Raw genomic sequence first — 57,671 nt, 5'->3', positions numbered from 1 at the left:
CGCCCGCTACGAACCCAACCTCGAAACGTTTGATGACTGGGATGTCGATACCGCCTACGAAACCGATTTTGTTCGTTTTCGTTGTAAGACCGGCTACTACGCCAACAAGGTACGCGCCTTCGTTCTCGGCGAATGTAACGGAAGCTACGTTCGGCGCTTCGACTACGTTATCGATAATCGCAAGCTTGGAGTCCGGGTTCTTGGCGGCAGCATCTTTAATCGCATCGACCATCAAGAAGCCGATCCCCCAAGTCAGATCGTACTTGTCGCGAACGAATTGGTTGATGTTCGTCAAGTAGTTGGTCGCTTCTTTGCTTTCTAGGTATTTCACGCTTGCGCCCGTATCTTTCTCAAGACGCTGAAGACCTTCCCATGCGCTTTGGTTAAACGATTTGTCGTTTACTCCGCCAACGTCGGTTACCATCGCGAATTTCATGTCTTTGGCGCTCGCATCGCTAGATGCGCTTGGACTTGCGCTTACGCTTGCACTTGCGCTCGGGCTTGCGCTCGGGCTTGCGCTTCCGCTAGCTCCGCCCTCGTTGTTGTTGTTCTTCGCTCCGCAAGCCGTAAGGGCCAGGGAAGCAATCAGCATGACTCCCGTGAAAATCTTTGTCGTCTTTTTCATCTCTTGTTTCTCTCCTTCTGAATGATGTTATATGGATGTGGAACATAAAACCAATGGAAACTTGGGACTACAAACGCGATACGATCTCTTTCACCAAAGTGATAAACATCGGTTTGGTGCGATTCGCCACTTCGATTACCTGCTCATGGCTTAACGGCTCCAAATGCTCTCCGATCGCCATATCCGTTACGCAGGATATTCCGATAACCTTCATAGCCATGTGACTAGCTACGATGACCTCCGGAACCGTGGACATCCCTACCGCGTCTCCGCCCATTTTCCTCAGCATCGTCAATTCCGCCGGGGTCATATAGGTAGGTCCTGTTATACCGGCATATACGCCTTGCTGAATACCGATGCCTAACGACTTTGCAGTTTCGCGGACTAATTCGAGCAAATCTGGTGTATACGCTCGGCTCATGTCCGGAAATCTCGGTCCCAATGCCGGCTCATTCTGCCCGATGAGCGGATTAGCGCCCGTCATGTTCAAATGGTCCTGGATCAGCATGAGATCACCTGGTTTGAAGTCGGGATTCATACCGCCGCACGCATTAGTCACGATCAGATGGTCAACCCCCAACGCTTTCATAACGCGTACGGGAAAGGTAACCTCCTGCATGGAATAGCCTTCATAATAATGAAACCGCCCTTGCATCGCGATGACAGTCTTATTATGTAATCGGCCTGTCACGAGCTGGCCCGCATGGCCTTCGACCGTCGAAACCGGAAAATGCGGAATCGATTCGTAAGGAATCCGGACAGCGTCTTGAATGTCGTCGGCGAGTTCTCCCAAACCGGATCCTAATATTAGACCGACTTGAGGTTGAACGGAAATCCGTGACTGAATATAGGTTTTCGCCTCATCCATTCTGTGAAGCAACTGGCCCATTTCAATTCACCCCCCTTTTTAAAGTATACCCAATTTTACCAATTGGTTGTCTATGTTCAACGCCTATTTCACTTCTCCGACTAGGAGAGGAGGCGGAGTAACCGGTGAAGCTTGTACTTGAACGGATTCAAAAATCTTCGCGACGACTTGTTCGACCGATTCGTTATTCGCGTGAATGGTAGCAAGCGATTCGCCGGCTTCCACGCGGTCCCCGATCTTCTTATGAAGCACGATTCCGACTGCCAGATCGATCTTCGATTCCTTGGTCGCTCGCCCCGCTCCAAGCAGCATAGCGGCAAGCCCTATGTTCTCGGCGGCTATCTTCGCAATGAAACCCGCTTCCTTCGACGGTACCTCGATCTTGAATTTCGCTTGAGGCAGCAATTCCGGGCGATCCACGACGGAAGCATCGCCGCCCTGCTCAGATATGAACGTCTTGAATTTCTCCAGAGCTTGACCGTTAGAGATGGACTTCGCTAACAGCTCGCGGGCTTCTTGTTCGTTCGAAGCCACGCCGGATAAGACAGCCATGTGGCTACCTAACGTCAAACATAGCTCGGTCAAATCCTCCGGCCCGATGCCCCGAAGCGTATCTATCGCTTCTTGTACCTCAAGCGCATTGCCGATTGCATTGCCAAGCGGCTGGCTCATATCAGACAACACGGCAATGGTCCGGCGACCTACCCGGTTGCCGATATCGACCATGCACGCGGCCAGCTCTTCGGATTCTGACATTTCCTTCATGAAGGCGCCGTCTCCGGTTTTTACGTCGAGTACGATCGCGTCCGCTCCGGATGCGATTTTCTTGCTCATGATGGAGCTTGCGATCAAGGGAATGGAGTTTACCGTTCCCGTTACGTCGCGCAGTCCGTATAGCTTCTTATCGGCCGGTGTAAGATTATCGCTCTGGCCGATGACCGCAACGCCGTTACGGTTCACGAGCTCGATAAACGTCCGATTGTCGATTTCGACGTGAAAGCCGGGGATGGACTCCAGCTTGTCGATCGTGCCTCCCGTATGTCCCAATCCCCGTCCCGACATCTTGGCGACCGGAACGCCGATTGAAGCGACGAGAGGAGCCAGAACTAACGTTGTCGTATCTCCCACGCCGCCGGTACTGTGCTTATCAACTTTAATGCCGGAAATCTCGGACAGGTCGATCGTTTCTCCGGAGTGCACCATCGCCATCGTCAGATCGGCTCTTTCCTGCGGGGTCATCCCCCGAAAAAAAATAGCCATCGCCATCGCCGACATTTGATAGTCCGGTATCGAACCCTCTGTATATCCTCGAATGAGCTCGTTGATTTCGGTTTCGGTCAACTCGCCGCCATCGCGCTTTTTAGTAATTAAATCGACGGTTCTCATTGCTCGTTCCCTCCTTGCATTGCGCTATCCAACTTGGTTCAATACCCCTGTCCGACTCCGCCCGTTACGATCGCGATCGAGGAGCTGGCGCCTAATCTCGTCGCACCCGCTTGAATCAATTTGCGGGCGATCTCCAGATCACGCACCCCGCCGGATGCTTTAATTCCCATATCAGGACCGACGACATGACGGATTAAGGCGATATCCTCGACGGTCGCGCCGCCCGTGCCGAATCCCGTCGACGTCTTCACGAAATCCGCTCCGGCTTCTTTGCAGAGCAAGGATGCCTGCTGCTTCTCTTCGTCGGATAGATAGCAGGTTTCGATTATGACTTTCACGAGCGCTTTACCCTTGCATACACTTACGACGGCTTCGATATCACGTTTGACGGCCGCGACAAGTCCGGATTTCAAAGCTCCAACGTTAAGTACCATATCGATCTCGGTAGCGCCTGCTTGTATCGCATCCGCGGCTTCCGCTGCTTTCGATTCGGTTCTGCTCGCTCCTAGCGGAAATCCGATAACGGTCGTCAGCCCGACGGTGCTGCCCGCTAATTCGCGCGATGCGAGCGGAACCCAGAAAGGGTTGACGCATACAGTCGCGAAGCCATATTGCTTCGCTTCGCCGCATATCCGGATAATTTCCGATTCCGTACTTACCGCGCTCAACAAAGTATGATCGATCATTCCGGCGATTTGTTCAGGCGTCATATTGTCATCTCTCCCGTTAGTCCAATTTTTTAAGCAATGCTTTCGCGGTGATTTGATCCGTCACTAGCGTGTTTCCATACTTCCCTCTTAACGCCCCGTATATGGCATTTACTTTGGACGAGCCGCCCGCCACGAGTATGGAATGCTCCTTGGTGCGCAAATCGGCCAATTCGATTCCGACCGTTCGATCGTTCAAGCTCGGCAGGCAAATCTCTCCGTTGCTATCGTAGTAGCGAGAGCAAATGTCCCCGACGGCCTTCGTTTTGATAATCTCGAGCTCTTCTTCTCGGAAATAATTCGAATTGATCAGAACGGAATCCGGAGTGGGCGAGCCGGCGGTGAACACGGCGATATTCGCGCCTTTCCCCATATCCATGACTCTGCGGATGTGACGATCCGTAAGCATCGATTGCTTCACGAGGATATGATCCACGATCGCGGGCAAATACATGAAATACGGCGTAACGTTAAATGCTCTGCCGAACAAATGAACGATTTCCGAAGGGGAAATCTGAACGTCCGCATCGCTAACGCCTCCGTTTAATTGAACCACGAAGGAGTTGATTAGCGACTTCGACTTCAGATGAAGCGCCACCTGATACATCGTCGAACCCCAAGACGCACCGATAGTATCACCGTCTTTGGCCAATTCGGTTACGTAAGCTGCCGCCGCTTGCCCGATATATTTTTTCACGATGCTTTCTTCGTATGTAGGAGTAAACGCGACGATAACGTTCTTTAACTGATACTTTTCCTTAAGTAAATTTCTTAGAACGGCGACGTCCTCCGTCGGATCTTTGATTTCGATCGTTACGATCCCTTCCGCCTTCGCTTGCTGAAGAAGCCGGGAAACCGTAGGCCTTGATACGCCAAGAGCGTCTGCAATTTCATTCTGGCTGTAATCCAATTGATAATAAAGCTTAGCCGCTTCGATTACCTTTTTGATTTTGTCGTTATCCAACAAGGTCACACCATTCAGATTGCAAATTTTTGAAATTATGTTCAGACAAAATGAAATTTTGTTCTCATATCCGCTATTATAATGGAATTTAGGATTCCGCGCTAGGGCAAATTACATACAAAAGCTGACGTTGTGAAATTCACGTCAGCTTTTGTGACATTGCCTAACTTCTCAAGAGGCCCGCTAGCTTTACGAAGGTATTCAGAACTCGATCGACCCGGGCTTTGACCGAGGGCTGGAAAGGTTCGCCGGTCTCGTCGAAGCGGCGTTGGTCACCGCCGATACTTATCCATTCCGGGCAATTGACGCCGTGAACGTTACGGACGATCGCTTGCAGATGTTGTAACGAGCTAACGCCAACGGCACCGCCTGCCGAGCTTACACATAGTACCATTTTACCGCTGAAATGGTCCCCGTCCAAGTAATCCAGAGCATTCTTGAGCACTCCGGACACGCTGCCGTGATATTCCGGCGTTGCGAGCACGATCGCATCCGAGGCTGCAACCAAGTCCGATAGCCGCGCGACCGCTTCGGTTTGTACATCCGCATCCGGATCGTAGAAGGGCAACGGCTGAAGGTGCATATCCCATAATTCCACCCGATGTCCGCTAAGCGCGAGTCTGTCTCCCACATATCGGGCCATAGCCGTGCTGGAAGAAATGCGCCGGTTCGAGCCGGCTATAATGACGATTTTCATAACATTCCGCCTTTGTTATACTTTATATACATGTTAGTATCATAAGGCAAGAAATGTCAAAGTAATTTTGTTTTTTCGATGCAAGAATGCCAAAGGGACTGTAAGGAGGACCGATCGGTCCTCCTTAGCAGTCCCTTTGTCCGTTCTATTATTGCGCAAGCCTAAGCGCGAGATTGTATAGATCCAGATTGAACGATTTTTTCGTGGTCACCACTTTATCGATATCGGTAGCGACGAATTCGCCTTTGACGATTCCGATCCCCTTGCCCGAATCGCCTTCCTGCAGCCGTTGAACGGCATAGTCTGCAAGCTGGCTGGCCAAGATGCGATCATTGTGGGTCGGAGCGCCTCCGCGTTGAATATGTCCCAGAACGGTGACCCGCGGCTCGATGCCGCTGTATTCCGTGATGTTCCTGGCGACTTCCTCTCCGGAACAAACTCCTTCGGCTACGACAACGATGCCATGGCGTTTGCCCTTCTGGAAGTTATCGCGCATTCTAAGAGAGATATCTTTAATATCGAAGGGCACTTCCGGAACGAGAATCGCCTCCGCGCCGCTAGCCAAGCCTGCATAAAGCGCGATGTCTCCGCAATGGCGCCCCATGACCTCGACGACGGAGGATCTCTCGTGGGAGGTCATCGTATCGCGAAGCTTATTGATCGCGTCTACGACGATGCTGACCGCCGTATCGAATCCGATCGTGAAGTCGGTAAACGGAATATCGTTATCGATCGTCCCCGGCAAACCCATCGTCTTGATTCCTAGCTTGCTTAGCTTGTTAGCTCCTTGGTAAGAACCGTCTCCGCCGATGACGACCAAACCGTCGATACCCTGTTCCCGCAGTACCTCCGCTCCGCGTTGCTGGCCTTCGGGCGTCATAAATTCTTTGCATCGAGCCGTTTGTAGAATGGTTCCTCCGCGTTGGATGATATCTCCGACGCTGCGCAGATCCATCGGCCTAAGGTCTTGATTCAACAATCCTTGATATCCGCGTTGAACTCCGAATACTTCTAGCCCGCGAAATAAAGCGCTTCTTACGACGGCTCTTACGGCAGCGTTCATCCCTTGCGAATCCCCGCCGCTTGTCAAAACCGCTATTTTTTTAACTGCAGTCATTTCCGTTTCCTCCTAAATGTCTCAATACGATTACGAGTTACATGGCTTTTCTTATCCAATGGCTATTCAACCAGAAAAACACTCTCGTCCAAGGGCTTCCCTTCATAAGAAGCTTAGCCGTTCTGCGAACTTCGTACTGATCCCGCACTTTGGGATCGGATAAGTATAAGGCAACGAGGCCTTCCACGATCATCCTGTGAAAATGTCCGAACGGCAGCTCGTCGGCGGATTTTCTGGCCGCTTGAACCATTTGGCCCATTCGCTCATTAAGCGTATTCTGATCGTCGTAGTAGCTGCAGAAGTTCAAATCCCCGCCGATCTCATCCTCCGCTTGGTCGATTAAATAATCGAGCAGAATGTGCAATCCGCATATGGAAGGAAAATAATGGGCTCTGATCGCGTCCGCTTGCTCCGCATCCAATGACGGGTCCGTTGCGGATAGAAACAGCATGAACATTCCCAAAGTGGACCCTGTAGCGGCCGCGAATTCGTTCCATTTCAAGTTAGGATATCTCGACGAATATTGGGCCCACCAATTAAGCAATTCCGATTCCCTCTTGGAATGGGTAATATGCTTGTAGACCTGTAAATCCGAATAAAGCCGCACCAATTCGACGACGTGATTCTTAACATGGCGGTAGGAAGGCAATTCGGCGATCGAATTCCTGCATTGCTCCACAAGCGCCGCTAAATATCCGCCATCGTCCTGCTCTTCTCGAAGAGCGTAATAATTCGATATCGGTAATTCAGGAGTTACCGCGTCGATCATGCTTTGATGAAGCAGCCGGAAATCTTCCGCGTCCAACGAAGTGCTCCGATCGCATAGATTGTCCAAATAATCGCTTATCGTCTGCAGCGCTACAATCAACGGAATGAGAACATGACGCTGTTCCAGGTTAGCTGCCGCATACACTCCGCCGCCTTCGCAATGGAATTGCTTCGCATTCATGCTGTCGAGAGCTTGCTTGCGCAGCTCAAGATCGGGAATAACGTTGGCCTTTGCTCGCCATCGTCCCAATTCTGCTCGAACCTCGGGCAAAATGTACTTGTATACTCTTCTCATCAGCGAGATCGGTCCGCGTGGGGACCGCCCTGCCAATAGGTTCGGGCTCTTCATGTCGGTGGTCCTCCGCTTTGCTCTATCCGATATGCATCTTAGCGTCGCCGTCCAAATCCTGTTGGGTGCGGAACCAAATGTTCAGGTCATTGATTCGACTTGCCAGATCGGCGATATCTCCGTTTATAAGACAGGATCTTACAAAATCGTCTTCCTCGAACAACTGCTGCGTTTTCGCTCTGATCATGGCCTCGAAGCGCATGATATGATCCGGAATGCCTCCGCGAATCATTTCCCATTTTTCCAATATCGCGGTCTGATGCTCAAGACTCAGTTCTTCCCAATCGCTTTCCAGGCAAGGAATCGATATTCCGTGCCTCTCGCTATATTCGAACTGGCTGTCCAGCCACCCTTTATTTCCCCGCATCCGTTTTCACCCGATTTTCATCTAGTGCCTATCAAAAAGCATTATTCTTTAATTTATCATTTCGCAACGTTGAAATCCAGCTTTATTGTCTCAATTCTTGCCCCGATTCCCGTCGAATATCTGATATAATACTAGCTATCCGAATGAACGGCACAAGTCATATCGCTTTTAAGGAGCTTATTTATGAAGCCTGATAACGAGCCGGTCTCGCTGAGACGGCTTTTCCTGTTTTTCATTCCTATGGGTCTATCCGTATTAATGATCAATCTCTCCCACGTCATTATCAACGGCACGCTGGCCAGATCGAGCAATCCGGAGATCATTCTCGCAGGTTACGCCCTTGCGATGAGCTTGCTCGTCGTAACGGAGAAACCTGCCGTGCTCTTCCGGCAAACCTGCTCCGCTCTCGTGAGGGACCGCATCTCTTTCCGCGCCGTAAGGCAAGTCAGCTTCTACGTATTCGGAGCCGCCCTCGTCTTCGGCGGGCTTGTTGCCTATACTCCGCTCGGGCATTGGATATTCGGCGGTGCTTACGGGGCGGATCCGATCGTCGAACGCGAAGCGGTCCATGCTTATTACGCTTTAATGTTCCTCTCCGTTTTCTCCGGAATACGGTGCTTATACCAAGGAGTAATCATCTATAAAATGCGCACTCGATGGTTGACGATCGCGATGATATTCCGATTAGGCGGCATGTTCCTGTTATCTCAGTACTTCTTGCGGATCGGCGTAGACAGCGCCCTCCAAGGCACGGTTATATTCGTATTCGGTATGATGATCGAAGCATCCATCAGTTGGTGGGAATCGGGCAAGTTGCTGAAGGAAATGCCCGAGAGAGCGGAGGATTGCGATGTTTCCAAGCCTAAACAGGTAACCGCATTCTATAATCCGTTGCTCTATTCCTCGCTTATCGTGGTCTGGTTATTGCCGATCTTGAACGCGCTGCTCGGAACGACCGAAAGAGGTACGCTGGCGGTGGCATCGTTCGCGGTCGCGGGGAGCTTAATGAACTTGGTACTGGGTTTCTTCACCTATTTCCATCAAATCGCGCTGTTGTTCGTTAAGAGCAATCCGGAAATCGTACGTAAATTCACGCTTATGTTAGGCTTCATCCCGCCGATGCTATTGCTGCTCATGGCATTTACTCCGATCGGTTCATGGATGTTCTCTCATATCCTCGGAGTCAAAGGAGATTTGCTCCAAGCGTGCATCCACGCGCTTCGCGGCTTCTTCCCTTTCGTATTCGTGTTCCCTTGGCTGGATACGTTAAACGGAATAGTCATGGCCAATGGAGAAACTAAGCTTATGTTCGGCTCCCAGGTTGCCAACGCCGTAGTTACGGCGATCTTGATCGTCGTTCTGGTCGTGCTATTGCCCGGCTGGAACGGAGTTCTAGGTTCTCTGTCGCAATCGGGCGGCATTATCGCGGAGTTGGTATTCCTCGCTTGGCTATTTCGTCGCAATCATCGCTCGACTGCTTAATACAGACCGGCTTCAAGAACAGGAGAATTTGCGGCATGGATCAATCCCGAGCTTTAAAAGGGCAACTTACTCTATTACGAACGATGCAGTTCGCGAATTACGCGACCATGGTGCTGCTCGTAGCTTACTTCCCGCTCTATTTCGAAAGCTTGGGATTCACCAAGCTGCAGATCGGAGCCATCTATTCCGTCGGACCCTTGTTATCCATCGTATCCAATATCGCCGTCGGCATCATCAGCGACCGAACCAAGAATCTTCGCCGCATTCTTAGTCTCCTTTACTGCGTACAGATTCTCGCTCTTGCTTTGCTGTTACCGCAGAAGGAATTCGGAATCATGGCCGGAATCATGGCGTTATTTTATTTGTTCCAAACTCCGATCAACTCCATGCTGGATAGCGTATCCTTGCTGGCGGCCGATCAGATGAAGCGCACTTTTCCCTCTATACGCATGTTCGGCTCTCTCGGATATGCCTTAAGCGCGGTTGCGTTCGGTTACTTACTGAAATTATACGGCTCCGATCTGACCATCGCACTTGCATTGGGTACGATTATTTTCTCGATGATCTTCTCCCTTTTTATCGGGGACTTCCAAGCGACGTTGAAAAAATTCGAGTTCAGCGGCTTGTGGGGACTATTGCGCAAGAGAGAAACCCTTGTGTTCTTCCTGTTGATCATGTTTATATCCGTGGGTCATCGGATGAACGAGGGATTCCTGTCCATTGCCATGAGGGAAATCGGAGCGAGCGACTCCGTCATCGGTTATGCTTCTCTGGCATCGGCCGTGAGCGAGATTCCTATGTTCTTCCTGCTCGCGAAGTTCGGACACCGTTTCCGGGAGCTGCCTCTTCTTGCCATAGCCAGCTTTTTCTATGTTATACGGCTGGGATTGCTTAGTTTGGCCAACGAGCCTTGGATGATGGTAGCGTTGCAGATGATGCATGCCGTAACCTTCGCTATCTTCTACATTACCGCGTTACGTTGTCTTCAGGGCTTGATTCCCGATGAATACAGATCCTCCAGCCAGGCCGTATTCGCGGTCGTCTGGTCCGGCTTGGCGGGGCTCATTGCGGGGACGCTAGGCGGTTGGCTGTACGACGCCTTGGGACTGGCATACGTATTCCGCGTCGGAGCTTTGTTCGCATTGGCCGGCGCCATAGGCTTCCTGCTCGTCCATCTTCGCCGCGGCAGCGTTTGATCTTGCCTCCGGTACGACAAATTCCTATAAAGCACTGGAGAATTGAATCCAAGTAAAACGGCTATGCGTCCTTAGGACGGCAGGGTACGCTGTGCTACGTAGGTACCCGCTTGTTCAGTACAATTCCGGATAAATGCGTGCCGGCGGTACTAATTGACTCATAGTAGCCTTATGAAGGAAAACGCGCGACGATGTGCGATATGCCAAAATTTAATATCTGCTATTAAGTGGCGTAGCAAAAGTTGTAAGTAAGATGGTAATCATCGTTATTCAAGATAATGAGCCATATTGGAGGCAAAGTAGGATGAAGAACATCGCTATTGATCGAATTTTCGGAAGGAATACAATAAATTTAGAACAATAGCGATATTAAACATCCTTATCCAGCTTATATTTTGAATTCGCATTGAAATTACATTGAATAACATCGCTATTTGAAATCTACAAATCCGTTATTTTTCAAAATTCTATAATTTCAAAAAAGCGCCGGATCGGGAATAAACCCGATCTGGCGCTTTCTATAAGAACTTATAAGCGTTATCCCGTTTCCGCTTGAGCTTCCCAGCTCTCATGGTCCGAGCGGGTCACGGCTATCCTCGATATTCGCAGGTGATCCGTTTCCTCGATCGTGAATTTGAAGCCTTCTTCCGAGACGACGTATTGATTTTTCTTAGGAGGATTCTCGATCTGGGAATATATCCAGCCCCCGATCGTGTCGTAATCGTCGGTGGAGATATCCAGTCCGAAGAAGCTGTTCACTTCCTCTATTAGCATCATCCCGTTGATCGAATACGTGTTGTCGTCCCGCTTCTCCACGTCCGGCCGCTCTTCGTCGAATTCATCCTGGATTTCTCCTACGATTTCCTCCATGATATCCTCCAATGTGACCAATCCGGAGGTTCCGCCGTACTCGTCGATCAGAATCGCGATTTGCGATTTTCTTTTCTGCATGAGTTTAAGCAGCGTACTGATCGGCATGCTTTCGGGAACTGTCGTCATCGGCCTCATCAGATCCCGAATATCGTGAATCGAATTGTCGGGCACTTTCAGTAAATCCTTGATATGAACGAAACCGATAATGTTGTCCTTGTCTTTCTCGCAAACCGGATACCTCGTATGCATCTCGCGAAGGGCGATACTCTTATTCTCCTCGAACGACAGATTGCCGTATAAACAGCTCATCTCCGTTCTAGGGATCATAATTTCCCGGGCATTCGTTTCGGCGAATTCGAAAATGTTATCCATTAGCGTCAATTCGGTCTTATCGATCAACCCGCTCTTGTGGCTCTCCTTCACCAATATCCTTATCTCTTCCTCGGTATGCGCCGAAGAGGAAACTTCCGAGGTGTCGATTCCGAACGGCTTCATGACAAGTCCAGCCATTCCGTTAAGAACCCAAATGAAAGGGCTCATCACCTTGCGGAAATAGATAAGCGGCGTAGCCGTCCATAACGTAACCATCTCCGCTTTACGAATGGCAACAGATTTAGGAGCGAGTTCCCCGAACACGATATGAATCATCGTAATGAAAGTAAAGCCGATGATAAACGATAACGGGTGCACCAGATTGTCGCTCAAGTTCATCGCCGTAAACGCCGGCTCGAGAAGTCTGGCGATGGTCGGCTCGCCGATCCATCCTAGACCGAGAGAAGTGAGCGTAATTCCAAGCTGGCAAGCTGACAAATAAGCATCAAGATGATCCATCAGATGAGAAGCGACTTTCGCTTTCTTGTGTCCTTCTTGCACCATAGTATCGATTCTTGAACCGCGCGCTTTCACCATGGCGAATTCCGCGGCGACGAAGAAGCCGTTCAGAAACACCAGAGCGAAAATCAAGACCAAGTCCACGCTTAATGGTATGGGGTCACCGTCCAAATATTCCCTGACCTCACCGTTTGGAGAGGGCAGGTACACCTCCTTTATATTATGAAAAATAACAATAACAAACCGATTATAATAAAATAGACATATTGCTTTACTATAGCTTAGACGGTTTGCGGTCGTCCGTCAAACGACGTATGACCCCGTAATCAGCCGTAGTACCCATCTCTATTCGCTTGAGCCTGCCACCTATGCCGATTTTTCGAACGAAAAGGCTATATATTCCCGAATCCAACGATTTGAGCCGAATTGATGATTAATTGTACATTAGCCGGTTAACCGATTCGTTCGTCCTGTGCTGATCATGATGACGGAAAAATCATTTTCGTTTCGCTCTGCGTTTCGCTTGATTCTGACGAATTTTATCTTCCATTCCCTGTTCCGTCGCTTCGTAGAAAACCTTACTTGTCAGCTTGTCCGGAAAATAATTCTGCTCTACGTAGTGCCCCGGAAAATCGTGCGGGTATTGGTATCCGACATGTCCAAGCTTCTTCGCTCCGCTATAATGGCCATCTCTAAGATGCATCGGCACTTCGGCGGATTTGATCGAATCGAACGACTCCATGATCTTTCCTATCGTGACAGCGATCGCGTTCGACTTAGGGCTCTCCACGGCGAATAGAATTGCTTGGGATACGATATACTTGGATTCCGGCCAGCCGATTCTATGATAGGCTTCCATTGCGCTTACTGCTTGTACCATCGCCTGCGGGTTGGCAAGACCGATATCCTCGCTGCAAGCGACGGTTAATCGCCGCAGGAATACCATCGGATCCATTCCAAGCTTCTCCACCGCGTAAAGGAACCAGAACAACGCGGCATCGCTCGAGCCTCTCACGCTCTTGTGGAAAGCCGATAAAACGTCGTATTGCGTTGACTCGTCCGCAATAACCGTCGGTTGGCGTATGGATTCCTCTGCGACCTCCATCGTTAATCGCACGGTACCGTCGAGCTCCGATGGCGTCGTCACCGCCGCCAGCTCCAATGCCGTTAAAGCCCGGCGTATGTCTCCGTTAGCCATTGAAGCGATATGTTCCAGCGCGTCCTCTTCCGCGACCAGCTTCATGAATCCAAGTCCTTTGACGGTATCGGAGAGCGCCCTGCGTATCGCAAGCAACGAATGCTCCTTCGTCAACGGCTCCAGCCGGAACAGCGTGGAACGGGACAGCAAAGCTCCGTTTACGGAATGAAACGGATTCTCCGTCGTTGCGCCGATAAATATGATAATCCCGCGTTCGACGGCGGGAAGAAGAGCGTCTTGTCTCGCGCTATTGAAACGATGTACCTCGTCAAGGAACAGGATCGTTTTACGTCCGTACATGCCCTTATTCCGTTCCGCTTGCTCGATGACCTCCCTAACGTCCTTCACGGAAGCGTCTACGGCGTTCAATCTAACGAAGTCTCCCTTGGTCTGCTTGGAGATAATATGAGCCAACGTTGTTTTGCCGCAGCCCGGAGGACCGAACAGCAGAATCGACGATACGACGTCCCCTTCGATCGCTCTCCTCAGCAATTTCCCTTGGCCGATGAGATGCTCTTGTCCGATATAATCCTCAAGCGTCTCGGGACGCATCCGATCGGCCAGCAATCGGGCTTGCGGCTCCGCTTCTTCGCGGAAGCTGAATAAATCCATTCCTTACCCCGCCTTTCTCTTCCTCCCATCATAGCAGAAAGAGATATGGACAGGAAGCGAATCGGAACATATGTTCTAGCTTAAATATGCCATCTCCTTTTTCACGATCGAACGTCTTTCCTTGATGTAATTATGAATAACTCCCGATTCGCCCAGGAAGTCTGCATAAGACCATTTACGAGCCCTGTCTTCCCTAATGTAAGGAGAGATCTGCCCGAGCATTCGATTAGCGAGCGGCATTATTCTGGTTTCCGTAAACGGGCCAGCAAGAGCTGTCCTTAGCGTACTTTGATATTGATTCCTGAAGCTCGAGTATTTCAACATTTTACGGGTCAGAAAATTATATCCGGTTACCTGAACCATATCGCTATCTACGAGACGCCCATAACAATTGCGACCCCACGTGCCTTCATAGTCCCAAGGAATCATTCTGAACTTATCCGTGCCGCCGCTTCGGTAGATCGCGTAATTTTGCTCGAATCCATCATAATTACCCGTTAATACTGCGCCCGTTAACCACCGAAGATAGTTGCTTACGTCCAAGCGCGATCGAATGAAAGACTCCGCTTGTTTCCCATTTCGAACATTAATTCCTTTGATAAACGCGGCTAGTTTGACTTTTTCGGAAGAGTCCCCGAATCGATGCTCGTAGCCAGATGTTAGTGAAGATTTCAATCGATCTGAATCGGGGGAATACAATCCGAAATCAGCCCGATTATTCACGGCGTAAAACAAGGAAGAAGCTCCGATCTTTCTTTTTCGGAAAAACGATCTTTCAACCGCTTCTATTTCAAGATAAACGCCGAGAGAACGGCCATTCATTTTGAGCAAAACATGTTTTGCTTTTTGCGTTGGCACGCCGATCATCGGAAAGAAGGCAAAAGACAAGGCATTGCGGATTGCCGAAGGATCGTCGAATTCCGCATTGTAATGAACGGTTTGATTTTTGTTCACGACCTCGTAAGAACGTTTGGGATAATCGCGAGTATGGCCGCCGCGATGCCGGATCTTCACCGAAACCGCTACTCCGTTAACGGTCATCTTTGCCGGTACGAATTCGTCGTTCCACAAATTTTTCTCCAGCTCCCAGCTTGCCGCATCGCTAATCGTGATCGCCCTTATAGGTATAGGCATAGGTCGCCTCCCTTGCTTATCCGCCTCGAATCATCACGATCAGCGTATGTCTCCCCGTCATTCGCGGAAACGGCATTCGTCTATGAGCCAAACCAAAAAAGAAAAGGCTTCCCGCAGCAGCGGCTTGCACTCTGCTTCGTTAGCCTCCCAAAGGACCATATATACCTTGCGCATTATCGCGCGTTGCCGACCTATCTTACGGCGTGCCTGTAAGCTCGACCTTCGGTAAATTAGTTTTTACCGCCTTCCGAACGCCCACCCGTGCGTCCGTTACTCTGGCCGCCCAAACGGCCTCCGCAATGTCCGCAACTTTTGTTTCCGCCGCCGATACCGCCTAAGCCGAGTCCTCCCCATTGCCCCCAGCTTTGATGACAATGTTGCCTATTCGCGTTTTCTTGAGGGCCGATGTTGTTCAGACCTTGGCTACGTTGCTCGTTATTCATATTTTCAGTGCCTCCGACGGTCCTTCTCTTTTTCGGTTTCCAGCACTTGCACACGCGGTGTACGCGATGCGGGCCGTTATTATTGTTTCCGTGCAATTTCATGCTCAATGAGCTACACCTCCCAGTTGATGATTATTCAATCTATGAAGGGTTGGCCGATAACGATAGGGACAAGCGTAGAAAAACGCATAAAAAGGCTCGCCTTCTCGATTATTCGCGGAATTCAAATCCATTAAAAAAATAGACCCTTGCGCGAGATGATTCGCGTAAGGGTCTTTACGAGTCGGTATAACGGAATGATATTCAGCGGAAGGCCGACACGTCATTCATAAGGTTTGTCTATATTGGCCAGAAGTTCCTTGAACACGACGCTGACCATGATCAAGCCGGCGACTGGAGGAACGAACGCATTGCTCGAAGGGGGCTGCTGAGCCTTGCGAATATCTTTAGGCGCCGTATCCGGCACGATTTTCTTCGTTACGTCCACTCGCGGTTTGATTGGGAGCTCGGTAGAGAAAACAACCTGCACGCCTCTCTTGATTCCTTCGTTGCGAAGCTTCTTCCGAATAACCCTGGCTATCGGATCCACGGTCGTCTTCGAAATATCAGCCACCTGAAACCGGGTCGGATCCATTTTATTGGCCGCTCCCATACTCGAGATGATCTTAATGCCCCGATCCAGACATTGCTTGATCAAATGGATCTTGTAAGAAATCGTATCCGAAGCGTCCACGACATAGTCTAGCGGATACTTGAACAGTTCCTCGTACGTTTCTTCCGTATAGAACATTCGCAGCGAGATAACGTCGCACTCTGGATTGATCAGCTTGATGCGATCTCTCATCAGATCCGCTTTGGGCTGGCCGACCGTCGTCGTTAAAGCATGAATCTGGCGATTCACGTTCGTGATGTCTACGACGTCCTTGTCGATCAGGATGATTCGCCCGATGCCCGAGCGAGCCAGCGCTTCGGCGGCAATTCCGCCTACGCCGCCGATTCCGAGGACGGCGACCGTGCTTCCTTTAAGCAACTCCAGCCCCTCCGGCCCGATAGACAATTCCGTTCTGGAGAATTGATGCAACATAAGTACGCTCTCTCCTTTTAACCTTGGCTCTGAACGGCAGGCTCGCCGCTTTCAACGGAGTCAGCCACGGCAGGCGCGGTTTTCGTTTGCGCGGCGATCGCTTTAGCCGACAGACGAACGTGCAAGTCGTCCAATTGTCGTTCCGTAACCGGTGAAGGAGCGTCGCACAATAGGTCCGTTGCGCTGGCCGTTTTCGGAAACGCGATCGTTTCGCGCAGGTTCGTGCGTCCAGCTAGAAGCATGATCAAGCGATCCAACCCGAACGCGATGCCGCCATGCGGAGGAGTACCGTATTCGAACGCGTCAAGGAAAAATCCGAATTTCTCTTGCGCTTCCTCTGCCGAGAAGCCGAGCGCTTGGAACATTTTCTCTTGAACGTCGCGACGGTAAATCCGCATCGATCCGCCGCCGACTTCATAACCGTTAAGGACGATGTCGTAAGCCTGCGCGCGAATCGCTCCCGGATCCGTATCGAACAACGGAAGATCTTCGTCGGTTGGACGCGTGAAGGGATGATGCTCGGCAACGAAACGTTTGCCTTCTTCGTCCCATCCGAGCAGCGGGAAATCCACGACCCAGAGGAATTTGTATGCCTTGTTGTCGATGAGGCCGAGATCCCGTCCGACCTTCTGACGGAGATTGCCCATCACGTCGGCAGCCGTCTTGAGCTTATCCGCGGAGAACGTTAACAAGTCGCCTTCTTCGACGTTCAGACGCTCGGTCAATGCCGCCTTTTCCTCGGGGCTGAAGAACTTCACGATCGGACCCTTCCATTCGCCGTCCTTCACGGTAATCCATGCGATGCCTTTGCCGCCGTAACGAGCCGCGAACGGCTGCAGGTCATCCAACTCCTTACGGCTCCAGCTAGCGCAGCCTTTGGCGTTCAATGCTTTCACGACGCCTCCGGACGCCGCTACGGAAGCGAATACCTTCACTTCGCTACTCTTTACGATGTCGGTCACGTCTTCGATCTCAAGGCCGAAGCGAAGATCCGGCTTATCGGAGCCGTATTTATGAATGGCATCGCTGTACGTCAACCGTTGGAACGGAGTCGGAATTTCGACGCCGACCGTCTCGCGGAACAATCGGGCCATTAGTTGCTCCATCATGCCAAGCAATTGATCTTGGGACAGGAACGAGGTCTCGATGTCGATCTGCGTGAATTCAGGTTGACGGTCCGCGCGAAGATCTTCGTCGCGGAAGCAACGCGCCACTTGATAGTAGCGCTCGATGCCGCCTACCATAAGCAATTGCTTGAACAGCTGCGGAGATTGCGGCAAGGCGAAAAATTCGCCCGGATGAACGCGGCTCGGTACCAGGTAGTCGCGCGCGCCTTCCGGCGTGCTCTTGGTCAGGATCGGCGTTTCCACGTCGATGAAGCCGTTGTCGTCGAGGAAATCGCGGAAGATCTTCGTCGCTTTCGAACGGAGCAGCAGCGTCTTCTGCATTTCCGGACGGCGAAGATCGAGATACCGATATTTCAACCGAAGGGATTCGTCAACTTCCACGCCGTCTTCGATCGGGAACGGAGGAGTTTTGGCCGCGTTGATGATTTCGACTTCCTCTACTTGGACTTCGATCTCGCCGGTCGCCAGATTCGGATTAAAGGTCACCGGGTCGCGCTCGACGATTTTCCCTTTGACGGCGAGCACGTATTCATTACGGGCGCGGCTTCCAAGCTCCAGCGCTTTGCCGGAGAATTCGGGGTTGAAAACGACCTGAACGATTCCCGAGCGGTCGCGGAGGTCGATGAACAGAATACCTCCGAAGTCGCGCCAGCCTTGCACCCAGCCGTTCAAGACGACCGTTTGGCCGACGTTTTCCTTGGATAATTTACCGCAATCGATGTTTTTGAGCATCATGAGTTGTTTTTCCCCTTTTCGTTATCTGTGGTCAAGTAATTTTGAATCTCGTTGCTTAGGTCCGCAAGCTTAACCGATTGCAATTGTTGGCCGTTCGAAGTCAGCCTCAGCGATATTTCCCCTCGGTCAAGCTCATCGTCCCCGAGCACGGCCGACAATCGCGCTCCGCTGCGTTCCGCCGCTTTGAATTGGGCTTTCGTCTTACGCCCCAAATAGTCGCGCTCCGCGGCGATACCTGCCATACGCAGCCGTTGCAGCAAAGCAGGCAATGCTCGCTCCGCTCGTTCGCCCAGCGCGACGACATAGACGTCGGCCGCGTTGCCGGTATCCGGCTTGATTCCTTGGCTTTCCAACAAGATCAACGTTCTCTCCAAGCCGAGGCCCAGACCTACGCCCGGCTTGTCGTCCCCGCCGATTTCGGCCACAAGCCCGTTATACCTGCCGCCGCCGCCGATCGTATCGATAGCGCCGATTCCTTGCGCCTTGTACTCGAATGCCGTATGCGTGTAATAATCCAACCCGCGAACGAGCCGGGAATTCACGTTATAAGGGATTCCCATCTCGTCCAGACATTCCCGAACCCGCGCGAAATGCGTCTCGCACTCCTCGTCCAAGCTATCCAGAATAGAAGGCGCGTTCGTAAATTTGTCTTGGTCGACTTTGCAATCCAGCACCCTGATCGGATTGCGCTCCATTCGCGTCTGGCAATCCTTGCACAACGTATCCTTGATCGGAATCAAGAACGCCAGCAACTTCTCCCGATAGATCGCCCTTACTTCCGGCGTCCCGACCGAGTTCAAATCGACCGTAACCCCTGTCAAGCCTAACTCTCGGTAGAAAGTATAGCCCAGAGCGATCACTTCCGCGTCCAGAGCAGGATCCGACGAACCTATCGCTTCCACTCCGAATTGGTGGAACTGCCGGTATCTGCCCGCTTGCGCGCGCTCGTACCGGAACATAGGACCGATATAATACAGCTTCGATACGTCGGGCTCGCCGAACAGCTTGTTCTCCACATAGGACCGTACGACTCCGGCGGTACCTTCGGGACGTAAAGTCATGCTGCGCTGCCCGCGATCCTCGAACGTATACATTTCCTTCTCGACGATATCCGTTGCTTCTCCGACTCCGCGCTTGAATAACTCCGTCGCTTCGAAGATCGGGGTCCGAACTTCGCTGAAGCGGAACCGGCGACAGATGTCGCGCGCTTTGCTTTCGACGGCTTGCCAATATTCCGATTGGCCGGGCAAGATGTCTTGCGTGCCCGGCGGTTTTTGAAACCCCATCATAATCACTCCTTATCCAGACAATAAAAAAGCTCCCGTCCCATGACGATCCTAAGATCGTCAGGGACGAGAGCGTGATCTGCATGCTCCCGCGGTGCCACCCGACATTCAAGCCTCGATATTCTTCCGAAGAATCGGAATCAATAACGGTCAGCTTGCGCTTGATCCGGTTAACGCCCGGCTACGCTTTAATGCTAATGAACGTCCGGAAGCTTGCGCTGATATCCGGCAATCTTTCGCATCAAGTTCTCGAGGGGGTCGTTCGTCCAATCATCGCCGGAAAGCTTGCAGCCTGAAGGCTTTCCTCTCTGGGGGCGTGGGGCTAGATTACTGTTCCCTGTCATCGAATCAAAGGCAAAATACAATTGTTATTAATTGTAGTCCGTAGAAGATAGCATGTCAAGGCGGCCTTGCGTTTAAAAGAAAATAACCTGCCGACGTATCGACAGGTTCAATGATTAATATATTGAAAAAGGGGGTCGTCTATAGATTAGTCTATTTACTTTAAGAAGCCGTGTATAACAGATTACAGTTTGGTTACAAAAAAGTAAGCGCTAACTTATACTTATGCGAATATTTTAATAGATTTCGGGAAAACAGCACCGCCGCGCATGCTTAAAATCACACGCGCAACGGCGCATATTGCTGCTTGTTCAATCGATATTCGCCGATTAGCCCCGTCCGCCCGGAGGCTGCCGCCGACCGTGCTTACCGCCGGCAACCGGTCCGGCTCCCAAGTCGCTCCCGAATTCCTCGCGAATCTGGCTCGACAACGCCATCGCTTCCCTGCGCTCCGGCATCAAGCCTTCCCGCATCATCCACTCCATGTTGGCTTCCTTGCGCGATTGTCTCATCACATGCCGCCATCCTTTCTTAATCAAAGAAGGGTTCGACAAGTAGTGTTTCCGTATCGCGGCTGTTTCAACCGTTCTTGCTGTCCAGGATGAGAGTGACCGGTCCATCGTTGACTAGCGAGACGTCCATCATAGCGCCGAATCTGCCCGTCTCCACCTTTAACCCCCGCGTCCGCAAGCGTTCGTTGAATCGATCGTAGAACGACTCCGCCGTCTCCGGTCTAGCCGCGCCCATGAAGTTCGGACGTTTGCCCTTGCGGCAATCCCCGTAAAGCGTGAATTGGGATACCGACAATATCTCGCCCTTAACATCTTCTACCGACAGATTCATTTTCCCGCCATCGTCCTCGAATATCCTTAATCCCGCAAGCTTGTCCGCCATCCAGTTCAAATCCTGCTCCGTGTCTTCCTGACCCACGCCGACGAGCAGCATTAAGCCAGTTCCGATAGCGCCGACGATTTGGCCTTCCACCGTCACCTTTGCTTCGGATACCCGTTGTAACACGACCTTCATCCATCTCTTTCCCTTCATCTAGCCGACTGCGTTCCTTATCTATTGCATCATCCGTTGCACGGAAAAAATATCTTTGACCCGTTTGATTTTATCGACGACGGATTGCAAATGATCCTTATTGCGGATGAGGATCGTCATATGCATGATCGCCATCTTGTTCTTGTCCGAACGACCCGATACCGCGGATATATTCGTCTTGCTTTCCGATACGGCCTGCAGCACCTCGTTCAATAAACCTCGGCGATCGTGGCCCAGAATCTCGATCTCGACGCTATAATTCGACTCGACCGCGGACTCCCAATCGACCTCGATGACGCGCGCCGCTTCTTCCCCGTCTTCTCCCGTCGGAATGTTCGGGCAATCCGTCCGATGGACGGATACGCCGCGCCCTCTCGTAATGTAACCTACGATATCGTCTCCCGGAACCGGATTGCAGCAACGGGCAAACCGTACGAGCAGGTTATCTACGCCTTTCACGCTGACTCCGTGGGTAGGACGCCGTTTCTCCGCGGCCGCTGGAGCCTTCATTTCTTTGATTTCCGTCGTCAGTTGAATTTGCTGAGCTTCTTCCGCTTCCTTGCGCAGCTTCTCGGTCAGCTTCGTGCAGATTTGGGCAGCGGTAATGCCTCCGAATCCGATAGCCGACATCATGTCTTCCGTGTCGTTAAACGTGAACTTCTTCGCGGCTTCCTGGAGCTTATCCTCGGCCATCCATTCATGAGGCTCCAAGCCGAGCCGTTTCAGCTCGCGCTCCAGCAGGTCGCGCCCCTTATCGACGCTCTCTTCCCGCTTCTCCTTCTTGAACCATTGGCGAATCTTGCTTCTCGCATGGGAGGATTGCGCGATCTTGAGCCAATCCTGGCTCGGTCCGTACGAATGCTTAGAGGTCAGAATCTCAACAATGTCGCCCGTCTTGAGCTTATGGTCAAGCGGTACGATCCGGCCGTTAACCTTGGCGCCGATCGTCCGATTGCCGACCTCCGTATGAACGCGAAAGGCGAAATCGAGCGGAACGGATCCCGCCGGCAATTCGAATACTTCCCCTTTCGGCGTGAACACGAAAACGAGATCGGTAAAAAAGTCCATTTTCAGCGATTCCATGAACTCGGCCGCATCCCTGGTTTCCTGCTGCAGCTCGATGATCTCGCGGAACCAGTTCATTTTGTCCCCGAAGCTGCCCGGCGCCACGCCTGCCGTATTTCCATCCTTATATGCCCAATGCGCAGCAATTCCGATCTCGCTCGTCCGGTGCATATCCCATGTACGGATCTGAACCTCGGTCGGCTCGCCCGTCGATCCCACGATAGTCGTATGCAACGATTGGTACATGTTCGCCTTCGGCATGGCGATATAATCTTTGAAGCGACCCGGCATCGGCTTCCACAACGTATGAATGATTCCGAGCGTCGCGTAACAATCTTTGACGTTATCGACGAGAATGCGAATCGCGAGCAAATCATAGATCTCGTTGAATTGCTTGTTACGAGTCGACATTTTCTTATAGACGCTGTATATGTGCTTCGGCCTGCCGGAAATATCGCCTTGAATGCCCATTTCCTCAAGCTTCTCGCGAATGCGTTCGATCAGCTCCGTAATATGCTGTTCCCGCTCCGTACGTTTCATTTTCATCAGATGGGCTATGCGATAATATTGCTGGGGGTTCAGAAACCGGAGGGCAATGTCCTCCATCTCCCACTTGATCGCGCTGATTCCGAGCCTATGGGCGATCGGACAGAAGATTTCCAGCGTTTCGTGAGCGATTCGGCGTTGGCTCTCTTCCGACTGGAACTTAAGCGTCCTCATGTTATGCAGACGATCCGCCAATTTTATCAAGATGACCCGGATGTCATTGGCCATCGCCACGAACATTTTGCGGTAATTCTCGTTCTGCTGCTCTTCCTTCGACTGAAATTGAATCCGTTCGAGCTTAGTCAATCCATCGACTAGTCCCGCTAAAGTTTCTCCGAATCGGCTACGCAAGTCGTCGACGGTAACGTTCGTGTCTTCGACAACGTCATGAAGCAGGGCTGCCATTACCGTAACGACATCCATCTGCATACCCATGCATATTTCGGCAACGGCCACGGGGTGTAGAATATATGGTTCACCGGATTTACGGACTTGGCCTCGATGTGCTTCTTCGGCAAATTCGTAAGCGTCGCGGATTTTCTGCAAATCTTGTTCTTTCATATAAGTGGTTGCTTTCTCAAGAAGCAGCTCCATGCCCATGCCGAATTCCTTTCCGCCGGCGCCGTGCACCGGAAGTTCCCCTGAAGTTATTGCTACCATTATGCCTCTTAGCGGCGGGAAACGTCAACCTTGGTGCTCCGGCAATAGGACTTTGAGATCAGAACGTTGAAAATTGTCCTTGGAACGGGTAGCCGCGCGCTAATAATTAACAAAATATGAACCCCTTCGGCCATGCGCAACCGCGCCGGTAAAATACATAAGAAAAAGACACTCCATAGCCGGAAGCCATTGGAATGTCTTGCCATTTACCTGTTCGCGCATTCGACTTCGATTCGCTTAATAAGTAATTAAAGAAGCGACTTCGATGCCTTGCAACTTCTCGCGTCCGTTCAAATACCCAAGTTCGATAAGGAAAGCCGCTCCTACGACTTCGCCTCCGAGCTGGGTGATCAGATCGATCGAGGTGGCTATCGTGCCGCCCGTGGCGAGAAGATCGTCCGCGATCAATATCTTTTGTCCAGGTTGGATGGAATCGCTGTGAATCGCCAAACGGTCTTTGCCGTATTCCAGATCGTATGCCGCTTCCACCGTGCTGCCCGGCAGCTTGCCGCTCTTGCGAATCGGCACGAATCCGATTCCAAGGGCCAGCGCCAACGGCGCTCCGATGACGAAGCCGCGAGCTTCGGGACCTGCGATCAAGTCGATTTCCTTATGCTTGACCAATTCCTTCATCGCATCGATGGCTGCCCGGTATGCGGGGCCGTCTTTAAGCAAAGTCGTAATATCTTTAAACCGAATGCCCGGTTGCGGAAAATCGGGAATAACGCGGATGTAGTCTTTAAAATTCACGAATATCAAGCTCCTTTATTCTGGTTCACGAACTGCATTATACACTTAATCCCATCGTCTTGGCTAGAGAGCTTTCTTTCCGACCTGGCCGACCTGGCGACCGATCGTCGGGTAAGACTCAACCGGCATGGCAAGCAACCAACCATCGGGTAAGCTCGTCCGTCGTCATTTCGGATATTCTCAAGCCTTCCGCGTACTCTCGAGCTTTCCGATAACGCGAGGATTGTTCCAATTCCCTGCGCGGCGGTTCCGTTACGATTTTGCGAGACGCTCCGGCTACCGCGATGAATCCGAGCTCGACGAACACTTCGTGCATCATTCGCACGCTGGACAACGGCCATCCAGTTGCCATAGCCGATTCCTGCAGGAATCCATCCGGACTATCCAACCACGCTCCACGCTTTCGGCACATGGCAAATATTTCGGCAAAATGCTTGCGTTCCGGGAAAGCGGGAAAGCTCGCGGTGGCCATTGAACCCGACCCGAGCTCGGCAAATACGGTAACGCTTTCCCCTCCCCGCTCGGGCGCGAGCCATCGCTTCAGAATTCTGACCTCTTGATCGCTTGAAGGTAGACCGATTAAGATCAAATGACGCCAATGGCCGAACTGATCCACGCTATCCGTCGCTTCCAATGCCGCGGCCGTCTCGCTATCGGCGACGAACCTATCAATATTAGTATCCGTATACAAGCTCATGGCAATACCCATATGACCGAATCTAGCGTGCGCTTCCTTGAACGAAGCCAAAGACGAGCAGGCAATCGCCAAGCCGGAAGGCAGATTTGCGACTATACGATCTAACTCGATCCAGACATCGACTTCCTTGCGCCGATCTTTGACATGAAGATGACGAGAGCGGAAATCCTGAAACATCATTTGGACTTTGCGGTTTCCGTTCCATTCATTGATCGACAGCTCGCCTAGAAGGTCGATGACCACGCCGGCCGATAAGATTTCCTTTTTCTCGCCCATTCCGAATGCGACGACTTCCATCGCTTGACCCGACTGCTCGACGGTCACTCGTAGATGCTTATCTTCCTTGCCCATCGTCCGGCTTTCCCGAATGCGAACCTCCTGAAGGACGACCCGGGGAGTCGGATTTCCGCTGCCGAACGGCTCCAGACTAGCCAACTGGTCAACCGCTCCAAGCGTAAGATCTGATAGCTTCACGCTAAGGTCAGCCCGGCGCTTCGGTTGCCAGTCCTCCGCGGTTAAACGCAGCTCCGCCAATTCGTGCAAGCGGTTTGCCAGTAAATCGATGTTTTCCCGGGAAATCGTCATCCCCGCGGCTGCCTGATGACCGCCGTAATGTTCCATTAAATCCGCGCAGTCGGTTAACGCCTCATAGAGATCGAATCCGTCTATCGACCTCGCGGAGCCTTTGCATAAACCCGTTTCTTCATCAGATGCCAATATGACTGCCGGCCGATAATACCGTTCGACGAGCTTGGACGCGACAAGGCCGGCAATGCCGGCGTTCCAGCCCGCTTTGGCCAGCACGATGACCTTCCTATCCGCGCCGCCTTCAGCCGCGCATTGCGTCTGCCACATCTCGTCCGCTTCGATTACCGTTTGTTCGACAAGCGCTTGGCGCTCGCTATTCAGCTTATCCAAGCCGAGCGCCATTCTCTCGGCTTCCTCTTCTTCCGTTTCCTGAAGGAGCTTGACCGCGCTATCCGCATGATCTAACCTGCCTCCCGCGTTAAGACGGGGCGCCAGCGAGAAGCCGATACGTCCGCTGGTCAAGTCCTCCGGCTTAATTCCGCACACCTTGGCCAGCGCGCGAATTCCGACGATCGGTTGGCGTCGCATTTGCTCCAGGCCCAGCCGGGCAATAACGCGATTCTCGCCAGTCAAAGGCATAAGATCCGCAATCGTTCCTATGGCCGCCAAGTCCGTGTATTCGATGATCGGACGCCCTAGCATGGCGTGCGCAAGCTTAAATACGACGCCCGCTCCGCAAAGTCCCTTGAATGGATATGGGCAATCCTTCTGCTTCGGATTCACGAGCGCAACCGCTTCAGGCAGCTTATCCGGCGGTTCATGGTGATCCGTTACGACGACATCGATACCCCTTGAAGCTGCATATGCGATTTGCTCCACTGCGCTTATCCCGTTGTCGACCGTTATCAGTAACCGGACTCCGGCTTCCGCGGCCAAGTCTATGGCGCCGACATTAAGTCCGTACCCTTCGCGGCTTCTATGGGGAATGTATGTATCGAACGAAGCACCCAATTCGATCAGTAACCGGCTCATGAGGGCCGTAGACGTCACCCCGTCCGCGTCGTAGTCTCCGTATACCCGAATCCGTTCCCCGTGCTTAACGGCATCGGATATTCGCCGGACGGCGTCCGACATGCCCTTCATGACGAACGGATCGTGCAACTGCTCCGCATCCGTTTGCAGGAAGGCCTTCGTCTGCTCCGAAGACGTCCATCCGCGTCCGGCCAACACGCCTGCGGTTAATCGGCTTACCTGCAATTCCCGTTCCAGCTTGGAGACGAGAGACTCGTCCAGCTCGGGCAAATCCCATCTGTATTTGGATTTAATCATAAGCGAACGTGATTCCCTCCTACTTCGCCTATGAACGAACAAATCCGCCGACAGGATGGCGGCGGACTGAACGTTCAAGCGCTCGATCGTACGATGAATAACGAAGACAATAGCTATTGAATCAATGAAGAAAGCTCTTCTTCCTGGTGATTGGACTTATAAGGAAATCCCGGATCGTAAGGCTGTACCTTAACGTTGGCATCCATCACGTGCAGGAAGCGTTTGGTCAATTGACGCCGCACGCGATGCGCGATATCCTGCCCTTCGAAAACGCTGATTCGCGGATTCACCCGAATGACGATATCCAGAACAATGTAATGCCCCTGCTCCCTGGCCTTCACATCGTCGACCGCCACGACGCCGTCGACTCTCTGAACGGCTTCGAGCAGAGACTGGGCATCTGACTCCTCCAGCTTGCAATGGTCCGGCACTCGCAATACACCGGCCGTCATGCGGTAACCCATTCTCACGACGATTAATGAAATCACGAGTCCAGCGGCAGGATCGAGAACGTAGAGACCCGGCATATCATATAATTCGCCGACCACCGCGCCTGATGTCCCGACCAAAGCCGTTAACGAAACGAAGATGTCTGAGCGACCGTCCAACGTACGATCTACGCGAATTCCGCAACGAATATCCCTGCTTCTCCGGTAACGTACGAGCCCTTCCCTAACGCCGATGCCTGCCGCAATGACGATTACGGCGCCAACGCCAGGGGCTTCCTCGACCCCATTCGCTATCGAACGCGCCGAAGAGATGCCGATCTCTATGCCGGCAACGAGTAGCATTGCCGATAATACGATGGCCGCGACCGATTCCGGATTATGACGCGACGCGTTTACAGCTTTCGGATCCATTCTCGCTTTACGAATACCCATATAAGAGGTTACGGTGCCTGCGCAGTCGGCCGCCGACTGGCAAGCATCCGCCATCAGAGCTTTACTCCCGGTCAGCCATCCGACCGAGCCTTTCACGATAAACAAACCGAGCAGCCCCCACAGGGATACCAGAGACCCGCGTTCCGCGGATGCGGAGCGATGTTCCATAGCCATTTAGAGCCACTCCTTTCTAGTTGCTTAAGGCGTGCTTTGCGGCTTTACCGCGACTTTCTTAATCGGTTGTCTCTTCTTCAAATACAACCAAAGCTGGCTGGCGATGAAGATCGATGAATACGCGCCGGCTACAAGACCGAATATCATCGCAAGGGAGAATAACTTGATCGACTCCCCGCCGAAGATGAACAAGCACACGGACGCTATCAATACGGTAATGACCGTATTGATCGAACGGGCCAACGTCTGCCATACGCTCTTATTCACGAGATCTTCGAGATCGGACGGTTTCTTGATCTTGGAAAACCGCAGGTTTTCCCTGATCCTATCGAAGATAACGACCGTATCGTTAATCGCATAACCGATAATCGTCAGCACGGCAAGAATGAACGGAAGATTTACCTCCAACCGAAGCAAGGAGAACATCGTGATAACGAAGAATGCGCTATACACCAACGAAACGACCGCCGAAATGGCAAAACGCCATTCGAAACGAATACTCACGTAGATGACGATGCCCAAACACGCGATAGCCATGCCGATGAGCGCGCTTCTTTGTTGCTCTTTCGCGATATCGACGTCGACGATATTGATCTCGTAAGAAGCATCGGGATCGATCTCGGATGTGAACGCCGCCTTGAACGCTTTTTCCTGCGTGTCGTTAAGAGCTTCCTTGAAGCGGATCGAATCCCGGTTTTCCGCGGTCGTTAGCGTATACTGTCCCAGATCCTGATCATCCAGAAACGTTCTTAATTTTTCCTCCGTAACGGACTTCTTCGATGAAATATCCACCGAGGTACCGGAACTGAAATCTATGCCGTAATTCAATCCGAATATGCTTACCGCCACGATTCCGAGAAGCGTGACGATCGCCGAAACGATCAGGAACCGACGGCTGGACTTCACGAAGTCGAAGGTACGTTTAGAGCGCATCGATTTCACCTTCTCTCACGTTGTAATGGGACGGTTTATTGAAGCGACCGCTCTTGACGAGCAAGGTGAGCAAGTAACGCGGCAAGAAAACGTTGGTCAAAATGTTAACGAGAATACTCGCGATAAGAACGACGGCGAAGCTTTTCACGATGCCGTGTCCCATGAAATACAAAACGGATGCGGCGATCAAAGTCGTAATATGCGCGTCGATGATCGTACGGAAGCTGTTCTTGGCGCCAGCGCGAAGCGAAGACGCGATCGTCTTGCCCGTGCGGAGCTCGTCCTTAATCCGTTCGGCCGTTATGATGTTCGAATCGACTGCGATACCGATACCGAGAACGAACGCCGCGATACCCGGAAGCGTCAACGTAGCTCCCATCAGATAGAAGACGCCGAGAAGCACCCATACGAAAACGAGCAGACAGATGCTGGCCACAAGGCCGGGAATACGATACAGAACGAGCATGAAAAGAAGGATGAGCGCCGATGCCAGAACGCCAGCGAACAACGTGTCGTTCAAGGATTGTTTGCCTAGCGTCGCGCCGACGCTTTGCGTGTATTTTTCCGTCAATTTAAGCGGCAACGCGCCTAAGTTGATGATATCCGCCAAATTTTGCGCTTCGTCTAGCGAATCTTGCCCCGTAATAACCGCCGTGCCGTCCGTTAACGCCGCTTGGACTACCGGGTCGGAAATCATCGTGTCATCTAAGTAAATGGCCAAGTTTTTGTTGACAAGCTTGGTCGATACGTCGGCAAGCTTTTTCTTGTCGTTTACGACGATCCGCACCATTGGTTGGCTTAGATTGTTGTATTCGATTTTTGCGGCGCCCTCTTTGAAGTCGCTGCCGATCATTTCAACCGTGCAATACGATCCGTCCGCGCACCCTTCCGCGCTGCGGAATTGCAATTCGGCCGGACGCTTCATCAGATCGCGGATTTTCTCGACTGCCTCGTCGCGTTCTTTGTCCGTAGAACCGGTAGATACCGCGATTTTAAGGCGAATTCTGTTTTTACCTTCCGTCGTGACCTCAGGCTCGGCCACATTGCTTTTGTTCGCGCGTTTCTCTAAGCTGAGCGCGGTTTGCTTCAAGGCTTCCTTCGTTACGACGCCGCCCTCCGTTAACGGATGCGCCTCGTACAGAATTTCAACTCCGCCTTTCAAGTCGAGCCCAAGCTTCGTTCCGTTCAGCAGTCCGGGTGTTAAAGCTCCCATAATCCCGAAACTAACGAGAACAATGAGCACGAAAGCCACTATACGTTTCATCTCTCTTGCGGTCCCCTTTCGATTCTCAATGTTCCTATTATAACTACGTGAACAAATGGAAGTCAAAAAGAAAGCCTCCTCCATGGGAGAAGACTCTTCGATTCACGACTACCTCTTTTTCATTTCGCCCCTATACATGCTTAAAGTGATGAAATTCATGAATTGCGTCACCTTGAGGGACAAAATGTCGTTCACTATCTCGTACAGCTGCGGCGTGCCTTTTTTGTGGTATTTATCGCTTACGCATTCCCACACGTCCGCGCCGGTCACCTGTTCATATCCGATTAAATGAAATTCCTCCGCTTTGCTGAGGCAGAGCAACTCGATCGTCTCGTTCATCTCGATCTCGCTCATCTTGGGCTCGTCCGCTAAGACATCCGTATCCGGCCTTTCTTCATTCGGTCCATCCACCCGTGTCATCCCTCCGTTGCGGTTTAATCATGCTCTTTAAACTTTCTATGCGCAAGGCTAAATTCCTGCCAATGGCATGAAGAAGGACAACCTTCGCATACACATGGACTAACCCATTGAAGGGAAGAGGGATCCCATTGAGCCTGCGCAAACAATCGTTTATTCAAGGAGCCATGATCCTGCTGGCTGCCGGTCTCTTAAATCGTATTCTTGGGTTCGTACCCCGTATCGCGTTGCCTCGAATGATCGGCGCGGAAGGCGTCGGGCTTATTCAACTCGTATATCCGTTTACTATCGTTCTGTTAACGATTATTGCCGGCGGCATTCCGCTAGCGGTAGCCAAGATGGTGGCGGAGGCCGACTCTAAAGGCGACCGTCATGCGGTTAAACGAATATTAAGGGTAGCCGTTCTATTGGCACTGTCGATCAGTCTCGTATGCGCCGCGATCTGTTTCGCGTTATCGGACATGATCTCCACGCGCATCATGACGGACTCGCGCGTCCATACCGCATTCCTTACGATGATTCCCGTGCTTCCTCTTGTCGCGGTATCGTCCGTGTGGCGCGGGTACTTCCAAGGAAAACAAAATATGATTCCGACCGCGTTGTCCCAAACGTCCGAGACGATATTCCGAATCGTGCTGACGTTGCTGTTCGTATGGATGTTCCTCCCCTACGGCCTCGAGATGGCCGCGGCTGGCGCGGTGCTGGGAATGGTGGTCGGCGAAATCGCGGGGCTTGTCGTACTGGGGATTCAATTCGTTCAAGACCGGAAGAAAAAACCGGAAGGAAACGTAACGGCCGATAACCAGACAGCCGCATTAGCGACGAAGCCAGTTACGGGAAATACAAGCTACTTAAAACCATTGTTACTTACGGCTATTCCCGTGACCGGCAGCAAATTGGTCGGCTCGCTTTCTTATTTGTTGGAATCTATCCTGACGGTTAGAAGCTTAACGTTCGCCGGAGTCGCCGTCGCTGGAGCAACGGCCCAGTACGGAGCGCTCCAAGGCATGGTTATTCCCCTTCTGTTGCTTCCCGGCGCGCTGACCTATTCCTTGGCGGTTTCGCTCGTTCCCGCCTTGTCCGAAGCCGCTTCCCGCGGCGACTGGGCGACGATTCATGTCCGTCTGCACCAATCGATGCGGCTCGCCGTCGTGACGGGCGCGCCGTTCGTCGTGCTGTTGGGCTTGCTGGCCGGACCGATATGCACACTGCTCTACGGTAACGACTCCATGGCGAACATGCTAAGATGGATGGCTCCGCTAGCCATCTTCCTCTATATGCAAGCCCCATTGCAAGCTGCCTTGCAAGCGCTGAACAGGCCTGGGACCGCTTTATTCAATACTTTCGCGGGCGCCGCCGTTAAGCTCATTCTGATCGCCCAATTAGCCGCCGATCCGCAATTCGGCATACTTGGGGCGGTTATCGCGATAGGCGTCAACATGGTGCTCGTCACGCTGCTCCATTGGATCAGCGTCGCGCGTCTAACCGGATTTCGCATGAAGCCGCTCGATTTTCTTAAAGTAACCTTGGCGATGATCGTCATGAGCGCGGTTGCCCTGCGGATATGGAACGTGGATCTTCTCGGGCACGGCGGCGCAAAGCTGGTCGTCGCATGCTTCATAGCTATCGTCGTTTATCTGCTTCTACTTATTTGGTTAAGGCTGATCGATCGTCACGACGTCGCGAGAATTCCGGTCTTCGGCTCCTTCTTCGCGCCGAGAAAACGTTCATAACGTGAATCCCGTCAGCGTCATTTCTTATCTACATAAAGCTTGCCCCGATGATCGATGGTACAGAAAAATACTTGCTTGAATTGATCGACCTCGAAATTTCGAAGCTCGCTCTTTAACCAAAATCTGGTCTTGCCGAGCTTCTCCAAATTGTCGTCCTGAACCTGTCCGTCCAATATCAGCGCCATCGGAAGAAGCTCGTATCTGATTTGGGGAGCACGGTCGGTCTTCTCGTACTGCTCGCTCTTGTCCCCGCTCTCACTCTCGCTATCGTTCTTATCCCCGCTATCCTTCGTAATGACGGATAATTTGCCCGTGGATTCCAATACCGCGAGCTCGACTTCTTTAACTTCTGTCACCTGGCTTTCCCTGAGCTGCTGCATGAGGTCGTCCAAATTATATCTTTGCTTTTTCATTTCATCGCGATTGAGATGCCCGTCCCTGATCAGAACGCTTGGCTTTCCGTCGAACCACATCCGTAACTTTCTATTTTTCATCGTGAAGTAAGCCAAGCCGATTTGTATAATGAACAACAGCACGATCGGCGCTATGGCTACAACCATCGATTTATCGGTCGCTTCGATGACGATTACTGCGATTTCCGCGATCATGATGGAAATGACCAAATCGAATACGGAGAGTTTTCCGATTTCTCGCTTTCCCATCAAACGCAAGATCATAAAAATGAAGAAATACATGAACGTCGTTCTGAGAAGAATCGCCGTCAGTTCCATGTTCTCCCCTCCATGTATCGTTATGCTAAGTCTTATGCTGCCGATTTTGGGCACTCGGACTAGTAGTGTCACCGGGTACCTATGCGCTCATTCCGATTTCGGGTGCGGAAAATATGGTAATCTCTACGCGATCGTACGATTGTTCCGTCAGAGGCCAACTAGCCTGTACTACGTAGCTCCCGATCGCCATATGCTGATACAAACGATTAATTCACGAAGGAGTGATATCTTTGAGTTCGCTTTCACGATTGTTTGGATTAAGGAATGCCTCGCCTTTCGCGTCGGGTTTATATTGGTCCGGAATATGGCTCGCTATCGGCGCCATCGCGCTATCCATCGTTCTGATGGGTTCTTCGCTTAGCGAGTCCAACATGCTTCCCTGGGTTTTCGGCGTACATGGCTGCGCTTCGCTGGCGGGAGGTTTCGTTTCCGCCAAAAGATCCGGACGGCGCGGTTGGTATTTCGGAATGGCCAACGGATTAGTCTACACTTTGCTCCTGCTAACGATCAGCTTTCTGGCGACCGACGCGAACTGGTCGTCGGCCGTGCCTATTCTGCTGCTCGTCACCTCCTTGGCGGGAGCCTTCGGAGGAATGCTCGGAGTCAACGCGGGAGCGAACTCCCGTTGATACGGTTAGAGCGGAGATTTTGTGCTATAATAAGTCGGTGATTGTTACGTAAAAGCTATCGGGAGGCTCATCATGGTTTTGTTCGGAAGCATGTCGACTGTGGCGATTTCCACGGTTGTCGCGGTCAGCATCCTTATCGCCTTCGGAACGGGACGGCAACCGTTCGCGGCTGCTTGGGCTTTTCTAAAGTCTTTGGTCGTCTCGCGCAAATATTTGCTTTTCTTTATCGCCGTCACGGCAATAATGTTTCTCAACAAAAATGAACTCCGATTGGAAAATTGGTTAAAGGTTCCATATGATCTAACCCCCGTTCTGAGCGGATGGGAAGGTGCCTGGCCTGCGTGGCTGCAGTCGAATCTTCAATCCGATGCGCTCACCGCCGTTTGCGGAATTTTTTACTTGGTCATCTTCCAGTCGGTATTGATTTCGTCCGTCGCTATCTATACCCATCATAAGAATATGAAGCTTTACTATGCATTTTGCGTGGCTGTATTAATGAATTACTTTCTGGCCGTTCCTTTTTACTTATTCGTGCCCGTTAACGAGGTTTGGTTCGTGCATCCGCAGATCCATTTCCTTCTGTTGGATGTGTTTCCTTCGTTCGAACGCGAATATCGGTCTTTGTCCGGTTTGAACAATTGTTTCCCAAGCTTACATACGTCGATCTCGGTTACGCTTGCCTTATTGGCCAGCAAATCGGGCATCCGACGTTGGGCGGTCTTCGCTTGGATAAGCGCCTCCGTCATTATTTTCTCGATTTTCTATCTAGGCATTCATTGGTTCACCGATATGGTCGCCGGTTTGCTATTGGCTCTGTTATCCACGACAGTCGGCCTTAAAGTCGGAGCATGGGCGGAGAATACTTCCCGCGACAAACTTGCCTTGCGCGGCAAAGCCAAGCTCAAAACCTCTCGTCCGGTCGGTTCCTGAGTCCGATCACGACAAAAAAAGCCTTTCCTGGCTTGGATCTTCTCCAAGTCGGAAAGGCTTTTTCGTTGCGGGTGGACGAGATGCTTACGCTCCGTCTCCTTCGCTTTTCTCGTTCGAACGAGCAGTTACGTTATTCACGGAAGAACGATCGAACGTCAATTTCGTTACGTCGTTCACTTTAATAACGACCGTATCATCGGAAATTTCCGCGATCGTGCCGTGCATGCCGCCGACAGTCGTGACTTTATCGCCCTTCTTCAAAGCGTTCAGCATGGAGCCGCGTTGCCGTTGCTTCTTTTGCTGAGGACGAATAAGCAGGAAATAAAAAATGGCGAACATCAGTATGAAAGGCGCGATGGTTACCCAAATGCTACCGCCGCCGCCTGATTCCGCTAACCACATCTACGTTACCCTCCTTTCTTAAAATCCGCTATCGTTGTGTGCCATTCCGTATTTCTCGAAAAATTCGTCGCGGAACGATCCCAGCCTGTCCTCCCGAATCGCTTCTCTAACCTGTTCCATAAGTTTAACTAGGAAATGCAAATTATGTATGGTGGTCAGGCGGAGACCGAACATCTCGTCCGCTTTGATCAGGTGCCTAATATAGGCTCGAGAATAATTCTGGCAGGCATAACAGGTGCATTCCGGATCCAAAGGACCGAAATCGTTGGCGTACTTGGCGTTGCGGACGACCATCCGGCCTTGGCTTGTCATCAGCGTTCCGTTGCGGGCAATGCGCGTAGGCAGAACGCAATCGAACATGTCCACGCCGCGAATGCTACCGTCGAGGAGAGCATCCGGCGAGCCGACTCCCATTAAATACCGAGGTTTGTCGCTAGGCAACAGATGTATAGTCTCTTCCAACATTTCGTACATGAGCGGTTTAGGCTCGCCCACACTCAGTCCACCCATAGCATACCCCGGAAAATCAAGGGAAGTCAAATCCAACGCGCTCTGCTTGCGCAAATCTTTGTGCATGCCGCCTTGAACGATCGCGAACAAGGCTTGGTCGTGCGGACGACCGTGAGCCTTCAAGCATCTTTCCGCCCAACGGCTCGTGCGCTCCGTCGATTGTTTCACGTATTCATACTCGGCCGGATAAGGCGGACATTCATCGAAAGCCATCATAATATCGGCTCCAAGCGCGTTCTGAACCTGTGTTGCGCTCTCCGGCGTCAACGACAGCTTATCTCCGTTAATATGCGAACGGAATTCGACGCCTTGTTCGGTAATTTTGCGCATTTCGCTTAAGGAAAACACTTGAAACCCGCCGCTATCGGTTAATATCGGTCGTTCCCAGTTCATAAACTTATGCAATCCTCCGGCTTCCTTGACGAGTTCATGCCCCGGACGAAGAAACAAGTGGTAAGTGTTGCTCAGTATGATTTGAGCTCCCAGCGATTTAAGCTCCTCGGGGCTCATTCCCTTTACGGATGCTTGAGTGCCGACGGGCATAAAGGTCGGCGTATCGATAATGCCATGAGGCGTATGAAGCCTGCCTAGTCTGGCTCCGGTCTGGGCGCACGTTTTGATCAATTCGTATTTAACCGCCATTATTGATGTGTTCCTCTCGTGTTCATAGATGGGAATCGCCGACCTTAATAAATATACATAGCGTCGCCGAAGCTGAAAAACCGATATTGCTCTTCTACGGCCTCGCGATAGGCGTTCAAAACGTTTTCTCGCCCGGCCAAAGCGCTAACGAGCATCACGAGCGTAGATTTCGGGAGATGGAAATTCGTCAATAGCGCGTCCACCATCGTAAACTCATAGCCTGGGAAGATGAAAATATCCGTCCAACCGTTGCACGATTCTATCGGCTGGTCCCGGAACCGCTGACCGACCGTTTCAAGCGTCCTGGCCGAAGTCGTTCCGACCGCGACGATCTTGCCTCCGCTTGCTTTGGCCTCATTCAGGAGCTTGGCGCTTTCCTCGCTTACCGAGTACCATTCCGCGTGCATTTCATGCTCCTCTATCGTTTCCGCGGAAACGGGACGGAACGTGCCAAGCCCGACATGCAACGTGATTCTGCAAAGCTTGACTCCCTCGGATTGCAGTCGATCGAGAAATTCATCCGTGAAGTGAAGCCCCGCGGTCGGAGCCGCTGCCGAGCCTTCGTGCCGGGAGTAAACCGTCTGGTAACGCTCGCGGTCATCCAAGCTTTCTTTGATATAGGGGGGAAGCGGCATTTGGCCCAGCTTGTCCAGCAATTCGTTGAAGATGCCTTCGTATTCGAAACGGATAACGCGCGAGCCCATTTCTCCCTCTTCTTCTACGAACGCGGATAGAAGCGGAACGAGGTTCTCTTGTTCGGTCGTTCCGTCCGGCTTCTCGGCTAAACCGAAGCTCAGCTTGGCTCCCTTATGAATCTTCTTCCCGGGGCGAACCAACGCTTCCCATCTGTCGCCTTCCAGCCGTTTAAGCAATAGAAGCTCGACCTTCGCTCCCGTGTCCGCCTTGAACCCGAATAAACGCGCCGGTAGAACCCTTGTATCGTTCACGACGAGAGTGTCACCCGGCTTCAAGAATTCCGCCAGATCGGTGAAAGCGCGGTGCTCTATCTTTCCGTTAATCCGGTTTAAAGCGAGCAAACGGGACGAGGTTCTTTCCAATAACGGAGTTTGCGCGATGAGGGACTCCGGAAGATCAAAATCGTAATCGCTAACGTTCATATATTAAGCATCCTTTTCGATCAACACGTTCTTGTAATAGTATTTCAGTATATATTGGTAGTCATACCCTTGTTCCGCGAGACCTCGAGCTCCCCATTGGGACATGCCCAGTCCGTGTCCGTAACCTTTGCCCAGGAAATTGAAAGCCGGCGCGGTCGTTCCAGCCCTTAAGTTTCCTTTTCCGTCCATGACGTACAGGTTCGGGTCTGTCACGGAGCTTGCCGTTCCGTCGCCGCCGATGATCTTCAGCGATCCGATCTGTCCGGAAGAATCGACTTGGTCGCCTTGTCCGTTCAGAATCGAATATCTTCCTGTTTCTTCAATGGTGAACAAGGTGCTTTTAAGTCCGTTCAGGGCTCCGCGTAAGTTGTCGGAAACGCCGACGTCAACGGTCACTCCGTTTGCCTTCACTTCCGTTGCGCGTCCGGACGGACCTGTTTTCGTAACCTCCAGCGTTCTTAACGGACCCGTAATTTGCGGTTTCGCGCGTTTATTTATCGAAGCCAGGAGCACCTCCGGCGTTACGGGACCCTCGATCCAGCTATAATCCGTGTTTTCCGGCACCTTGTCAAGCTCCACGACAAGGGTTCCGCTTCCGATACGCGCAATGGGTTCGACGGATGCGACGACTTGCGGTTTCGAACGGACGGCAATTCCCTCCGCGGTCGCTTTAAGGTATTTGGCTCCGCTAATATGCTTCTGTCCGCTATCGGCAAGCAAGTCGGAACGAATATAACCCGCTTGTCCCGAAGAAAGGGCGACGTAATACCAATCCAACAATCCCTTTTGAGGTCCATCGTCCGGACTCTCCGCGCCCGCCGTCAAGAAGGAATCGTCTCCTTCCCAAATCTCGGTGGCGTTGTCGGCCGTTATACCTCCGGCATTGGCGGAGAACACGGCGTTTATTACCTTGCCTTGCGAAGTCAGAACTTCGCCCGCCGTCTGATTAACGCCTTCTATCGCCATCGCATTCTCCGAAGCGATGCCGAAATAAGCTTGGCTTAGCGTCGTATCGACGACATGCGCGATATTATAACCCATGCCGGACGATAGCGCGTAAGAACGCGCGGCGACGGCCTGCGCCTTCTGGGCTTCGAGCGGCCATTTGGCCCCGATCTCCGTTCCGACGACGGAATATAAGTACTGTTCGTAATCGACTTCGTTAACGACGGCAAGCGATTGGTTCAGGACGCTTACCTCCATGCTTCCGCGATAAGTCCTTTTGCTGCGCTCGAGGAGATTAATTCCTCCTGCTCCCGCAGGATCCGCTCTTAACACCGCGCCTGAGCCGGCTGGTATCGCATAGAAATCGACGGGTTTATTGGCGTTTCCGTTTAAGGTCATGTCATGACGAATCAACGCGTAGGATTCGCCCGCTGCGGGTATCCTTACGTTCAATCCCCCTGCCGCCGCTACGGCTTCTTGCAGTGCCGGCAATGTCGATTCGTTCTGTTCTTGTCCTACGCGCAAGACGTATTCGAGCGCGCCTTCACGCGGCTTCAGCGCAACGAATGAGTCCAAGCCCGCGCTGCCTAACTGGTCTGCGGCGATTTCCGCTTCGTATGCGCTGGAATACGGTCCGGTTTCCACGGCCCACGGACCCGCGACGCGGGCACTGATAAGCGTCTGGACACCTGTGGCGACTCCTGAGCCGGTCCACTTCGTTAACGCCGTTTTTGCGCCTGCCGCGCTCGAATAGGTTCCTTCCGTTACTTGGTACACCGGCTTACCCGACTTGGTTAATCGCGTTACGAACGCAGCCGAGGAGGAAGCTTGGATTTTCTTCAGTACGGCAATCGCCGCATTGAGATCCGCCGTCTCCAGAACAAGCGCCCGGTACCCGTCCACCGCGAACCGAACGCTATTACCCGCAGCAACGTTTCCCGCTGGAAGGCTGAATTGCGGATCTCGCCAGATTAGATTCATGCCATCAGTCGATTGAAGCGTTGCTACCGACGTCAGGGATTGATATTTGTTCGCACCTAAATTGATAAAGAAAGCGACCCGAATGTTATCCGGTACGTTTACTGCCGCATGAACGATTGCGCGGGAAGAGCCGGATACGATCACGGTTATGAGAACGACCATCAATAGTAATCGGGAATAGGAACTCCTGGCGTTTAAGATCATCGATTATTCCTCCGTCATGGTGTTCAACTTTTGATCTCGGGAACGGGCAAACCTAAGTGGCGATAAGCGGAAGCCGTCACGATTCTGCCGCGCGGCGTCCTCTGCAAGAATCCGATCTGCATCAAATACGGTTCATAAACATCTTCTATCGTCTGGCTTTCTTCCCCGATAGAAGCCGCGATCGTATCGAGCCCTACCGGCCTCCCGCCATAGTTCTGAATCATCGAACGCAGCATCTTGTGGTCGATGCTGTCTAGTCCCATCGGGTCGACCTGAATTCTCTCCAAAGCGTCGTGCGCAACGGCATCTGTAATAATACCGTCTCCCCTGACCTGCGCATGGTCGCGCACCCGCTTTAACAGACGATTCGCGATCCGGGGCGTGCCCCGTGCTCGTCTCGCGATTTCCCTTGAAGCTTCTCCGACCATTCCAACGCCGAATATTTCCGAGGTACGCGTAACGATGAACGATAATTCGTCCTCCGTATAGAACTCCAACCTGCTTACGACGCCGAATCGATCTCGCAAAGGAGCGGATAATAACCCCGCACGAGTCGTAGCGCCTATCAACGTGAATTTCGGTAAATCCAGTCGTACGGAACGCGCGCTTGGCCCTTTGCCGATAATAAAGTCGAGGGCGAAATCTTCCATTGCCGGATAGAGAACTTCTTCTACCGTCCGGTGCAGCCTATGAATCTCGTCAATGAACAATACGTCGTTCTCCTGCAAATTGGTCAGAATCGCAGCCAAATCTCCCGGCCGTTCGATGGCCGGGCCGCTCGTCGTGCGAATGTTGACGCCAAGCTCGTTCGCTATGATATTCGACAGCGTCGTTTTACCCAATCCGGGCGGACCGTACAGAAGAACGTGATCCAACGGCTCGCACCTCATCTTGGCCGCTTCTATGTATATCTTCAAATTATCCTTCACTTGCGCTTGGCCGATATATTCTGCCAAGTAGCGCGGGCGAAGGCTGTATTCTACTGCTTGGTCTTCCATCATGAGATGCGCGGTGACGACTCGTTCGTCTTCCATCGTTCCGGCCTCCTCTCCCCTTGCTCGTTATCCTTGGAACAATTGTTGCAGCGCCTTCTTGATCAAGACGTCGGGAGACTCTTCTCCGGTTACTTGGTCTTTCATCGTAAGCCATGCCTTGTCCAATTCGGCGTCCCGATATCCGAGACCCGACAAAGCTTCGCGTGCCGCGGCCCACGCCGAGCTGCCATCCGAAGCCGCCGCGGGGATATCCAACTCGATCATCGAAGCGACGGCCCATCGGCTGTCGATCGCGCCGAGCTTGTCCTTCAGGTCGAGGATCATCCGTTGAGCCGTTTTCCTGCCGATCCCCGGCAGCTTCGTCAAGAACGTTATGTTCTCTTGCTGGATAGCGGCTACGACGGCTTCGGGTCGACCTCCGGCCAGTACGCCCAACGCAACCTTCGGGCCGATTCCCGATACTTCAAGCAATCTGCGGAATAGCGCCTGTTCATCCCGGGTCGTAAACCCGAACAAATGAATGGCATCCTCGCGAACGTGATGGTAAATATACAACTGAATAGAATCCTCCGTACGGGATAAACCGTAAGGATTCGGCGTAAATACCCGATAGCCTACGTCGTGAACGTCCAGTATAACGTACTCGCTTTCCAGGTGGGCTACTTTTCCTCTTAAAAAATCTATCATTAGCGCATCGCTCCGTTCATTCTATCGTTAAGTACGATGGAGTGGGCGTGGCAGATCGCGACCGCGAGCGCATCGGCTACATCGTCGGGCTTAGGGATAACGGATAGTTTAAGCAGCATCTTGACCATTTCCTGAACCTGCCTCTTCTCGGCCGCGCCATAGCCTACGACGGCTTGCTTTACCTGCATCGGCGTATATTCCGCGATCGGAACCCCCCGTTGGGCAACTGCCAGCATGAACACTCCGCGGGCTTGGCCTACGCTGAACGCGTTCGTTACGTTCTTGTTGAAAAATAGCTTCTCTACTCCGACCGTGTCAGGTTTATATTGATCTAGCAACCCGCAGGCGGAATCATAGATTTGCTTCAACCGGATTTCCTGAGGCGTTCCGGCAGCCGTTTCGATACACCCGTACTGGACGGGAGTCAGCTTGTGCCCCGCCTTGTCGATAAACCCGAATCCCATAATGGCTATGCCAGGGTCGATTCCCAAAACTCTCATGAATGCGATCCCCCGCTTCTCTCGTAAGCATAATACGTTTAATTATATCAAATGTTATCCCCAATGAGAACGGAAGGAGAACACAATTAAGAAGCAAATCAATTAAACACGACTATTAGCCTAAACTTATCCTTACCGAAATGCAAAGAGAGCTGTCCGAAAGGTCTTCTTACGACCTAAAGGACAGCTCTTCGGCGATACAGTATCATGGCTGCGGCTGAGGCACAGCCTGAGTGCGCAGAGTGGCGAATTCGTTGAAAGTCGATAACACGCTATTATATTCGTCTTTATCGGATACGCGTATGCCTTCTGCCAATTCTCTCACGCGCTCATCGGCTAACCGTGACTCCAGCATTTCCACGTCGAGCTGAAAGAAAGTCCGGATCACCTTCTCCTGCCACGGAGGCCCTTCGAACAAAGAAAGATTCCCATCCCCGTCCATTCCGATGTAGGCGGTTTTACGGCACTTCGGAGAAAGGTCGTCCACCGATTCTTCCATCGTTAGACGTCCGGAAGATTCGAATCGCGCACCCCAGTCGCGGTGCGACTTCAGGATGTCCGAAACCTCCGAGCTGCTTAGCCTCCCCAATTGACGTGTTTCTTCGCCGCACAGATAAGTACGGTGCAGAACGAGCTCGACTTGCCCCTGCCAGTCCTTCAGCGCTCTGAACGTCTTCTCGCGCGCCGAGTTGTCAGAGATAGTCTGCGGTTCATCCGTCCAGACGGAAGCGTATTCCGCCGGCAAGAACGTTTGGGACGGCCTCACGGCGACTACCCTGTACGCTATCCAAGTGCCTGCAAGCGACGCGGTCAGGAAAATAGCAATTCCCGCTCCGAGGGACCAGACATGACGGCGTTTCCTCTTTAAAGATTTCTTGATCTCCTTAAGTATGCGAAAGCGAGACACCGGAATCCCCTTCTCTGCTTTTTTCTTTATTGTTGCCAGAGAATTCCGGTGCTATGCGCTTTATTTTACCATTTGATCCATGGAAGACTTTCCTTGCGTATGGGCTTAGGTTGCCTGACGGCGCCGGCTCGCGGTTTAGGTTTCGCCTGCCGCTTCTTGACGGTTGAAGTCTTAACCTCAAGCTCCTGCTCGCCGCCGGAATCGAAGCGCTCATCCTGTCCTTCTTCTCTCATCGGCCCTAGCGGAGGCATTGGCGGAATGGCGGGAATCGATCCGTAATAAGGCTCGCTGTATGGACCGGCTCCGATCCCCGGCATTCCGGCGGTCGCTGGATTCGTGCCGAACGGCACATCACCCATCGGCATGCCGTAATAACCTCCGGGCTGAGTGCTTGGATAGCTTCCGAACGGACTAACCGCTTGAGGCATGTTGCCGTAGGATGCGGTCGAATACGGAGATATTCCATAAGGAGCCGCCGCGGTCGGATTATTCATACCCGGGTACGCATCCCCGTATTGGAATGCACTCGCGTTCGCCGTTTGAGTCGGCCACGCATTGGGTCCTCCGCAGGTTTTACAGCCGGAAACAGGCTTGCCGCTCGTCATGGCCGGAGACGTTACTACCGGAAACGTCTGGTTGGCTTGGTTAGCTTGGTTGGCATACGGACTATAAGAATAATCTTGATTCCCGTATAACCCGCCTAAGTTACCCGTAATATGTCCACCCAGCGGAGAGATTCCGGACTGAGGACCATAGCCGTATCCGTAATCCTGTTTCATAGTCTCCGGACTCACTTGGGGATGCTGCATGTTATGACCGTACCCGGATTCGTAATTGACGTATCCATACCCCGGATACATTTGCTCCGCTTTCGTCGCAGGCTGTTGCATTCCGTAATCGTAAGGCATGGACTTATTTGCTTGAACGGTTGCCTGCACGGACGGCATAGGATACTGCTTGAATAAGTCGGTATGCTCGTGAATCATTCCATAGCTCGGCTTCTCGGCGATCGGCATCTTTTCGGCTATCGGCATTATTGGCATAGGCGCAGGTGCAGGCATCGGAACTGGAATCGGGACTGGCACCGGAGCGGGAGGCTGCACGTTCGTCACGATCGGCGCGGGTAGAGGCTGCACGTTCGTGTCGGCTTTAGCGCCGGTGTTCTTCTTCCCGTGTCCCGGATTTCCGTGCATCGAGGCCGGAGTATCCGAGCCGTTAGGCGACTTCGGAATGTTGACCACTTCGCCCGTTAACAGAGCGTTTGGATTTTTGAGCTGCGGATTCGCCTTGATCATATCCGCAAGCTGTATCCCCCAAGCCTTGGATAATTTCCACAGGCTATCTCCTTGCTGCACGATATGGTGGTGGATGACCTCGATCGTCGATTTAGGCGGCGAAGGAATCTTCACCTTCATGCCCACTTCAATGGCATCCGGGTTACTGATCTCCGGATTTGCCTTGATGATTTCTTCAAGCGATACGTTGTACTTTTTGGCGATCAAATACAGCGAATCCCCTTGCTTAACCATATGAATTTTCACGCCGTTCCCTCCTGATGGATTGACATAGCTCACGAGCGGGCGAATGCCCTCGCGCAATCTTTACATCCTATGCAGGAACTGGGCGTTTGACATCCTTATATCATAAAAATCCGACAGCAGTGGGGCCTGTCGGATTTCTATGATCGAGGCTATGATTCGGATACGATAGCTTATAAAGCCGTGAAAGGTAAGCTGGGATACGATCCCAGCAGGCGGACCTGGCAACCGATCGCTTCGATTTCGGAGATCGCCGACGGAAGCAATACCGTATCCAGGGACAGCTCGATATCGATATAAAAATAGTAGTTGCCCAGTTTTTTCTTAGTCGGCCTGGACTCGATCTTGGATAAGTTGATGCGCCGCCATGCGAACGCGGAGAGAACCTGGTGAAGAGCACCCGGATAATCCTCGGGGAGAGTAATCAGAATGCTTGTCTTCTGCAGAGGCGCTTCCTTATTCTCGTAAGGCGTGTTCCCGACGAGCAGGAACCGCGTAAAATTGTTGTCGTGATCCGTAACGCCGGCTTCCAGAACGTCTAATTCCAATTCCTTAGCGGCTAATCTCGTACCGAACGCAGCCCACCCCTTGCCTGGGTTGTTCCGAACCATCTGCACAGCCTCGGCCGTGCTGTTCAGCGTCTCCAATTCCGCATGGGGAAGCTTGGACCGCACGAATTGCAAACACTGCGCCATAGCAACGGGATGGCTCATGATCTTCGTGATTTTATGCGGATCCCATTGCCCGTCTTCTCCGGCTAATTCGTTAGCCGATCCGATTAAGTTCTGTACCGAAGGGAACACCCACTCGGCCCTGATCGGCAAGTCCACTTCATGAACGAGCCAATCGATGTGCAGGCTGACGGAACCGTCGATCGTATTCTCGATCGGAATGACGCTCCAATCCGTGTGACCTTTGGCCGTCGATTGGAATACGTCGGCAATCATCTTGCAATAGACGAAATCCACGTCCTGGTCGCGAAACATGTACCGCACAGCTTCGTCGGACACCGTCCCTTGGGGCAATAAAGCTACGGATTTACGATCGCTCATGCGCCCACCTCCACTTCCGCCTTAGTCAATAGTTGGCGATGCTCTAAGTTGTACTCGGGATCGTTCCCGTTAATTAACCGAACCGTCGGTCCGTGCAAGCAAGGCTCCAGCCAGCGCGTCGTTACGTCGATACCTTCTTTGGCCATAACGGACCGCACGAACTCGACAAGCTGCCCATCGTCCGAATTCTCGCTCCTGACTAGCAGAAGCAATGTCGGTCCAGCGCCAGATAACACGGCGCCTAATGCGCCATGCTCAGTCGCCTCCCGAAGAATCCGATCCATACCGGGTATCAGCGGTGCGCGGTACGGTTGATGCAGACGGTCTCTCATGGCGTGACTTAGCAGATCCAGCCTGCCCATCGCAAGCGCAGCCGTTAGCAAAGAACTGTGAGTCACGTTAAACACGGCATCCTTCATGGAGATTTGCTCCGGCAGGACGTTGCGCGCTTTTGTCGTGGATAACTCGAATTCCGGAATGGCCACGAGAACATTCATGCCGGAAGGCGGCTCGATGCGAACGTATTCCGCTCTCGATCCATCCCATGCCGCCACGACGATTCCCCCGAACAGCGATGCTCCGACGTTGTCGGGATGCTTCTCGATAGCCGTAGCCATCTGAAAGAGTTCGTCATTCGTCAGAGCATAACCCGTCAAGGCGTTCGCCGCGACCAACGCTCCAACGATCGCTGTCGCACTGCTTCCGAGCCCTCGAGTCAACGGAATGTCGCTACGTATGCCGATGTCGAGTTCCGGCATCTCGATACCGGCTCTAGCGAATACGGACTGGGCTATGATATAGACCAAATTCGTTTTGTCTTCGGATACGCCTTGCAGGTTATCTCCTACCAAAGTGATCGTCGTGGCAACCGACGGCGACATGCTGATCCAGGCGAACAATGACAACGCCATGCCGAGAGAATCGAATCCCGGTCCCAGATTAGCCGAACTGGCAGGTACTTTGACGACGACGCGCCTTTTCGCCTCTTGACGAGTTGTTTCCATTTCATAACGCATAACAAGGCTCCTTTAATCCTTTAGTCACTCCGTCAGAAGGAATAATCAGCCTTCCACGCGATATACGCTTTTGATTTTCCGAACCGCCGCCAACCCTTCGAAAGCCCCGAGCACTTTATTCATGGACGCCTTGCTCGCTTCGTGGGTGATGATGATGATTTCCGTGCTCATCTTGTTCGGAGCGGACGGCTGCATGACCGACTCGATGCTGACGTCGCAATCCGAGAACACCTGAGCGATTTGCGCGAGCACGCCCGCGCGATCCTCCACGTGCAATAATAAGAAAAATTTCGAGGCGATTTGCTCGTCCGTTTTTAACTTCATGACATTATAGGAAAGCTGCGCTTGCCGTCCGTTAACGCCCAGCTTCATGTTCTTAACGACCGCGACCAAGTCTGCGACGATCGACGTAGCCGTCGGCAGTTCTCCCGCCCCCGCTCCGTAGAACATCGTTTCTCCGACCGCTTCGCCATGCACGTAAACCGCATTGAACACGCCGTTAACGGAGGCGATCGGATGGCTTTGCTTGATCATCGTCGGCTGCACGCTAACGCTGATGAAATCATCCTGGCGTTCGGCGATGCCGAGAAGCTTCACTTCGTAACCAAGCCGTTTGGCGTATTGGATATCTTCTTGCGTAACCGAGCTGATGCCCTTAGCGCTGACATCTTCAAGGGAAACATGCGATCTAAAGCCGAGCGTAGACAAAATCGTCATTTTGCGCGCCGCGTCCAATCCTTCCACGTCGGATGTCGGATCCCCTTCCGCATAGCCGAGATCCTGGGCTTCCTTGAGCACGTCGGCGTATGCCGCGCCTTCTTGGCTCATCTTAGTAAGGATATAGTTGGTCGTACCGTTGACGATTCCCATGATTTTCGTGATACGGTCGGAAGAGAATCCTTCAATTAAAGTACGGATGATCGGAATTCCGCCGGCCACGCTCGCTTCATAGTAAACATCGCAGCCCTTGTCGCGCGCCTTAGCCAGTATTTCTTGGCCGTGCAACGCCATCAAGTCTTTGTTCGCGGTTACGATGTGCTTACCGCGTTCCAAAGCTTCCAGAATATATTCCTTCGTTTGGCCGATGCCGCCCATCACTTCTATGATAACGTCGATATCCGGATTCCGCACGACTTCCCAAGGATCTTCCGTTAGTTTGGAAGCATCGACTTGAATGTTCCTTGCTTTGGCGCGATCCTTGACTAATATCTGCGCGATAACGATGGGTGAGCCTACCTGGTTGGTTAAATCCTCTTGATGGCCCTCCACGATTCTAACTACGCCCGTACCGACCGTACCCAAGCCAAGCAATCCTACTTTTATCGGTTTCATTATCGTTCCTCCGCTTTCGTCTGTCGACATCCTCGTAATTAACTTATTATAGGTTTAGCTACGTCCCACCACGATTGCCCGTTTGACTCCATCTAACGAACGCAGATTCTCCAGAAGCTCCGGCAAATCCGCGTTAATGCGCGAAGTTTCCATGGAAACGACGACGTTGGCCATTCCTTGAAGCGGAATGGATTGGGAGATCGTGAGCACGTTTCCTTCGCCGGCAGCTAACATGCCCAGTACTTTGGATAATACGCCGGATCGATGCTCCAAGTCCATCGACAAAGTCGCGATCGATTCGCGCGACGCTTCTTCGAGGGCGTAGACGCCGTCTTTGTATTTGTAGTATGCGCTGCGGCTTAATCCTACTCGCTCCGCGGCTTCATGTATCGTCGCCGCTTCGCCGCGCCGTAATAACTCCTTCGCTTGCTCCGTCTTGAGAATGCCTTCGGGCAGCAAATCCTCGCGGACGACATAATAACGTTCCGCCATCTTGCGTCCTCCCAGGAAAGACGATTGTATGTGTATAGTGGACATTATATCGAATCATGCGGCTAGCGGCAATAGGTAAGTGGTACTTGATAGAAATTTGTTAGTTTTATCTGTTATTCTGTATAAGTGATTGAAATTAGAACTGCATCATCCGCTAAAACATAGATTTAGGGATACAACGCCCCTAATTATTCCGAGAACGGAGGATTTCCAATCGAACCACATTCGAAAACAGCGAAATCCAAATGGGCCGGGCTGCGTTTAAGCCGCGATATCTTCAACGCTAGAGGAGTATTGGTGCTGCCTATTTTCCATCAATTAAAGGAAACAGACTTTAACAAACTTACCCTTCTAGGCATCGAATTGGAAGAAAGCGATATCGAGCCGCTTACTCAAGAGAAGAAAGCCTTGCAAGCTCTTGAGGAGTCGGTAGCGACCGTTCAACATATTTTCCAGGATATTCGCCATTCCGGACAAATTCCTATAATGGACATTCGTAACGAGATTATGCCGAGCATCGTACAATCCACCGAGCAGGTTCACGTATTTCCTTTGCTGATCTCGATGCAAGCCAAAGACGATTACACCTATCGCCATAATATCGCCGTCGGCGCGATTGCTTCCATGCTCGGCAGATGGGTAGGCTTGCCCGAGGACGAGCTATCGATCTTAACGATAGGAGCCATCCTGCACGACGTCGGCAAGATGCGCGTGCCGGAAGAAATTCTTAACAAATCCGACAAGCTAACGGAAGAAGAGTTCGAGATCATGAAGAAGCATACCGTTTTCGGTTACGAGATGGTCAAGAATTGCGCCGGGTTGTCGCACCGTTCGGCCTTGATTGCCCTTCAGCATCACGAGCGCGAGGATGGGACTGGATATCCTCTTCGTATACAAGGACCTCAAATCGATTATTTAAGCAAGATCGTTGCGATCTCCGACGTATTCCATGCCTTGACGAGCGATCGCGTCTATCGCGACGCTTCCCCTTTCTACGAAATCTTGAGGCAGATGTTTACCGGCTCGCTTGGCGTGTTCGATAGGCAAATCCTGCTCACCTTCACCCAACGGCTAATGAATGCTCTCGTAGGCAGCGAGGTCGAGCTGACGGACGGAACGATCGGCAAGGTCGTGCTGATCAATCCCATGGATCCGACTCGTCCGCTCATTCAATCGAACGAAACCTTCATCGATCTAAGTAAATATAACAATATGCATATGGAACGGATTCTCGGATGACATAACCGATTTAACGCGATATGTAACAGAAAGCGAGAACCTTCTTCTTCGATTCAAGCTCGAAGGAGATGCGTTCCCGCTTTTTCTTAATGGCTATCCAAGCGATTCTTTTACTCTTTATCGTACGTATAATCGTCCGATCCGCCTTCGAAGAACTCGAACTCGAATTTGCCGATGCGGATAAGATTGCCGTCTTTGGCGCCGCGCTTACGCAGCTCCGCGTCGATTCCGACTCCGCGCAATATCCGACCGAACCTCATGACCGCTTCGTAGGAATTGAACTGGGTTCTTCTCATTAATCTTTCGACGGCTTCGCTTTCGATAACGAAGGTTTCGTTGTCCTTCGATATCGTGAAGTCCATGTCGCCGGTCGATTCGTAACGATACACGACCCCTTCTTCCTTCTTGGCCAACTGCTCGATCTCTTCGATCTCCGAAGCCTCGGGCAACGAATCGAGTAGATCCGCCACGCGGTAGAGCAGCTCCTTGATGCCTTCTCTCGTAAGCGAGGATATCGGCATGATCAGAATATCCGGAGCGATCTCGCCCACCTTCTTGCGGAATTCAGCAAGATTCTCTTCCGATTCGGGCATATCCATCTTATTCGCCGCGACGATCTGCGGACGATCGGCCAGCTTGATGTTGTATAGCCTGAGCTCGTCGTTGATCTTGACCCAATCGTCGAACGGGTCGCGACCTTCCATGCCCGACATGTCGACGACGTGAACGATGATGCGCGTACGTTCGACGTGTCTAAGGAACTCGTGTCCTAGTCCGACGCCCGTATGCGCGCCTTCGATCAATCCCGGCAAATCGGCCATAACGAAATTACGCTCGTCGCCTAAGTCCACTACGCCCAAATTAGGCGTGATTGTCGTGAAGTGATAGGCGCCTATCTTCGGTTGCGCGCCGGACACGACCGACAGCAATGTCGACTTCCCGACGCTTGGGAATCCGACCAAACCGACGTCGGCCATCACCTTCAGCTCGAGGGTCACCCAACGGGCTTGACCTTCCTCGCCGTTCTCGGCGATCGCCGGAGCCGTATTCACGGAGCTCTTGAAGCGGATGTTGCCTCTCCCGCCGCGGCCGCCCTTGGCAATGATGACCTGCTGGCCATGTCGGGTCAAGTCGGCGATCTTCTCGCCCGTATCATCGTCTACGACGATCGTTCCCGGAGGCACGCGCACGATCATATGATCGGCATTGGCCCCGTGCTGCGACTTGTTGCGGCCTTTCTCGCCCCTCGTGGCCTTGAAGTGCTTCTGGTAACGGAAGTCCATCAACGTCCGCAAACCTTCATCCACGCGAAATACGACGTTGCCGCCGTTGCCGCCGTCGCCGCCGGCCGGGCCGCCCTCCGGCACGTACAATTCCCTGCGGAACGAAACGAGTCCGTCTCCGCCGTCTCCGCCCTTAACATAAATCTTAGCTTTGTCTACGAACATGTTGTATTCACTCCGTTATGCCGGCAGAGGGAAATGGATAACCATTTTCCGCGCTTGTCGCGAGTTCTCTGCAGGCTCGTCTCCCTGGTCTAATCGACCAATGCCTTCCAAACACTTTTCCAAATCCGCCGCAACGCTGTCGGAAGCGACCAGCTCGCCTTCGTAATTCAGTACGATCGTCAGTCGTCCCTCGGCTTCGGATAAGGATAATCCCAGTACGTTTTCGCCGCCGAGCGGATTAGAAGCACGAAAACGAATCACGTTCACAACCCCGATTATGGCCCTTGAGAGCTCCTCCGCCGAATAAGGAAGTCGATCCAGATGCAGGCCGTCTTGAATGTCCACGTCCAGCCGCATCGTGTCGCACACCGTACGGAAGGACAACAAGAAAGTAGCCAGCTCCGGGATTCCGATCTGCGATACCTTACTATCGTGATCCATTCTCGTTCTTATTCTATCCACTACCTCTACCGCTTTATCGAGCTTGTTCAAGCGAAGATAGCCGTACAAAATTTGCAGTTCGTTCATCCAGTCATGCCTATGATGGCTCAACGTGCGAATGCTCGATAGTTGTGAGTGCGTTAGTAATCTTTCGCAATGCTCCCTATGCTTGCGTCTTTCAATCGCTCCGAGAACAGCGCCGACCGCAAACGTCCAAATGACGAACACGATTAACGCCAACCAGGAACGATGCCATATGAATACGGCCGCAGCAGGGAGGATCAGCGATAACAAAGCCGCAAGTCCCCATAGTGTTATCTTCCTAAACATCATGTGACTTCCCCGTTTCGTCAGTCCTAGCCTTCCCATGCGGAAACCATGTCCGCCTAATTAGTATAACATGGCAATTAAAGCTTAACCATGCAGGCTTCCGATGCTCCGTTCACGCAAAACCCCCGACCAACTTCCATTGGCCGGGGGTTCTGGATGCCGTATTAAACTTCAAGAGCGGCAGCTACGGGAGCTTGCGCTACAGGATACACGCTAACTTTCTTGCGATCGCGTCCCCAACGTTCGAACTTAACTACGCCCGGTACTAGAGCGAAGAGCGTATCGTCTTTGCCGATGCCGACGTTGGTGCCCGGGTGAATCTTAGTGCCGCGTTGGCGGAACAAGATACTGCCGGCCGTTACGACTTGACCGTCAGCTCTCTTAGCGCCAAGACGCTTCGAGTGGCTATCCCGTCCGTTCCTCGTCGATCCAACCCCTTTTTTCGAGGCGAATAACTGAAGATTTAACTTCAACATGGTGTCAACCTCCTTTTTTCTCAAAGGTTTCTTTTATTTTCACGTACTTGCCGTAAGATTCCGCTATGGATTCGAGAGCGACGATCATTCCCTCCAGCAACAGCTGGACTTGATCGTTCCGCTTGGGATCTGCGCTATGCGGCGCTTCCGCCCTGAGCAAGCCGGATTCCGAAATCGCCCGAGGCTCTAACCCCGTTAATTTCTCGATCGCGTTGACCGCTCCGATGGTTACCGCCGATACGCCGGCGCAGACGATGTCTTTGCCCGGATCGTTGTAAAAAGCATGTCCCGAAACGGTAAAACGTATAATAGCCTTGTCGACGTTACGCACGATCGTTATCGTGATCATCTCGGCGGTCTCGCTTATGCCTTAATGTTCTCGATCGTCACTTTCGTGTACGGTTGACGATGGCCTTGCTTGCGCTTGTAGTTTTTCTTCGCTTTGTACTTGAAGACGATGATTTTCTCGCCTTTTACGTGTTGTTCGACTTTGCCCGTTACGGACGCGCCGGACACCATCGGGGATCCTGTTGTCAAGCTTCCGTCTTTGGAAACCGCCAACACACGGTCGAAAGTAATGCTCTCTCCCGCATCAGCCGATAGCTTCTCGATGAAGATTACATCGCCTGCTTGGACTTTGTATTGCTTACCGCCTGTTTCAATAATCGCGTACATCTGGTGCACCTCCTCATGTCTAAGACTCGCCTCATAGGGTGCCGGTTGCCGCAGCTTGTTACGGCCAGGACAGCTCCGGTCTTGTCGACCCGGTGGAGAGCGGTTGTAGCCTGCAAAATCTCGAGAGATTGCACGCACTAAGGGATTGTAACATATCCGGTATGTCTTTACAACATTTAATTATTCATCACCGAATATAGATCTTGCCTCTTCCTTTACAGGAAGCGCACGTTTCGTAAAAATAATTCATGGCGTTATCGCGCGCTTTCTTGCGGGTCATCTCCATGAGTCCAAGCCGGGTCCAGCCGACGATCTGGCATTTCGTGCGGTCTCGCTTCATTCTCGTCTCCAATTGCTGCACGATCTGTTGTCGGTGTTCTTCGGTTTCCATATCGATAAAATCAATGATAATAATTCCCCCGACATCCCTCAGGCGCAATAGGATCGCAACCTCGTGGGCCGCTTCCATATTCGTCCGGAACACCGTCTCCTCCAGATCGATGGAACCCGTGTATTTCCCCGTATTCACGTCGATGACCGTCAAAGCTTCCGTCTGCTCCCATACGAGATATCCGCCGCTCGGAAGCCAGATCCGAGGCTGCAGAGCCTTGTCCAGCTGCTCCTTGATGCCGAATTTATCGAATAAAGGCTTGGTTTCCGAGTAGAGTTGAACCTTGCCCACTAAAGCGGGCGCCGTATGTCGCAAATATTCGACGGCTTCTTGAAGGCTTGCCTCGTCGTCTATGATCAACTGCTCCGTGTCGGGAGTGATGACATCCCTGACCATCCGCTCGACGAGCCGGGAATCCCTATGAAGCTCGGCAGGCGCTTCCGATTGGCTGCTTCTTCGCAAGATGCTTTGCCACGACCTTCGCAACGCAAGGAGATCTTCTTGCAGCGCCGCTTGGCTTTCGCCCTCGGCGTTCGTTCGAAGAATGACGCCTTCCCCTTCTTGCCGGATAGCTTCGGCTAACGCCTTCAGTCTGCCGCGTTCGGATTCCTGCTCGATTTTCTTCGAGATTCCGATGTAGTCCGCCTCCGGCATGTAGACCAGCCATCTTCCGGGAATGGAGAAATGGGTCGTTACGCGGGCTCCCTTGCCGCCGAGCGGTTCTTTCATGATCTGCACGAGCAGCTCGTCGCCCGGCTTCAGAAGCTCGGAAATGATCGGTTTTTCCTTCGGTTGCTTGTCCAAATGAGGATGCAAGACGTCGTCTACGTATAGAAAAGCATTCTTCGATAAACCGATATCGACGAACGCGGCCTGCATTCCGGGAAGCACGTTTACGACACGCCCCTTATAAAGGTTGCCGATCAGTGATGTTCCTTCCATTCGTTCCACGCTAAATTCCGTTAGCCTTCCGTCTTCCAACAGTGCCGATTGGGTAACATTGTGCGAACAATGGATAAACAGCTGCTTCATGCAAACCTCCACGCGTTGCTATTTTCTCCATTCTACATGAAAAACTTATAATCCGCATTCCCGGATGTCAATTGTCCGAGGAATCCGTCGATTATCGTCTTCTCCGGGACTACTTTAGCGATTTTTCCCCTTTTCATCACGTAAACCAAATGATACTGTTCCTTCATGAACAGCTTTATAATCGAGGAAAGAGGAAGATTCTCCGTTATGACGATCGGCTGCGATAGCTTGCCCCGTTCGATCCGCTCCTCGGATCTTTCGCTGCGATGTACGAGGAACCTCAAGAAGACGAACGGAACGTTGCGAAAATAGGTCCAGTTCGACGCGCACAAAAAAACGCCCACCGTCAGAAGATTCAACTGCAATAGCCCGCCGCGCAAGAGCGGGTAGACAGATGCCGCCACCATTAACGCGCTGAAAGCCAGGCTTATTTTCACGCTCCACACTAATGTCCGGTGAAACGGAATCCTAAGGCTTATCCAAGCCTGCAGCATTCTCCCGCCGTCGAGCGGAAGCACGGGCAATAAATTAAAAAGGCCGATCAGGACGTTAGCGCGCACGAAATCGTCCGACCACCCTTGATCGATCCAGCCGACGTGACCCAAACCATAACCGATCGCGGCAAGAATCGCGTTCTGGACCGGCCCGGCAATCGCTACCCATACTTCCTCCCTTACCGGCAATGTTCCGGCTTCCTCCACTTCGACGACTCCTCCGAACGGCAGAAGCTTCACTTCCCTGACGGTCCATCCGAAGCGCAAGGCGGCGACCAAATGTCCGAGCTCATGCCACACGACGATAAAGAACAGCGTGATCAGCTCGGCGAATCGGCCTGTGGCAATCGAGGCAATCATCACAAGCACGAATAAAGGATGTAGCCGAAAAACGATTCCGCGCCATTTAATCAAAGGAAACCACTTCCGCGGGATTTAAAGCCTTGCCGTTCTGTTGGACCGCGAAATACAGCAGGACTTCCCTGTCGCTTTGCCCCAGGCCCTCCCCGTTCACGTATAAATGCCCTAACAGCTGCCCCGTTTCTACCCAATCGTTCGGCTTTACCGCGGATTTCTCCAAATTTCCGTACACCGTAAGAACGTCATTCTCGTGCTCGACCAGAACGGTCACTCCACCCTCGTCTTCGGTCACCTGCTGTACCCGTCCGGTGTATATCGCGTAAACCTCGCTTCCGCTAGGCGCCGCGACCTTGACTCCCGTCCCGTTCTGGGCAAAGCTTTGCACGAGGCTGCCCTTGACGGGCAAAGCCGTATTCGCCGGACTCAGCATGACGGATACTTCCTTCGTATCGGGCTCGTCCAGGTTAAACGGGAAAAAGGAAGGCGATCCCCCGAACGTATTTCCATACCATGCCTCTATCGCCTTGAAATCCATGTCCCGGGTGACCGAGGACGAAACCCAGTCGCGAGTTTCCGCGCTACCCGGCATCTCGAGCTTGAGCCAACCCCAAAAACCGGCAAAAGCAACAGACGCCATCGCAAGGCGTACCATAAAACCGCGTATCAGCTTATTCCAATCAAAGCCAGGCGAGCGAGGATCTATTCGCGCGGCCGACGTAGGAGGAATCCCTTTTAACCCCTGCCATCCCGGGGCTTGTCCGGATTTCAATCGTCTCTCGCGTTCCCTCCACCACTGCTCCGGGTCCGTCTCGGCAGGAGGGCGCTCCGATACGGCATCCAAGCGCGGAGCGGGCGACTGGGAGATATCCGGCAACGGAGCCTCCAAGCCCGGCTGTTTCAAGTTTGGCACTGCTTCTATCGGTTGCCGCGTTCTTTTCTCTTCTTCCGTCGCGTGCTGCCCTATGATCTGCTCGATACGCTCGCGTCTGCGTTCTCGAACGCTATCCCGCACTTCCATCGAAAGCCCTCCTTGTCCATTTCTCTTATTACTTTATGGCGGATGCAAGGAGAATAGACTATGCGGATATCCGACTTAATCGCTAGTTAACGCAGGCCGATCATGCGGTTTAAAACAGCAAGAGCAGGCGAATTCGCCTGCCCTTGTAACCCCGTTTATTGTCCGCGACGTCAAGAATCCATCTGATACTTTTCCTGATGAGCGCGAATGCTGAAAATCAAGCCTATCGACATCATGTTCAGCAACAGGGACGTTCCGCCGTAGCTGATGAAAGGCAAGGTAATGCCCGTAATCGGCATAATCCCTATCATCATGCCGATGTTCTCGAAGATTTGGAACACCATCATGGAGGCTATTCCGATTATAATAAACGAACCCCGCAAGTCGTAACACTGATATGCGATCAGGATCATCCTGTAGATAAAAAGGAAATACAGCAACAGAAGCACCGCCGCGCCTTGAAATCCGAATTCCTCGCCGATGACGACGAAGATGGAGTCGGAATAGGTGTAAGGGATGAATTTACGGTTTTTCGAGTCCCCTTGCAAATAACCGTCTCCGGCAAGCCCTCCGGAACCGATCGCTATCTTGGCGTTTTCCGACTGGCGCCGATCGTCTTCGGACGCTTCCGTGGGATGAATGTACGTATTGATCCGCTCGTACCAATGAACCTTTTCATGCTCTTTCAAGTAATCGTGGATTTCCGTGTTGTACGTATTAAACAGAGTTACGAACAGCAACAATCCGCCTACGACCGTCGCTAGTCCGATCATGACGTACGTATAACGGACATTACCGATCCATAACATGCCCAGCACGATGAAGATGTAAATAATCGCGTTTCCGAGATCGGGCTGGATCATGACCAATATAAACGGAACAAAGGCTACGAAGCCTACGACCATAACATCGCTGCGCAGTCTTAGCGGATCGCCCTGCCTTCTTCCCAAGATCGCGGCTATGGCGATGATGAGAAACAGCTTCATCATCTCGGCCGGTTGGAAGGAGAACAGCCCTAGATTAAACCAGCTGCGCGCTCCGTTCGTCTCTCCTGCCAGGAAGTAAACCATAATCAGGAGGATCGCTCCGATGGCATACCATACGTACCAAACCTTCAGGATAAGACGGTAATCCACTAAAGTCGCCAGAATGACGACGGCGAAGCCAATCCCATAGAATATCAAGGTTTTTACATCGTAATTCGAATACGAAGAATTATTATACGTCGCGCTGCGGACGAGGATAGTGCTTAATCCCATGAACAACATGAGAATGATGAGCATCATCCAGTCCATCTTCTTAAATCGGTTCAACAACTCCGATCATCCCATTCCCAAAAACTTCTTTACTTTGCGAAACATGCCGGACTTTTCTTCCAACTGCGACAAGGGAACCGTCTCCCCAAGTATGCGTCTTGCGATGTTACGGTAAGCGATAGCGGCTTTGGAATTTACGTTCATGACCGTCGGTTCGCCCGAATTGGCCGCTTTGATGACGTATTCGTCGTCCGGAACGATTCCGATCAAGTCTATCGCGAGCACTTGGCAAATATCTTCGATCTCCAGCATATCCCCGTTTTTCATCATGTTGGGACGAATGCGATTAATAATCAGCTTCGGCGACGGAAAATGACTCTTCTCGAGCAATCCGATCACGCGATCCGCATCGCGGACGGCCGCGTTCTCGGGCGTCGTGACGACGATCGCTTGGGTCGCGCCCGCGATAGCGTTGCGGAACCCTTGCTCGATGCCGGCAGGACAATCGATGATGATATAATCGAAGTCCGGCTTCAGGCTCTCGATAATCTGACGGACCTGATCCGGCGTAATATCGTTCTTATCCTTCGTCTGCGCGGCGGGAAGCATATAGAGCTCGTCGAACCGTTTATCCTTGATAAGAGCTTGGTTTACTCTGCAACGGCCTTCGGCTACGTCTATAAGATCG

At 52.2% G+C, this 57,671-nt stretch carries 55 protein-coding genes (2 of these 55 cut by a window edge); 6 read left to right on the top strand and 49 right to left on the bottom strand.

Translation table 11 applies throughout. The annotated features are described in order from the left end of the window. The 9 genes from DFP95_RS09020 to DFP95_RS08980 form a co-directional block, all read right to left on the bottom strand. Window positions 1-625, bottom strand: partial view of a BMP family lipoprotein gene (locus tag DFP95_RS09020; RefSeq protein WP_115992251.1) — the 5' portion only. Its footprint begins 473 nt before the window's first position; 625 of the gene's 1,098 nt are visible here — the first part of the coding sequence; its start codon is at window positions 623-625; its stop codon lies beyond the left edge, outside the window. A gap of 67 nt (window positions 626-692) precedes the next feature. Further along, window positions 693-1,514 (bottom strand): purine-nucleoside phosphorylase, encoded by an 822-nt coding sequence (locus tag DFP95_RS09015; RefSeq protein ID WP_115992250.1) that lies wholly within the window; start codon window positions 1,512-1,514, stop codon window positions 693-695. A gap of 63 nt (window positions 1,515-1,577) precedes the next feature. Then, window positions 1,578-2,879, bottom strand: a complete 1,302-nt coding sequence (locus DFP95_RS09010) for a pyrimidine-nucleoside phosphorylase (protein WP_115992249.1) — start codon at window positions 2,877-2,879, stop codon at window positions 1,578-1,580. A gap of 38 nt (window positions 2,880-2,917) precedes the next feature. After that, window positions 2,918-3,589, bottom strand: a complete 672-nt coding sequence (deoC, locus tag DFP95_RS09005; RefSeq protein ID WP_115992248.1) for a deoxyribose-phosphate aldolase — start codon at window positions 3,587-3,589, stop codon at window positions 2,918-2,920. Window positions 3,590-3,605: 16 nt separating this feature from the next. Then, window positions 3,606-4,550: a DNA-binding transcriptional repressor DeoR gene (locus DFP95_RS09000; RefSeq protein ID WP_115992310.1), complete on the bottom strand. Its 945-nt coding sequence runs from the start codon at window positions 4,548-4,550 to the stop codon at window positions 3,606-3,608. Between the two features lie 163 nt (window positions 4,551-4,713). After that, window positions 4,714-5,247 carry an NADPH-dependent FMN reductase gene (locus DFP95_RS08995; RefSeq protein WP_115992247.1) on the bottom strand — a complete coding sequence of 178 codons (534 nt, stop codon included), beginning with the start codon at window positions 5,245-5,247 and terminating at the stop codon, window positions 4,714-4,716. 148 nt (window positions 5,248-5,395) lie between these two features. Beyond that, window positions 5,396-6,364, bottom strand: coding sequence for a 6-phosphofructokinase (gene pfkA, locus DFP95_RS08990; protein WP_115992246.1), 969 nt, complete (start codon window positions 6,362-6,364; stop codon window positions 5,396-5,398). 37 nt (window positions 6,365-6,401) lie between these two features. After that, window positions 6,402-7,481, bottom strand: a complete 1,080-nt coding sequence (locus DFP95_RS08985; protein WP_115992245.1) for a tetraprenyl-beta-curcumene synthase family protein — start codon at window positions 7,479-7,481, stop codon at window positions 6,402-6,404. Window positions 7,482-7,503: 22 nt separating this feature from the next. Further along, window positions 7,504-7,848 carry a hypothetical protein gene (locus DFP95_RS08980; protein WP_245987480.1) on the bottom strand — a complete coding sequence of 115 codons (345 nt, stop codon included), beginning with the start codon at window positions 7,846-7,848 and terminating at the stop codon, window positions 7,504-7,506. Between the two features lie 183 nt (window positions 7,849-8,031). Between DFP95_RS08980 and DFP95_RS08975 the strand changes: the two genes are divergently transcribed. Further along, a complete protein-coding gene (locus DFP95_RS08975) occupies window positions 8,032-9,330 on the top strand; it encodes a multi antimicrobial extrusion protein MatE (RefSeq protein WP_115992244.1) in 1,299 nt (432 codons plus the stop codon). A 35-nt stretch (window positions 9,331-9,365) separates the two neighbouring features. Further along, complete coding sequence (locus DFP95_RS08970) at window positions 9,366-10,526, top strand: MFS transporter (RefSeq protein WP_115992243.1); 1,161 nt, start codon at window positions 9,366-9,368, stop codon at window positions 10,524-10,526. 537 nt (window positions 10,527-11,063) lie between these two features. Here the strand turns inward: DFP95_RS08970 and DFP95_RS08965 are convergent. From DFP95_RS08965 to DFP95_RS08885, 16 genes are all read right to left on the bottom strand, one after another. Then, window positions 11,064-12,401 (bottom strand): hemolysin family protein, encoded by a 1,338-nt coding sequence (locus DFP95_RS08965; RefSeq protein ID WP_115992242.1) that lies wholly within the window; start codon window positions 12,399-12,401, stop codon window positions 11,064-11,066. 325 nt (window positions 12,402-12,726) lie between these two features. Then, window positions 12,727-14,040 (bottom strand): replication-associated recombination protein A, encoded by a 1,314-nt coding sequence (locus tag DFP95_RS08960; RefSeq protein WP_115992241.1) that lies wholly within the window; start codon window positions 14,038-14,040, stop codon window positions 12,727-12,729. A gap of 75 nt (window positions 14,041-14,115) precedes the next feature. After that, entirely contained in the window at window positions 14,116-15,174 is a 1,059-nt protein-coding gene (locus DFP95_RS08955) for a CotH kinase family protein (RefSeq protein WP_115992240.1), read from the bottom strand. 230 nt (window positions 15,175-15,404) lie between these two features. Further along, a complete protein-coding gene (locus DFP95_RS29605) occupies window positions 15,405-15,617 on the bottom strand; it encodes a hypothetical protein (RefSeq protein ID WP_147304152.1) in 213 nt (70 codons plus the stop codon). A 322-nt stretch (window positions 15,618-15,939) separates the two neighbouring features. Next, complete coding sequence (locus tag DFP95_RS08945; protein ID WP_115992238.1) at window positions 15,940-16,701, bottom strand: tRNA threonylcarbamoyladenosine dehydratase; 762 nt, start codon at window positions 16,699-16,701, stop codon at window positions 15,940-15,942. A gap of 17 nt (window positions 16,702-16,718) precedes the next feature. After that, the gene (gene aspS / locus DFP95_RS08940) at window positions 16,719-18,563 is read right to left on the bottom strand and encodes an aspartate--tRNA ligase (RefSeq protein ID WP_115992237.1); all 1,845 of its coding nucleotides are present in this window, start codon (window positions 18,561-18,563) and stop codon (window positions 16,719-16,721) included. After that, window positions 18,560-19,849 (bottom strand): histidine--tRNA ligase, encoded by a 1,290-nt coding sequence (gene hisS / locus DFP95_RS08935; protein ID WP_115992236.1) that lies wholly within the window; start codon window positions 19,847-19,849, stop codon window positions 18,560-18,562. Before hisS ends, aspS begins: the two co-directional genes overlap by 4 nt. A gap of 671 nt (window positions 19,850-20,520) precedes the next feature. Next, window positions 20,521-20,706, bottom strand: coding sequence for a hypothetical protein (locus DFP95_RS08925; protein ID WP_147304151.1), 186 nt, complete (start codon window positions 20,704-20,706; stop codon window positions 20,521-20,523). 64 nt (window positions 20,707-20,770) lie between these two features. Then, window positions 20,771-21,217 carry a D-aminoacyl-tRNA deacylase gene (gene dtd, locus DFP95_RS08920; protein ID WP_115992233.1) on the bottom strand — a complete coding sequence of 149 codons (447 nt, stop codon included), beginning with the start codon at window positions 21,215-21,217 and terminating at the stop codon, window positions 20,771-20,773. A 39-nt stretch (window positions 21,218-21,256) separates the two neighbouring features. Next, the gene (locus DFP95_RS08915; RefSeq protein WP_115992308.1) at window positions 21,257-23,446 is read right to left on the bottom strand and encodes a RelA/SpoT family protein; all 2,190 of its coding nucleotides are present in this window, start codon (window positions 23,444-23,446) and stop codon (window positions 21,257-21,259) included. 297 nt (window positions 23,447-23,743) lie between these two features. Further along, window positions 23,744-24,256, bottom strand: coding sequence for an adenine phosphoribosyltransferase (locus tag DFP95_RS08910; RefSeq protein ID WP_115992232.1), 513 nt, complete (start codon window positions 24,254-24,256; stop codon window positions 23,744-23,746). A gap of 118 nt (window positions 24,257-24,374) precedes the next feature. Beyond that, the gene (gene recJ, locus DFP95_RS08905) at window positions 24,375-26,810 is read right to left on the bottom strand and encodes a single-stranded-DNA-specific exonuclease RecJ (protein ID WP_115992231.1); all 2,436 of its coding nucleotides are present in this window, start codon (window positions 26,808-26,810) and stop codon (window positions 24,375-24,377) included. A gap of 113 nt (window positions 26,811-26,923) precedes the next feature. Further along, on the bottom strand, window positions 26,924-27,865 hold the full coding sequence (locus DFP95_RS08900) for a cation diffusion facilitator family transporter (protein ID WP_115992230.1): 942 nt from the start codon (window positions 27,863-27,865) through the stop codon (window positions 26,924-26,926). Window positions 27,866-27,889: 24 nt separating this feature from the next. Further along, entirely contained in the window at window positions 27,890-28,798 is a 909-nt protein-coding gene (gene secF, locus DFP95_RS29275; RefSeq protein ID WP_115992229.1) for a protein translocase subunit SecF, read from the bottom strand. Continuing rightward, entirely contained in the window at window positions 28,788-30,062 is a 1,275-nt protein-coding gene (gene secD, locus DFP95_RS29270; protein ID WP_115992228.1) for a protein translocase subunit SecD, read from the bottom strand. The genes secF and secD overlap by 11 nt, the downstream gene beginning before the upstream one ends. Window positions 30,063-30,170: 108 nt before the next feature. Then, window positions 30,171-30,473 carry a post-transcriptional regulator gene (locus tag DFP95_RS08885; RefSeq protein ID WP_425453258.1) on the bottom strand — a complete coding sequence of 101 codons (303 nt, stop codon included), beginning with the start codon at window positions 30,471-30,473 and terminating at the stop codon, window positions 30,171-30,173. 143 nt (window positions 30,474-30,616) lie between these two features. On the opposite strand from DFP95_RS08885, the gene spoVB reads away from it, so the two are divergent. After that, window positions 30,617-32,212, top strand: coding sequence for a stage V sporulation protein B (gene spoVB / locus DFP95_RS08880; protein WP_115992306.1), 1,596 nt, complete (start codon window positions 30,617-30,619; stop codon window positions 32,210-32,212). Between the two features lie 17 nt (window positions 32,213-32,229). On the opposite strand, the gene DFP95_RS08875 is transcribed toward spoVB, so the two are convergent. After that, on the bottom strand, window positions 32,230-32,943 hold the full coding sequence (locus DFP95_RS08875; RefSeq protein WP_115992227.1) for a YetF domain-containing protein: 714 nt from the start codon (window positions 32,941-32,943) through the stop codon (window positions 32,230-32,232). A gap of 230 nt (window positions 32,944-33,173) precedes the next feature. Between DFP95_RS08875 and DFP95_RS08870 the strand changes: the two genes are divergently transcribed. Both DFP95_RS08870 and DFP95_RS08865 read left to right on the top strand, forming a co-directional pair. Beyond that, the gene (locus tag DFP95_RS08870) at window positions 33,174-33,572 is read left to right on the top strand and encodes a TIGR04086 family membrane protein (RefSeq protein WP_181907327.1); all 399 of its coding nucleotides are present in this window, start codon (window positions 33,174-33,176) and stop codon (window positions 33,570-33,572) included. Between the two features lie 72 nt (window positions 33,573-33,644). Continuing rightward, on the top strand, window positions 33,645-34,502 hold the full coding sequence (locus tag DFP95_RS08865; protein WP_115992225.1) for a phosphatase PAP2 family protein: 858 nt from the start codon (window positions 33,645-33,647) through the stop codon (window positions 34,500-34,502). Between the two features lie 84 nt (window positions 34,503-34,586). Here DFP95_RS08865 and yajC read toward each other — a convergent pair whose 3' ends face one another. The 13 genes from yajC to DFP95_RS08800 all read right to left on the bottom strand — a co-directional run bounded on the left by yajC (window position 34,587) and on the right by DFP95_RS08800 (window position 47,823). Further along, window positions 34,587-34,904, bottom strand: a complete 318-nt coding sequence (gene yajC, locus DFP95_RS08860; protein ID WP_115992224.1) for a preprotein translocase subunit YajC — start codon at window positions 34,902-34,904, stop codon at window positions 34,587-34,589. Between the two features lie 18 nt (window positions 34,905-34,922). Further along, window positions 34,923-36,056, bottom strand: a complete 1,134-nt coding sequence (gene tgt, locus DFP95_RS08855; RefSeq protein ID WP_115992223.1) for a tRNA guanosine(34) transglycosylase Tgt — start codon at window positions 36,054-36,056, stop codon at window positions 34,923-34,925. A gap of 44 nt (window positions 36,057-36,100) precedes the next feature. After that, window positions 36,101-37,174, bottom strand: coding sequence for a tRNA preQ1(34) S-adenosylmethionine ribosyltransferase-isomerase QueA (gene queA, locus DFP95_RS08850; protein WP_115992222.1), 1,074 nt, complete (start codon window positions 37,172-37,174; stop codon window positions 36,101-36,103). 3 nt (window positions 37,175-37,177) lie between these two features. After that, complete coding sequence (locus DFP95_RS08845; protein ID WP_115992221.1) at window positions 37,178-39,304, bottom strand: SpoIID/LytB domain-containing protein; 2,127 nt, start codon at window positions 39,302-39,304, stop codon at window positions 37,178-37,180. Window positions 39,305-39,327: 23 nt separating this feature from the next. Beyond that, a complete protein-coding gene (gene ruvB, locus DFP95_RS08840) occupies window positions 39,328-40,338 on the bottom strand; it encodes a Holliday junction branch migration DNA helicase RuvB (protein ID WP_115992220.1) in 1,011 nt (336 codons plus the stop codon). Window positions 40,339-40,365: 27 nt separating this feature from the next. Beyond that, window positions 40,366-40,986 carry a Holliday junction branch migration protein RuvA gene (gene ruvA / locus DFP95_RS08835; RefSeq protein WP_115992219.1) on the bottom strand — a complete coding sequence of 207 codons (621 nt, stop codon included), beginning with the start codon at window positions 40,984-40,986 and terminating at the stop codon, window positions 40,366-40,368. Continuing rightward, window positions 40,986-41,486: a crossover junction endodeoxyribonuclease RuvC gene (gene ruvC / locus DFP95_RS08830; protein WP_115992218.1), complete on the bottom strand. Its 501-nt coding sequence runs from the start codon at window positions 41,484-41,486 to the stop codon at window positions 40,986-40,988. The genes ruvA and ruvC overlap by 1 nt, the downstream gene beginning before the upstream one ends. Before the next feature lie 205 nt (window positions 41,487-41,691). Next, window positions 41,692-42,393 (bottom strand): BofC C-terminal domain-containing protein, encoded by a 702-nt coding sequence (locus tag DFP95_RS08825; protein ID WP_115992217.1) that lies wholly within the window; start codon window positions 42,391-42,393, stop codon window positions 41,692-41,694. A 65-nt stretch (window positions 42,394-42,458) separates the two neighbouring features. Beyond that, window positions 42,459-43,934 (bottom strand): LysM peptidoglycan-binding domain-containing protein, encoded by a 1,476-nt coding sequence (locus DFP95_RS08820; RefSeq protein WP_115992216.1) that lies wholly within the window; start codon window positions 43,932-43,934, stop codon window positions 42,459-42,461. A gap of 170 nt (window positions 43,935-44,104) precedes the next feature. Further along, complete coding sequence (gene pheA / locus DFP95_RS08815; protein WP_115992215.1) at window positions 44,105-44,983, bottom strand: prephenate dehydratase; 879 nt, start codon at window positions 44,981-44,983, stop codon at window positions 44,105-44,107. Continuing rightward, window positions 44,980-45,999, bottom strand: a complete 1,020-nt coding sequence (gene thrB, locus DFP95_RS08810) for a homoserine kinase (protein WP_245987478.1) — start codon at window positions 45,997-45,999, stop codon at window positions 44,980-44,982. Before thrB ends, pheA begins: the two co-directional genes overlap by 4 nt. A gap of 45 nt (window positions 46,000-46,044) precedes the next feature. Next, window positions 46,045-47,331, bottom strand: coding sequence for a homoserine dehydrogenase (locus tag DFP95_RS08805; RefSeq protein ID WP_115992214.1), 1,287 nt, complete (start codon window positions 47,329-47,331; stop codon window positions 46,045-46,047). 54 nt (window positions 47,332-47,385) lie between these two features. Then, window positions 47,386-47,823: an ACT domain-containing protein gene (locus DFP95_RS08800; RefSeq protein WP_115992213.1), complete on the bottom strand. Its 438-nt coding sequence runs from the start codon at window positions 47,821-47,823 to the stop codon at window positions 47,386-47,388. 297 nt (window positions 47,824-48,120) lie between these two features. On the opposite strand from DFP95_RS08800, the gene DFP95_RS08795 reads away from it, so the two are divergent. Beyond that, window positions 48,121-49,062, top strand: coding sequence for an HD-GYP domain-containing protein (locus DFP95_RS08795; protein ID WP_115992212.1), 942 nt, complete (start codon window positions 48,121-48,123; stop codon window positions 49,060-49,062). 110 nt (window positions 49,063-49,172) lie between these two features. Here DFP95_RS08795 and obgE read toward each other — a convergent pair whose 3' ends face one another. The 10 genes from obgE to minD all read right to left on the bottom strand — a co-directional run. Next, a complete protein-coding gene (obgE, locus tag DFP95_RS08790; protein ID WP_115992211.1) occupies window positions 49,173-50,510 on the bottom strand; it encodes a GTPase ObgE in 1,338 nt (445 codons plus the stop codon). 15 nt (window positions 50,511-50,525) lie between these two features. Continuing rightward, on the bottom strand, window positions 50,526-51,284 hold the full coding sequence (locus DFP95_RS08785) for a Spo0B domain-containing protein (protein WP_181907326.1): 759 nt from the start codon (window positions 51,282-51,284) through the stop codon (window positions 50,526-50,528). Between the two features lie 161 nt (window positions 51,285-51,445). Next, a complete protein-coding gene (rpmA, locus tag DFP95_RS08780; protein WP_115992209.1) occupies window positions 51,446-51,757 on the bottom strand; it encodes a 50S ribosomal protein L27 in 312 nt (103 codons plus the stop codon). 4 nt (window positions 51,758-51,761) lie between these two features. Continuing rightward, window positions 51,762-52,106, bottom strand: coding sequence for a ribosomal-processing cysteine protease Prp (locus tag DFP95_RS08775; RefSeq protein ID WP_115992208.1), 345 nt, complete (start codon window positions 52,104-52,106; stop codon window positions 51,762-51,764). Between the two features lie 14 nt (window positions 52,107-52,120). Continuing rightward, a complete protein-coding gene (gene rplU / locus DFP95_RS08770; RefSeq protein WP_115992207.1) occupies window positions 52,121-52,432 on the bottom strand; it encodes a 50S ribosomal protein L21 in 312 nt (103 codons plus the stop codon). 187 nt (window positions 52,433-52,619) lie between these two features. Continuing rightward, a complete protein-coding gene (locus tag DFP95_RS08765; protein ID WP_115992206.1) occupies window positions 52,620-53,855 on the bottom strand; it encodes an Rne/Rng family ribonuclease in 1,236 nt (411 codons plus the stop codon). 32 nt (window positions 53,856-53,887) lie between these two features. Then, window positions 53,888-54,763, bottom strand: coding sequence for a M50 family metallopeptidase (locus tag DFP95_RS08760; protein ID WP_115992205.1), 876 nt, complete (start codon window positions 54,761-54,763; stop codon window positions 53,888-53,890). Further along, window positions 54,756-55,727 carry a M23 family metallopeptidase gene (locus tag DFP95_RS08755; protein WP_115992204.1) on the bottom strand — a complete coding sequence of 324 codons (972 nt, stop codon included), beginning with the start codon at window positions 55,725-55,727 and terminating at the stop codon, window positions 54,756-54,758. Before DFP95_RS08755 ends, DFP95_RS08760 begins: the two co-directional genes overlap by 8 nt. Before the next feature lie 170 nt (window positions 55,728-55,897). Further along, window positions 55,898-57,043 (bottom strand): FtsW/RodA/SpoVE family cell cycle protein, encoded by a 1,146-nt coding sequence (locus DFP95_RS08750; protein WP_115992203.1) that lies wholly within the window; start codon window positions 57,041-57,043, stop codon window positions 55,898-55,900. 6 nt (window positions 57,044-57,049) lie between these two features. Then, window positions 57,050-57,671 carry the 3' portion of a septum site-determining protein MinD gene (gene minD / locus DFP95_RS08745; RefSeq protein ID WP_115992202.1) on the bottom strand. 173 nt of this gene lie beyond the right edge of the window, so 622 of the gene's 795 nt are visible here — the last part of the coding sequence; the start codon falls outside the window, past its right edge; the stop codon is at window positions 57,050-57,052.

Source organism: Cohnella lupini (assembly GCF_003386205.1).
Taxonomy (GTDB): Bacteria; Bacillota; Bacilli; order Paenibacillales; family Paenibacillaceae; genus Cohnella; species Cohnella lupini.
Note: the sequence above shows the minus strand (reverse complement) of the source record. Positions and strands in the feature narration are given on the sequence as shown.

What these genes read in the sequence shown, in the direction of transcription:
- tgt (WP_115992223.1), bottom strand. Translation starts at nt 36,056, where the DNA reads ATGGCGGTTAAATACGAATTGATCAAAACGTGCGCCCAGACCGGAGCC.
- DFP95_RS08765 (WP_115992206.1), bottom strand. Translation starts at nt 53,855, where the DNA reads ATGAAGCAGCTGTTTATCCATTGTTCGCACAATGTTACCCAATCGGCA.
- DFP95_RS08800 (WP_115992213.1), bottom strand. Translation starts at nt 47,823, where the DNA reads ATGGCGGAACGTTATTATGTCGTCCGCGAGGATTTGCTGCCCGAAGGC.
- yajC (WP_115992224.1), bottom strand. Translation starts at nt 34,904, where the DNA reads ATGTGGTTAGCGGAATCAGGCGGCGGCGGTAGCATTTGGGTAACCATC.
- DFP95_RS08955 (WP_115992240.1), bottom strand. Translation starts at nt 15,174, where the DNA reads ATGCCTATACCTATAAGGGCGATCACGATTAGCGATGCGGCAAGCTGG.
- pheA (WP_115992215.1), bottom strand. Translation starts at nt 44,983, where the DNA reads ATGAGCGATCGTAAATCCGTAGCTTTATTGCCCCAAGGGACGGTGTCC.
- ruvC (WP_115992218.1), bottom strand. Translation starts at nt 41,486, where the DNA reads ATGAGAGTTTTGGGAATCGACCCTGGCATAGCCATTATGGGATTCGGG.
- ruvA (WP_115992219.1), bottom strand. Translation starts at nt 40,986, where the DNA reads ATGATAGATTTTTTAAGAGGAAAAGTAGCCCACCTGGAAAGCGAGTAC.
- DFP95_RS08755 (WP_115992204.1), bottom strand. Translation starts at nt 55,727, where the DNA reads ATGGAAGTGCGGGATAGCGTTCGAGAACGCAGACGCGAGCGTATCGAG.
- aspS (WP_115992237.1), bottom strand. Translation starts at nt 18,563, where the DNA reads ATGATGCTCAAAAACATCGATTGCGGTAAATTATCCAAGGAAAACGTC.
- DFP95_RS09015 (WP_115992250.1), bottom strand. Translation starts at nt 1,514, where the DNA reads ATGGGCCAGTTGCTTCACAGAATGGATGAGGCGAAAACCTATATTCAG.
- ruvB (WP_115992220.1), bottom strand. Translation starts at nt 40,338, where the DNA reads ATGGAAGACGAACGAGTCGTCACCGCGCATCTCATGATGGAAGACCAA.
- DFP95_RS08915 (WP_115992308.1), bottom strand. Translation starts at nt 23,446, where the DNA reads ATGGGCATGGAGCTGCTTCTTGAGAAAGCAACCACTTATATGAAAGAA.
- dtd (WP_115992233.1), bottom strand. Translation starts at nt 21,217, where the DNA reads ATGAAGGTCGTGTTACAACGGGTATCCGAAGCAAAGGTGACGGTGGAA.
- DFP95_RS08975 (WP_115992244.1), top strand. Translation starts at nt 8,032, where the DNA reads ATGAAGCCTGATAACGAGCCGGTCTCGCTGAGACGGCTTTTCCTGTTT.
- DFP95_RS08980 (WP_245987480.1), bottom strand. Translation starts at nt 7,848, where the DNA reads ATGCGGGGAAATAAAGGGTGGCTGGACAGCCAGTTCGAATATAGCGAG.
- pfkA (WP_115992246.1), bottom strand. Translation starts at nt 6,364, where the DNA reads ATGACTGCAGTTAAAAAAATAGCGGTTTTGACAAGCGGCGGGGATTCG.
- DFP95_RS08995 (WP_115992247.1), bottom strand. Translation starts at nt 5,247, where the DNA reads ATGAAAATCGTCATTATAGCCGGCTCGAACCGGCGCATTTCTTCCAGC.
- DFP95_RS08845 (WP_115992221.1), bottom strand. Translation starts at nt 39,304, where the DNA reads ATGATCTTAAACGCCAGGAGTTCCTATTCCCGATTACTATTGATGGTC.
- DFP95_RS08970 (WP_115992243.1), top strand. Translation starts at nt 9,366, where the DNA reads ATGGATCAATCCCGAGCTTTAAAAGGGCAACTTACTCTATTACGAACG.
- recJ (WP_115992231.1), bottom strand. Translation starts at nt 26,810, where the DNA reads ATGATTAAATCCAAATACAGATGGGATTTGCCCGAGCTGGACGAGTCT.
- DFP95_RS09010 (WP_115992249.1), bottom strand. Translation starts at nt 2,879, where the DNA reads ATGAGAACCGTCGATTTAATTACTAAAAAGCGCGATGGCGGCGAGTTG.
- DFP95_RS08945 (WP_115992238.1), bottom strand. Translation starts at nt 16,701, where the DNA reads ATGTTGCATCAATTCTCCAGAACGGAATTGTCTATCGGGCCGGAGGGG.
- DFP95_RS08960 (WP_115992241.1), bottom strand. Translation starts at nt 14,040, where the DNA reads ATGGATTTATTCAGCTTCCGCGAAGAAGCGGAGCCGCAAGCCCGATTG.
- secD (WP_115992228.1), bottom strand. Translation starts at nt 30,062, where the DNA reads ATGAAACGTATAGTGGCTTTCGTGCTCATTGTTCTCGTTAGTTTCGGG.
- DFP95_RS08985 (WP_115992245.1), bottom strand. Translation starts at nt 7,481, where the DNA reads ATGAAGAGCCCGAACCTATTGGCAGGGCGGTCCCCACGCGGACCGATC.
- obgE (WP_115992211.1), bottom strand. Translation starts at nt 50,510, where the DNA reads ATGTTCGTAGACAAAGCTAAGATTTATGTTAAGGGCGGAGACGGCGGA.
- DFP95_RS08865 (WP_115992225.1), top strand. Translation starts at nt 33,645, where the DNA reads ATGGTTTTGTTCGGAAGCATGTCGACTGTGGCGATTTCCACGGTTGTC.
- rplU (WP_115992207.1), bottom strand. Translation starts at nt 52,432, where the DNA reads ATGTACGCGATTATTGAAACAGGCGGTAAGCAATACAAAGTCCAAGCA.
- DFP95_RS08785 (WP_181907326.1), bottom strand. Translation starts at nt 51,284, where the DNA reads ATGATGTTTAGGAAGATAACACTATGGGGACTTGCGGCTTTGTTATCG.
- DFP95_RS08900 (WP_115992230.1), bottom strand. Translation starts at nt 27,865, where the DNA reads ATGGCTATGGAACATCGCTCCGCATCCGCGGAACGCGGGTCTCTGGTA.
- thrB (WP_245987478.1), bottom strand. Translation starts at nt 45,999, where the DNA reads ATGCGTTATGAAATGGAAACAACTCGTCAAGAGGCGAAAAGGCGCGTC.
- DFP95_RS08775 (WP_115992208.1), bottom strand. Translation starts at nt 52,106, where the DNA reads ATGATCACGATAACGATCGTGCGTAACGTCGACAAGGCTATTATACGT.
- deoC (WP_115992248.1), bottom strand. Translation starts at nt 3,589, where the DNA reads ATGACGCCTGAACAAATCGCCGGAATGATCGATCATACTTTGTTGAGC.
- rpmA (WP_115992209.1), bottom strand. Translation starts at nt 51,757, where the DNA reads ATGTTGAAGTTAAATCTTCAGTTATTCGCCTCGAAAAAAGGGGTTGGA.
- hisS (WP_115992236.1), bottom strand. Translation starts at nt 19,849, where the DNA reads ATGGGGTTTCAAAAACCGCCGGGCACGCAAGACATCTTGCCCGGCCAA.
- DFP95_RS08805 (WP_115992214.1), bottom strand. Translation starts at nt 47,331, where the DNA reads ATGAAACCGATAAAAGTAGGATTGCTTGGCTTGGGTACGGTCGGTACG.
- DFP95_RS08875 (WP_115992227.1), bottom strand. Translation starts at nt 32,943, where the DNA reads ATGGAACTGACGGCGATTCTTCTCAGAACGACGTTCATGTATTTCTTC.
- DFP95_RS29605 (WP_147304152.1), bottom strand. Translation starts at nt 15,617, where the DNA reads ATGAATAACGAGCAACGTAGCCAAGGTCTGAACAACATCGGCCCTCAA.
- queA (WP_115992222.1), bottom strand. Translation starts at nt 37,174, where the DNA reads ATGAACGTTAGCGATTACGATTTTGATCTTCCGGAGTCCCTCATCGCG.
- secF (WP_115992229.1), bottom strand. Translation starts at nt 28,798, where the DNA reads ATGCGCTCTAAACGTACCTTCGACTTCGTGAAGTCCAGCCGTCGGTTC.